Raw genomic sequence first — 57,671 nt, 5'->3', positions numbered from 1 at the left:
CGCCCAATCCGGCCAGCGCCAGCACGTGGCCGGTTTCCACCTCCGAGCACTGCAAGGCGCCGGCGATGGCGGTCAGCACGCGTGCGGAGGCGCGCACTGGCCGTCCCTGTTCGAGCCAGGTGTACCAGGTGACGCCGACGTCGGCGAGCGCGGCCACCTCCTCGCGGCGCAGGCCCGGCGTGCGGCGCCTGCCGGCACGCGGCAGGCCCAGCCGCGCCGGATCCAGGCTCTCGCGGCGCGCCCGCAGGAAGGCGCCGAGCGCGCGCGCGCGTTCGGCCGCCAGCGCAGTACCGTGCGCGGCAACGGCGCCACCGCCCGCCGCGTCGGTCATGGGATTCACCCGATCACTCAACATCTTGCTGTTCTCCCTGCTCCACCGCAGCGATCCCAGCCCCAGGCAGGAAGCGCCAATACCAGGATAAATAACTACTTGTACCAGTTTAAGCGGTCCGGATACTGCGCGCCATGACCACCTCCACCGCTCCCGCCGCCGCGCCCCATTCCCTCGATCATCTCGACCGGCAGCCGCCTGCATGCGCCTGCCCCAGCGCCTCGCCGCCGACGCTGGGCGCCTGGGGCCTGGCGATCCTGCTGCTCGGGCAGATGCTGCCGCTGATCGATTTTTCCATCATCAACGTCGCCCTGGGTTCCATCGCCCACACGCTGCACGCCTCGGCGACGGCGCTGGAACTGATCGTGGCGGTGTACGGCGTGGCGTTCGCGGTGGGCCTGGCCGCGGGCGGGCGGCTGGGCGACAACCTGGGCCGGCGCCGGGTGTTCGCCGCCGGCGTGCTGCTGTTCGCGGTGGCCTCGCTGCTGTGCGGGCTGGCCGGGTCGGTGCCCGCCCTGCTCGCCGGCCGCGTGCTGCAGGGCCTGGGCGCGGCGCTGGCGGTGCCGCAGATCCTCGCCACCATCCACGTCAGCCTGCGCGGCGCGGCGCATGCGCGGGCGCTGGCGCTTTACGGCTCGCTGGGCGGAATCGCCTTCGTCATCGGCCAGGTGCTGGGCGGCACCCTGGTCACGGCCGACATCGCCGGTTCCAGCTGGCGCGCCATCTTCCTGATCAACCTGCCGTTCTGCGTGCTGGCGCTGGCGGGCCTGCGCGCGGTGCCGGAGACGCGCGCGGCGCGGCGGATGCCGCCCGACCTGGCCGGCGCCGGGTTGCTGGGGCTGTTCCTGGCCTGCCTGCTGCTGCCGCTGGCGCTCGGCCCCACCCTGCATTGGTCGGCGCCGTGCCTGGCGGTGCTGGCCGCGAGCGTGCCCTTGCTGGCGGCGCTGGCCCGCACCGAAGCCTGGCAGCAGCGCCGTGGCCGCGTGCCGCTGCTGCCGCCGGCGCTGCTGCGCCTGCCCAGCGTGCGCTTCGCGCTGCTGCTGGGCGGGGTGTTCTTCGCCTGCTGGAGCGGCTTCATGTTCGTGCTCGCGCTGACCTTGCAGTCCGGCGCCGGGCTGTCGCCGCTGCAGTCGGGCAATGCCTTCATCGTGCTCGGCGCGGCGTACTTCTGCTCGGCGCTGGTCAGCGCGCGCGGGGTGGCCCGGTTCGGGCTGCTGCCGACGCTGCTGCTGGGCTGCATGGTGCAGATGCTGGGCCTGCTCGCGCTGGCGTGGACCTTGCACGCGGTGTGGCCGCATCCCGGCTGGCGCGCGCTGGCGCCGGCGACCGCGCTGATCGGCGCCGGACAGGCGTGGATCGTGGCCTGCTTCTACCGCATCGGCCTGTCGCAGGTACCGACCGAACATGCGGGTGCGGGCAGCGCCATGCTCTCCACCGTCCTGCAGGCGGCGATGGGCCTGGGCCCGGCGGCGCTGGGCGCGGTCTACGCGCACGCGCGCGGCGGCGGCAGCCTGGCGGCGATGCAGGCGGCACTGGGCAGCGAGTGGCTGGCGATGCTGCTGCTGGTGGCGTGCACGCTGGTCTACCGGCAGCGCCAGCGCCGCCAGGTGCAGGCCGCGGCCGCCTGAACCCGACCGCGCCGGTACCGCGTCGGTACGCGGCGCATGCGCGCCAGCCGCCGACGTGCCTGCGCCGGTGCCGCTATAATCGCGGACATCCATTTCGCGCCTTCCGGCCCCGGCCGGCGGGCGTCCTGCGCCTTCCGGAGACCCCATGTCGCAATACATCTACACCATGAACGGCGTCAGCAAGACGGTGCCGCCGAAGCGCCAGATCATCAAGGACATCTCGCTGTCGTTCTTCCCGGGGGCCAAGATCGGCCTGCTCGGCCTCAACGGCGCCGGCAAGTCCACGGTGCTGAAGATCATGGCCGGCGTGGACACCGATTTCAGCGGCGAAGCGCGCCCGCAGCCGGGCATCAAGGTCGGCTACCTGGCGCAGGAGCCGGAGCTGGACCCGGCCAAGACCGTGCGCGAAGCGGTCGAGGAAGGCGTCGGCGAAGTGCTGCAGGCGCAGGCCGCGCTGGACAAGATCTACGAGGCCTATGCCGAGGAAGGCGCCGACTTCGACAAGCTCGCCGCCGAGCAGCAACGGCTGGAAGCGATCCTGGCCGCCGGCGATGCGCACCTGCTGGAACAGCAGCTGGAAGTGGCCGCCGACGCGCTGCGCCTGCCGCCGTGGGACGCGGTGATCGGCCCGCTGTCCGGCGGCGAGAAGCGCCGCGTGGCGCTGTGCCGGCTGCTGCTGCAGAAGCCGGACATGCTGCTGCTCGACGAACCGACCAACCATCTGGACGCCGAGTCGGTGGAATGGCTGGAACAGTTCCTGGCGCGCTACACCGGCACCGTGGTGGCGGTGACCCATGACCGCTACTTCCTCGACAACGCCGCCGAGTGGATCCTGGAACTGGACCGCGGCCGCGGCATTCCGTGGAAGGGCAACTACACCGACTGGCTGATGCAGAAGGAAGAGCGCCTGAAGCAGGAAGACAACCAGGAGAAGTCGCGGCAGAAGGCGATCCAGAAGGAACTGGAGTGGTCGCGGCAGAACGCCAAGGGCGGCCGCACCAAGGGCAAGGCGCGTCTGGCGCGCCTGGAAGAACTGCAGTCGGTCGATTACCAGCGCCGCAACGAGACCAACGAGATCTTCATTCCGCCGGGCGAGCGCCTGGGCAACGCGGTGCTCGAGTTCAAGCACGTCACCAAGAAGTTCGGCGACCGCCTGCTGATCGACGACCTCAGCTTCCTGGTGCCGTCCGGCGCCATCGTCGGCATCATCGGTCCCAACGGCGCCGGCAAGTCGACGCTGTTCAAGATGATCATCGGCAAGGAGAAGCCGGACTCGGGCGAGATCGTGCTCGGGCCGACGGTGAAGCTGGCCTACGTGGACCAGAGCCGCGACAAGCTGGAAGGCAACCACAACGTGTTCCAGGAAGTCTCCGGCGGCCTGGACATCCTCAACATCAACGGCGTGGAGATCCAGTCGCGCGCCTACCTGGGCCGCTTCAACTTCAAGGGCCAGGACCAGCAGAAGCTGGTCGGCAGCCTGTCCGGCGGCGAACGCGGCCGCCTGCACATGGCCAAGACCCTGCTGCAGGGCGGCAACGTGCTGCTGCTCGACGAACCGTCCAACGACCTGGACATCGAGACGCTGCGCGCGCTGGAAGACGCGCTGCTGGAGTTCCCCGGCAACACCTTCGTGATCTCGCACGACCGCTGGTTCCTGGATCGCATCGCGACCCACATCCTGGCGTTCGAAGGCGACTCGCACGTGGAGTTCTTCCAGGGCAACTACCGCGAGTACGAGATCGACAAGCGCCGCCGCATGGGCGACGACGCCGGTCCGAAGCGGCTGCGTTTCAAGGCGCTCAAGTAAGCGAGCGCGGAACGCGCAGATGCACCTTGCCACGGCCCGCGCACAGCGGGCCGTGTGCATTCCGGCGCTCGGGTTCTCTCGGCCGCCTGGACCTGTAGGAGCGGCTTCAGCCGCGGCCGGGCATTACCGGTAACGCCCGGTCGCGGCTGCAGCCGCTCCTACAGGGGGAAGCGCCGACCAAAGCGCTACAGCTCGTAGGACAGCACGTCCTCGAAGCCGAACTTGCCGAAGTCGCGGATCCGCGACGGGTACAGCCGGCCGATCAGGTGGTCGTGCTCGTGCTGCACCACCCGCGCGTGGAAGCCTTCGGCCTCGCACACCACCGCGTTGCCGTCCGGGTCCAGGCCGCGGTAGCGGATCTGCCGGTAGCGCGGGATCACCGCGCGCAGCCCGGGAATGGACAGGCAGCCTTCCCAGCCATCCTCCAGTTCGTCGGACAGCGGCTCGATCTGCACGTTGGCCAGTGCGGTGCGCGGCACCGCCGGCGCATCGGGATAGCGTGCATTGCTGTCGAAGCCGAACACCATCAACTGCAGGTCCACTGCGATCTGCGGCGCGGCCAGGCCGACGCCGCGTGCGGCGTCCATGGTCTCGAACATGTCGGCGACCAAGGCGTGCAACTGCGCGCTGCCGAACGTATCGACCGGCTGCGCGATGCGCAGCAGGCGCTGGTCGCCCATGCGGATGATGTCGCGGATCATGCCCTGCTCCTGTGCCCGAGTGCCGTGCCGATTATCCGCCGACTGGCGCGCGCTTGCAGCCTGGTCCCGTCAGCGTGACCGTGGGTGTTCGCGGCTGCGCACGGGGCCGGGGCCGAAGCCTCTCCCACACTGCACCCGGCCGGCCCTTCGCAAGTCCTGTGCAGCAGCGGTGGCCGGTGGTGTCGGCCGCCGCGTGGCGGCCTTTCCCAGCCGGCGTGCTTGGCGCCTCATCGAGCGGGACGCGAGGCCGGCACCGCGCGCCACTGCGAAATCCACCTGCAGCGGCGCGTTTGCGGCGACCGTCGCCGCATCGCGCATGCGGCGCGACGCGATTTTTCGTGGCGATGCTGTAGAACAACGACCTGGACTCCCCCGCGCGCAGGCAATGCACAACGATCGCCCTGGATCCTCTTTCTTCTCGCCGAGCCGGCGCGACCTGCTGCGGCTGGCCGTGCTGGCCCCGGCGGCGTTCGGACTGGGCCTGCTGCCGGGCTGTTCGAATCCGCCGCGTTTCGACGGCAGCTTCATCCAGCCGTGGCGCAGCCACCTGGACCTGAGCGCGCAGGACTGGCAACAGCACATGGCGCTCGCCCAGCGCCTGGGCTGCCGGCAGATCGTGGTGCAGTGGGCCGGGCTGTACGGCAGCGGCGGCGATGCGGACTGGACCCTGCCGGACAGCACGCTGCAGCTGATCTTCTCCACGGCCGCCGCCGCCGGCCTGCAGGTGCGGGTCGGCCTGCCGTATCACAGCGGTTGGTGGAAGGCGCTGCAGGCGCCGGACCTGGCCACGCTGGATGCGTTCCTGGCGCTGACCCTGGACAACGCGCGCGCCTATCTGCAGGCCGCGCCGTGGCGCAGGCAGGCCAACTTCGACGGCTGGTACCTGCCGTACGAACTGGAACAGTTCCACTGGGCGCAGGACGCGCGGCAGCAGCGCCTGTGCAGCTGGCTGGCCGCGCTGTGCGCAGCGGCCAGCGCCGGCACCGAAAAGGTCACCGCGATCTCCACGTATTTCAGCCGGCTGCAGACCAGCGGTTCGCTGCCGCAGCTGTGGAACCTCATCCTCGACCAGGTGCCGCTGCGGCCGATGGTGCAGGACGGCGTCGGCGTCGCCGGGCTGGACAACCTGGATGGCGTGGACCCGCTGCTGGCGTCGCTGCGTGCGCGCCAGGTCGCCTTCGACGTGGTGGTCGAACTGTTCGAGGAACTGCGCAGCTCGGCCGCCGACGGCAGCCACTTCCAGGCGCAGACCGCCGATGCCGCACGTATCCAGAAGCAGCTGGCGTGGGCGCAGCGCAGCGGCACCGCCGGCATCTTCGCGTTCGCGCTGGACCCGTGGCTGTCGCAGGACTCGCCGCGTGCGCAGGCGCTGCGCCGGCAGTGGCGCGCCGGGCGCCAATAGCCGCCCGCCGCGCGCCTGCTACAGGGCGCGGCCGATGATGTCGCGCAGGATCTCGCTGGTGCCGCCGAAGATGCGCAGCGCGCGCGCATCGGCCCAGGCGCGGCCGATGCCGTATTCGCTGCTGTAGCCGTACCCGCCGTGCAGCTGCAGCAGCGCGTCCAGCACCTGGCCCTGCATCTCGGTGGCGTTGAGCTTGGCCATCGCCGCGGTGGTCGCCTGCAGCCGGCCCTGCATGTGCTCGCCCAGGCACTGGTCGAGGAAACTGCGCAGCATCGCCAGCCGCGACGCCGCGTCGGCGAGCACGAAACGGGTGTTCTGGTGGTCGATCAGGTGGCGGCCGAACGCCTTGCGCTGGCGCACGTAGGCCAGGGTCTGGTCGAGCATGCCTTCGGCCGAGGCCGCGGCGCGCAGCGCGATCGCCAGGCGTTCGGCGGCCAGTTGTTCGCCGAGGTAATCGAAGCCGCGCTGTTCCGCGCCGAGCAGGTGCGAGACCGGCACCGCCACGTCCCGGAAGAACAGCTCGCTGGTGTCCTGCGCGTGCTGGCCGATCTTGGCCATCGGCGCGCCGCGGACGACGCCGGGCAGTGCGGTGTCGACGCAGAACAGGCTCAAGCCGCGCGCGCCCAGTTCCGGCGCCACGGTCGCCACCACCACCGCCACGTCGGCGTTGCTGCCGTTGGTGATCCAGGTCTTCTGGCCGTTGAGCAGGTAGTGCTCGCCGTGACGCACGGCGCGGGTGCGGATCGCCTTGAGGTCGCTGCCGGCGCCGGGCTCGGTCATCGCGATGGCGCCGATCGCCTCGCCGCGCGCCATCTTCGGCAGCCACGCGGCGCGCACCGCGTCGCTGCCGTGCTGCATCAGGTACGGTGCGACCATGTCCGAATGGATCGAGAAGCCGATGCCGAGGAAATTCGCCCGTGCCAGTTCCTCGATCACGCAGGCGGCATGCCCGGCGTCGCCGCCCAGGCCGTAGGGTTCGGGCAGCTGGCAGTTGAGCAGGCCGGCCGCGCCGGCCGCACGCCACAGCGCGCGCGGGGTGATGCCGTCGCGCTCCCACTGCGCGTAGTGCGGGGCGATCTGGCTGTCGATGAAACGCCGCACCTGCGCACGGAACAGGGTGTGGTCTTCGCGGAACACGGGGCGCTCGCGCATGGCTCAGCGGCCGACCGGATCGGTGCCGCTGAGCTGGCCCTGCAGCACCGGCGCATTGCCGCTGCCGCTCAGGAACAGGCTGTAGTGGTCGCCGGGCTGCAGCGACGGCAGCGCCAGCGGCACGCTGTCCTTGCTGCCGCACGTGGCGACCAGGCGGGCCTTGACCGGGTTGATCGCGCGCGCGCTGCTGGCGCCCGCGGCGACGGCCGGGAACACCACCGCACCGCCGTCGGCGATCGCCAGCCGCGCCTGGCCGCAGCCGCCGGCCAGGTTGTAGAAGCGGATCTCGGCCTTGAGCGCGTCGCTGCTGCCGCCGCCATCGGCCAGCACCGCCAGCGGCCGCGACGGCGCGGCCGGGTCCAGCACCAGCGTGGTGAGGCTGCCCGCGGCGACCTGCGCCTGCTCGCGCGCCTTGCCGGCCACGCGCAGCGCGAACGGCTTGCCGCTTTCGACGATGGCGTAACGGGTGGCACGCGTGGCCGGGCCGATGCGCTGTGCGGCGCCATTGCCGATGCCGACCTCGAGCGCGGCATCGCCCGGGTTGAGCACGCGCACGAACGCCGAACCGGCCGGCGGGCGCGCGGCGTACAGCTGCGCGAGGCGGCCTTCCGCGGCGCCCTGTTGGGCGTTGGCGGCCAGTGGCGCGAGCGCGGTGGCGGCAAGCAATGCGAGCATCAATTTCATCGTGGCGGTTCCTGGCTGCGGAGCGTGCGCGCCATGGCATAGCGCTGCTCCAGTTGTTTGCGATCGACCTTGTCGCTGTTGCCGGTGGGCAACGCGTCCACGGCGATCAGTTCGGAGGGAATCATGTAGGCCGGCACGCGGCGGCCGAGTTGCTGCTTCCAGTCACGCAGCGCATCCGGCAGTGGCTGTACCGCGCCGAGGCCCGGCACCGACAGTTCGACGAAGCCGATCATCCGCACCAGGCTGCCATCGGGCCGGCGCAGCACCACCGCGGCACCGGCGACCACGCCGTCCAGGGTCGACAGCGCCGCATCCACTTCGGCCAGTTCGATGCGATAGCCGTTGAGCTTGATCTGGTCGTCCCTGCGGCCGCGGAAGTAGAACCGTCCCTGCGCATCGACCTCGCCCAGGTCGCCGCTGCGGTAGGCGCGCTTGCCGTTGTGCTCGAACAGCACGCCCTGGTCGAGGTCGGGGCGGTCCAGATAGCCGCGCATCACGTGGTCGCCGGCCATGCAGATCTCGCCGGCGTCGAGGAACACCTCGGCATACGGCTTGGCCACGCCGATCGGAAACGGGTTGGGTGCGGCCGCGCGCAGTGCGGCATCGATCTCCACCCAGGTGGTGGAACAGGTCGCTTCGGTCGGGCCATAGGAGTTGACGATGCGCGCCTGCGGAAAGCGCGCCCACACCTCTTCGGCCACACGTGGGGTCAGCGACTCGGCGCCGAACACGAACACCTGCAGCGCGGGCAGGCGCTCGGCGCTGAAGCGCGGATTGAGCAACTGCTGGCGCACGAACGAGGGCGTGGACGCCCACACCGCCACGTCGGACTGGCGCAGATGGTCGACGAAACGGTCGCTGTCGGCGATCACCTCGCGTGGGCACAGCACGCAGCACCCGCCCAGGCCGAGCGCGCCGCACAGGTCGAACAGCGAGAAATCGAAGTTGAACAGCATCTGGTTGAGGAAGGCCGGCGCCGGCCCCAGCGCCAGGCAGTCGCGGATCCAGCCGGCGAACAGGGCCACGCTGTCGCGGCCGATCTGCACGCCCTTGGGATCGCCGGTGCTGCCGGAGGTGAACATGATGTAGGCCAGCTCCGGCACCGCCAGCGCGCGCGCGTCGTCGGCACCAGGGCCGAACGCATCGGTGGCGGCGTCGTAGACCGCGGCGGCGTGCACCAGCGCGACGATGCGCTGCAGCCGCGCCGGCGGATTGATGGTGTCCACCGGCACGTAGGTCACGCCCAGTTGCAGGCAGCCGAGCATGGCCACCACGAAGGCGGACTGCTTGTGGCCCCAGATCACCAGCGCATGGCCCGGCTGCACGCCAGCGCGCTGCGCGCGGGCGACCCACTCCTGCGTGGCCTGGTACACCCCGGCCCAGTCCAGCACGCCATCGGCATCGCGCAGCGCGGGCGCCTGCGCGGCGTGTTCGCGCTCGACGAAACGGCATTGCTCGAAATCAAAGCGCATGCATGCGGCTCCTGGCGCGGTCCGCGCTCAACGCCGGTGCGCGGCCACGTACTCGGCCAGCGCCTGCACCGATTCGACCAGCGTGTCGATCTCGTCGATCGGCAGGGTCACGCCGAGACGGTCCTTGACCTCGACCATCAGCTGCACCTTGGACATCGAATCGAACAGCGATTCCATGTATTCGTCGGGCTGCACGCGGGTGCCGATCACGCTCTCGACGATGTCGCTCAGCTGGGTCTGGAGGGTCTGCATGTCCATGGGATTCACCTTGTCAGAACTGGAAATAGAGGAAACGCGATGCCTTGTGCAGGCTCGACAGGCACAGCACGAGCAGCGAGAGCATCGCCAGCAACCACGGCAGTCTGGGCTGCCAGCGCATCCACGCGCGCGGCGCCGGGTTCGGCTTGCTCAACGCGGGCGAATACACGCCCATGATCTGGTGCGCGTTCGGCGCCAGCCATACGATCGCCAGCAGCAGCGCGATGTAGAGCAACTGCACGTGGTGGCCGATCAGCAGGCGCCAGACATCGCCCAGGCCCATGCCGGCGACATGGCCGAGGCCGTGCAGGCTTTCCGCGCCGCGCAGGCCGGCCATGCCCTGCACCAACTGCCACGCATCGCCCACGCCGTCGGCGCGGAAGAACGCCTGCGCCACCAGCACCGCGGCGAAGGTCAGCAACAGGTAACCGACGTGCTGCAGCGGATTGAACGTGCGCAGCGCCGCCGGCGTGCGGCCGACGACGAAGATGCGCCAGGCATGGTTGATCGCCAGGTAGGCGGCATGCAGCAGGCCGAAGATCAGGAACTGCAGGCCGGCGCCATGCCAGATGCCGGCCAGGCCCATCGCCCACACCGTGGGCAGCACGATCAACGACAGGAAGCCGCCCGCCGAGGCCACCGCGGCCGGGCCGCTGGCGCGCCCGTGGCGGCTGCGCCAGCGCGTCACCGCCATCGCCACCGGGTAGTACAGGTAGGCGGTGATGTAGCGGGTCAGGGTCATGTGCCAGCGCGACCAGAAGTCGATCACGCTGGTCGCCTTGTACGGCGAGTTGAAGTTGAGCGGGAAGCGGATGCCGAACATCCGCGCCAGCCCCAGCGCCATGTCCGAGTAGCCGGAGAAATCGAAATACAGCTGCAGCGCGTAGCTCAACGCGGTGGCCCATGCGCCCCAGAACTGCAGCTCGCCGGTGCTGGCGAAACCGGCGTCGGCGTACGGCGCGATGCTGTCGGCCAGCAGCACCTTCTTGGCCAGGCCGATCACGAACAGCATGCCGCCGACCGACAGATTGTCGGCGTGGAAACGGTAGGTCTCGCGCCTGCTGAACTGCGGCATCATTTCCTTGTGGTGGAGGATGGGGCCGGCGATCAGGTGCGGGAAGAAGGTCACGAACAACACGTAGCTGAGCGGGCTGCGGTCGTTGACCAGACCGGCGCGGCAGTCGAGCAGGTAGCCGATCTGGGTGAAGGTGAAGAAGGAAATGCCCAGCGGCAGGATCAACGCATCCATCGGGCCGATGTCGACACCCAGGTCGTGCGCGAAGGTGACCATCGCCGCGACGTACTTGTAGTGCATCAGCAACGCCAGGTCGGCGGCCACGCCCAGCGCGACCACCAGCAGTTGCAGCCGTGGCCGCGTCCGCAGCGCCAGCACGAGCAGGCTGACCAGGTAATTGAACACGATCGAGCCGAGCAGCAGCACCACGAACTGCGGATTCCACCAGCCGTAGAACACGATCGAGGCCACGCACAGCCACAGCGCGGCCAGGCGCGGCTGCAGCGCACCGAGCAGGTAGTGCACGCCCAGCGCGATCGGCAGGAACATCAGCAGGAACAGGAAGGAATTGAACAGCATCGTCGGTCGGCGCTCAGTCGATCCCGGCCAAGGCCGCCTGCTCGCCCTCGGTCAGCGGCAGGGACAGGGCCATTTCGGAGAATTCCCAGATCACCAGCTTCAGGCTCGGCGGCCAGTGCGCGCGCTGCGGCCAGGCCGCCAGCAGCGCGCCGGAGAACTGGCCGCCGTCCAGGCTCTGGTTCCACACTTCGCGGCCCAGGGCATTGCCCAGGCGCTCGGCGAACAGACTGCGGCGTCCGTTGGAGCTGCCCAGCAGCAATACCTCCACCGGCGGCGTGTCATCCAACAAGCCGCCGCTGCGCAGCGGTGCGATGGTCTGCTGCGGTTCGCGATCCAGTGCCGGGCGCCAGGCCGGCGGCGCATGCTCCAGCCCGGCCAGCACGACCAGGTCGCCCATCCGCGGCGTCGGCGCACCGGGCGCGCCGACCGCGAACGCCTGCCCGCCGCGCCCGCCAAGCAGCGGCAGCGCGGAGGCGGCCACCGCGTCGGCGGCGCGCTGCGCGCCGATGCGGTTCATGTGCACGTCGGTGCGGAAGAACACCGGCGCCTGCCCTGCCTGCAGTACCGGCAGCAGATCGGTCGAGGCCACGCCCGCGGCGGCCAGCGCCTGTTGCCACTGCCCCAACCGCGCGCGCATCGGCGGCGAATGGCGCAGGCCGCAGGTATGCGCCTGCTCGATCCGCGATTTGTCCGGCACCACCACCACCAGCAGGTGCACGCCCTGCGCCTGCAGTTGCCGCGACCAGTGCCGCATCAGGCGCACGCGCTGGGCGAACACCGCCGCGCCTGCGCCCGCAGGCGGACGCAGGCCATCGCGGTAGAACAACCAGTCCGGACAACCCAGCGCGACCTGCGGTCCCGGATCGCCGAGCAGCCGATAGCGCAACGCCGCGCCGACCAGGTCGGCACGCTCCTGCAGCGGCAGCTTCAATGCCGCATTGATCGCGCGGCCGGCCTCGCCATCGGCCCAGCGTGCCGGCGCCAGCGATGCCGCCGGCAGTTGGGCGCGGCCCAGCATCCAGCTCCCGCACGCCAGGCCGGCGACCAGCAGCGCGACCAGCACCGCGGCCGTGGCGATATGCGCGCGCGCCGGGGCCGCCACGGGCAGTGGCGCGGGCGCGCCGGGACGTGCACTCATCGGCTTACTTTCCCAGCGCCTTGTGCAGGCGCGCCTGCCACTGCTGCACGCTCATGATCGAGGCGTTGTCCCACTGGCCGCGCGCGTCCGGGCCCTGCCCATAGGTCGGCTCGAACATCTGCCACACCAGCACCTGCGGTTTGCGCTGCTGGAACTCGGGCGATTCCAGATACTCCAGCAGCGTCGCCCAGTGGCCGACATTGCCGGGCTTCCAGTTGACCGACACCGGGCGATCGAGCGCGTTGGACAGTTTCTGCGGAAAACCGAAATACGGCTGCACCATGCTGTGCCCGGTGACGTGCACCGGTGCCGGCGCGTCGTCCAGCAGCGCCTGCTGCTCGGACTGGCGGCGCACGCTGAAGGTGTCGCGGCCGACCGCCTTGCGCTGCGCATCGGTCAGGAACAGTTCGGCCAGATCGCCGAAGCGGCGTTCCTTGATCTCGCTGCCCAGGGCCATGCCGGTGCCGTCCTGGCCCTGCAGATGCGGCAGCTGCTGGCGGATCTGCGCGGCGACCGCCATCGCCACCGCGTCGGCAGCCGGTTGGGTCCAATGCTGGTCGCTGCGGTAGAACACGTCCTGCCCGCCCTGCTTGACCTGGCGCAGCACCTGCAGCGCATCCACCGCCGGCACCTGCGCCGTCACCAGATCGGTGCGGACCAGCGCATAGCGGCCGCGGACGGCATCGCTCATGCGCTTGCCGTCGGGCAGCTTGTCCTCGTAGAACAGCGCCTTGTCCGGCAGCACCACGACCTCCAGCGCGATTCCGGCCGCCGCCAGCGCCGCGCGCGCCTCGGCGATCAACGCGGTGTTGCGCCCGATCGCGGCGCCATCGACCTCGCTCAGGCTGCCCCATGCAGGGAACAACCAGCCGTCCTTGCCGACCATCACGATCGAGGAATCCTGCGCCGCGCTGGCGCTGGCGCTGGCTGGGGCAGTTGGCGCCTGCGCCAGCACGGGCGCGGCGGCGAAGGCGCACAGCAGGCCAAGCCACAGCGCGCGGGTAGGCACGGGAACAATCGGGGCGACAGGATCGGTCATGGCAGTTGTTTCGGCAGGCATCAGTAGGAGAAGGTGGCGGTGGCGAACAGGCCCTTGGCGCGTTGGGTATCGCCACCGCCGATCGCGAAGCGGTATTGCACGCTCAGGTCCAGGTAGGACCGCGCCGCGTTGTAGCGGTCCTCGCGGAACCAGTAGCGCACGCCGACGCCGGGACCGGCGCCGAGCGACCAGCTGCGGTCGGTGTCGGACAGGGCGAACGCCTGCTCGCCGATCAGCGGGTAGTCGATGCCGCTGACCCGCGAGCGCTGGTCGAGCCAGTCCGCGGCCACCACCAGAGACGGGGTCAGCACCCAGCGGGTCTGCTCGGCGCCGAAGCGGTAGCTGCGCCCGGCACGCAGTTCCGCGGCGGCGAACCATTGCGCGCGATGCAGGCGGCCATCGGAGGCGAGCAGGGTTTCGACCGGCGCGCCGCTGCTGTCCAGCCGATCCACGCTGAAGCGCGCGCGGTTGTCGTCCCAGCTGTAGCCGGCCTGCGCATAGCCGCTCAGCGTCCACCACTGGTTCACGTCGGTGCGCACGCCGGTGCCGTGGTAGAAGCCATAGGTCAGGTAGGACATCCAGCCGCCGGCATCGCTGTCCAGGCGATAGCGCGCCTGCGTATTGATCTGCTGCGGCTGGTTGGAGTCGCGCTGGATGCGGCACTGGATCGCGGTCGCGTCCGGATAGACGCCGCCGTTGCGGGTGCCGCTGCCGAGGAACTGGCGGCGCTCGATGCCCGCGCTCAGGCCGGTGCGGCCGAACGCGTAGCGCACGCCGAACGAGCCGATCGTGGACGGCCAGCCGGCACTGGAACGCGAGCGGCTCAAGCGCTCGGCACGCGCGCGTGCGTCTTCGGTGGCTTCGCCGGTGCACGGGTCCACGGCGAGCACCGATTCGAACGTGCCGCCCTCGTCGTACAGCGTGTTGGCCGCGCGCGCGTACGCTTCCAGCGTGCCGTAGCGGTTGTTGAGCGCCTCGGGCCGCCAGAACGCTTCCAGGGTGCTGAACACCGAATCGCCCGGGGTGCTGATCGCCGTGCCGCCCAGGTTGCTCGCGGCCTGGCGCGCGCCGCGGTAGCCGGCCGCGGCGGTGATGCCCCACTCGCGCCCGAGGTTGGCGATCGAACTGCGCGTGGTGTAGCGCTGCGCCTTGTCCAGCGGCAGCGTGCCCTGGTCGGCGCGGTCGATCGCGCTGCGCAGCAGCGCCACCGCCTGCGGGTTGTCGCCGTTGGCGGCGCTGGCATAGGCCTGGTCGAGCACCACGCTGGGCGGCGCCTTGCCGGTGGCCTCGGCCGCGCGGAAATCGTCGAGCGCCTGCGCCGGTTGGCCGGCGCGCTGCTGCAGGTAGCCGCGCTGCATCAGCAGGCCGGCGTCGGCGGGACGCTGCTGCAATGCGCGGTCCAGGCGCTGCTGCGCCTGGGTGCGCTGGGCGCGGTCGCCGGCGGCCAGCGAGGTGGTGAGCAGGTTCTGCAGGCTGCCATCGTCCGGACTCTGCTGCAGCGCCTGCTGCGCTTCGCGGATGGCGTCCTGGTAATCCTGCCGCGCGTACGCGGCGTAGGCGCGCGACGCGGCGCCACCGTTGCCTTGCAGGTCGGCCGGCGTCAGTTCGCACTGGGTGCCGTAGGGCGTATCGCGGCATTGCTGGAACGGTGCCGGGTACGTCGCCAGGGTCAGCGTCGGCGCCGGGCGGGCGCTGCGCAGCGCCTTCTCGCGCTGGGCGATGGCCTGGCCGATCTGCTTGCGCGCCGACTCATCCTCGTCCGCCAGCGGATCGCCCTGCAGCGGCTGCAACAGGCGTGCGGCACGCGCGCGGTCGCCTGCCGCAATGGCCGCGTCCACCGCCAGCAGGCGCACGTTGCGCCGCTGCTGCGCATCCAGCCAGTCCTGCTGCAGGGCGGCGTCGAAATCGGCATTGGCCTGCGCGGTATGCAACTGGCGCTGGCGCAGGTACGCGCGCATCACCAGCGCCACGGTGTTGTCGCTGTCGTTGTCCAGGGCCGCGTCGGCGGTGGCCTCGGCGGCGGCCAGTTGCCCGTCCAGCAACTGCGCGGTCATCAGCAGCAGACGGTGCGACGCCACGTCCGGCGCATACGCCACCGCTTGCCGGGCGAACCCGGCGGCCGCGCCGAACTCCTGCTCGATCAACGCCTGGTAGCCCTGCTGCGCCGGCCTGACCGCGCGCTGGCGGCCCAGCGCCACGCGCTTGGCCTGCAGATCGGCGACATTCGGCGCGCCCAGCTGGATCGCCGTGGCGACCGCGGCCTCGGCTTGTTCGAAGCGTTGCTGGGTTTCCAGCGCCGACACCCACAGGACCGCCCACGCGCCCTGCTGCGGCTGTTGGCGGAAGGCCTGTTCGGCCTTGTCGGCGGCCTCGGCCATGCGGTCGTTGTTGTAGGCGTCGTAGGCCTGGGTGGCGAGTGCGAAGGCGCGCCGATAGGCCTGCTCGGCGGCACTGGGATGCGTGGTGACGCGTGGCGCGGGCGCGCCGCCGGCGCGCGCGGCCGTTGCGCCGGACGCCGTCGTGGATGCCGCGTTCGCGGCGGCCGCCAGACGCGGCAATGCCGGATCCTGCAGCCCGTCGGCGAGCGCACGGCGCGCCTGCGCGCGCGCTTCGTCGCCGCGACCCAGCTTCTGCAGCGCGTAGATCTGCAACAGGCGCAGGCGCACCACGTCCGGGCGCAGCCGCGCCGCTTCGGCGGCCTGGCGGTTGGCCTGCTGGTAATCGCCGCGGGCGTAGGACGCATAGGCATCCTCGGCGATGCGATAGGCGGCGCCGGCCAACGGCAGTTGCTGCGCGTGCGCGGTGGCGCTGCCCAGGCCGAGCAGGCTCAGGGCGATCACGCTGGAGAGCAGGCTGATTCTCATGCGCTCAGCTCTCCGCCGATGTTGTACTGGGGGTTGGCCGCACGGCGATGCTGCTCGCGCACGGCGGCGGCGATCGCCGCCTGGGTGGCGACGCCGTGCTTGACCAGGTAGTCGCCGATGCGGCCGTCGCGTTGCGGCCTGTATTCGTCCAGCACGCGCTCGAACTGGTCGCGCGCGATCAGGCGCAGTTCCACCAGCAGATCGCCCAGCAGCGGTACCGCGTCGACGCGGTAGCTTTCGCCGCTGATCAGGCGCAGGCCGGCGTTGATTTCGCTTTCGCGCGCGATCGCCTGTCGCAGCACGCTCGCGTCCAGGTCGTGCAGCAACCGTTGCTGCTCCTCTTCGGACAATGCGTTGGAGACCGCGACCGCCACTTCGCCGGGCACGTCCGACGGCAGCGGCAGCAGCCGCCATTGCACGCAGGCCTGCACCGACAACGGGAACTGCCCGGCCTGCAGATACGCCACGTCGATCGCCGCGCGCGGCAGATCGCCCTGGAAGGCGATGGCTTCGGCCAGGGTTTCGTCGTCCAGCCAGCCCTGCGCCACCAGGATCCGTCCCAGCGGTTGCTGGCGTCCGCCCTCCTGCTGGCGCAGCGCCTGCACCAGGCGCTCGGGCTCGACCGCTTCCCAGGTTGTCAGCAGTTCGCCCAGGCGCCTGCGGGTATGCACCAGCTGCGCGGCGCTGGGGAAATCGTGCATGGTCTTGTCCCACACCATGCGCTTGCCGAACAGCAGGTACAGCAGGAACAGGCGCCAGGCGCGCGCGGTGGCCATGAAGTTGATCATGTTGCCGACCACCATGCGCGGGATCGACATCAGCGCATGTTCCCAGCCGTACAGGCGGTTGACGAAGTAGAAGCGCTGCGCCACGCGCGTGGCCAGCGCGGCGGTGGTCAGCAGCGCCACGTTCATCTGCCAGGTGCCGCTCTGGAAGATGGTCGGGAACTGGGTCTCCCACACGCCGGCGACCTTGAGCAGCCAGAACAGCAACAGCTGCAGGAAGATCAGATAGGCGAACACGCTGACGAACGAGGTGACGATGCCCTTGCGGTCGCGCGCGAGCAGGTACTTGGTCGCCAGCGAACCACGCCAGCCCAGGGTTTCCCAGCTCTGCAGGCCGATCCCCAGCACCCAGCGCGCCTTCTGCCGGTACGAGGCGCGGAAGTTGTCGGGGAAGTATTCGCGCACGCACAGCGCCATGTGCAGGGTGCGCTCGCGCACCGGGCCCCAGCCGAACCACGACGGGCGGCGCACGCGGAACTGCACCGGGAAGCGCGCGAAGATCGAGTGCATACCCATCGCCGCCAGGCGTGCGCCGACGTCGTAGTCCTCGGTCAGGCTGTCGGTGTTGAACGGCTGGTTGTCGCTGGCCTCGCTCAGCGCCAGCAGCGCCTTGCGCGAGAAACAGGTGCCGACGCCGGCCGACGGCACCATGCCGGACACGCTTTCGCGCACCACCAGGTCCTTGGCGTGCCATTCGGCGAATTCGTCCATGTACACGCCGGCCACCAGTTCGTACCACTCGCGGTCCAGCGAGGTCACCGGCAACTGGATCATGTCCTTGCGCGGCAGCAGGTAGTTGAAGAAGCGCAGCTCCATCGGGTGCAGCACGTCCTCGCTGTCGTGCAGGACCACGCCGGCGAACTCGATGTCGTTCTGCTTCTCGTACTCGAAGATCGCCAGGACCAGCCAGTTCAGGCAGTCGGCCTTGCTGGTCGGGCCGTCGTGCGGCACCTCGATGCGGCGCATGCGCTTGTAGCGGCGGCGCATGCGTTCCACTTCGGCGATGGTCTGCGCGTCGTTGGGATAGGTGCCGACGAAGACCATGTAGTCGTGGTAATCGAGCACGTCGATCATGTTCTCGACCATCTGCCCGATCACGTCGAACTCGGCCCAGGCCGGCACCATGATCGCCAGCGTCTGTTCCGGCCGCTGCAGCAGGTCCTGCTGGGTCAGCGGCCGGTATTCGCTGCGCTGCTTGAGGATCACGCTGCGCCAGATTTCGCGCGCCCAATACCAGGCATCGATGAACAGGTCGTCGAGGCTGGAGATCAGGATCACCACCGCGACCACCACGGCCGCCGTCTCCAGGAAGGCGTAGTAGTTGGCCAGGTAGATGTTCCAGTACAGACCGTCCACAGGCGATCAGTGCCCGTTGGTCTGCGCGGACTTGCGGCGGCGACGCACCTGCACCACCCGCGCGGCCAGCAGCATGAACACGATCACGCCCACCAGCACCACCAGCCACACCATGTGCTGCTGCCACAGCGGCTGCGGGTTGCTCTGCTCGGCCATGCGCGCGCCGGTCGGGTCCTGCCCGTCGAAGTCCTGCACCACGCCGTCGGCATCCAGCAGCGCCAGATTGCCGCGGATCAGCCGGAACGGTTCGGCGATCTGCGGCCCCTGCGTGCCCAGCTCGCGGTAGATCACCCCGGTGTTGGCGCCGCTGCCGACCACTTCGACCAGCGCGGCGCGATCGAGCCCGGCCAGGTCCAGCAGCACCTGCTTGCCCGGGCCGGACACCACCAGCTTGCCGTCGCGCACTGCCCCGCTCTGCGCCAGCCCCTGCGGCGCCAGCACGAAGCTGAGGTAGGCACCGGTCGGCGCGATCGCGGTCCCGGCATCGCCGACCTTGAGCACCGCCTGCATCGGCGAGGCGCCGGTCGCACCGGCGAGATGGATCACCTTGGCCAGTGAAGCCGGCGCGTCCTGCAGCCAGCTACTGGGCACGAACACCTCGTGCGCGCCGGCCAGCTGCGAGGCCGCGCCGACGAAATCGGCGGCGAGGCTGCGATCGGCCAGGCGGATGTGGCTGCTGGGCAGCACCGACACCGGATAGCCGGTGGCCGGATCATGGCAGTACGGCCGCGCCGGCTGGCGCAGGAAGCTGATCCGCACCTGGTTGCGCGCGGCCAGCGCGAAGCTCGGCACCTTGGCGACCAGGCGCTGCGGCTTGCCGTCGGCGTCGAGCACCTTGGCGCCCAGCAGGTAGTCGTTGAAGAAGATCGAGGCGACCGCGCCCTGCCCGGCCGGGTTCGGCGCCGCGCTGACGTCGACCACCACTTCGCTGGGCAGGCGCCCTTCGCTGGACAGCGCGCCCAGGTCGAAGTTCGCGGTGCGGTCGCCGCGCGAGACGATGTCCTGGGTCCCGGCCATGTCGCCGAGGCGGCCGAGCAGCACCACGTCCTTGTCGGCCGGCGGCAGCAGCGCGGTGCTCACCAGCAGCGCACGGCCCTGCGCATAGGCGCGCCATTGCTGGGTCAGCAGGCCGGCGACCTTGGCGCCGGCGCCGCTGGCGACCAGCAGGGTCGGATGCCCGCCGACCAGCGCCACCTGCACCGACGCGGTGCCGGCCGGCTGTTCGAACCCGGCCATGTCGGCCTTGCGCCACGCGGCGAACGCGCCGGCCGCGTCCGGCGCGGCGCTGGCGACCTGGGCGCCCAAGGCATCCAGCGCGGCGCGCACGCCGGCGCGTAACGGATCGCTCAGCACCGCCACGTCGACCGCGAGCGGACCGCCATCGCCGAGCGACAGCAGCGCGCCGACTTCGGCCAGGCTGCCGATGCGGTGGCTGGCGCTGCCGTCGGCCAAGGCCGCATAGGCGGGGATGCCGGCCAGGCTGGCCGGGATCGCCAGCCCGCGCAGGTCCACGCTTGCGCCCACCGCCGGCAGCGCGACCACGTCGACGCGCTTGCCGCCGTTCTCCAGCGCCGTGCCCACGCGCCACGCGGTGTCGTAGCTTTGCACGCTGGTGGCGCGGCCTTCCACCAGCAGCCGCACCGTGGCCGGCAACGCGCCCCAGGCCTTGGCCACGGTGTCGATCGCGCGGCCGTCGAAGCGGTAGCTGAAGCGCGAATCCGGCGACAGCCGCAGCACGTTGGCCGGCGCGCTCTGATCGGCGCACTGGTACTCGGAGACCACCGACCACCAGCCCACGCCGAAGCGCACGAAGCCGTTGGGGCGGGCGAAGCCGTCGATGCCGATCAGCTGGCTGACGTCGCCCTGGGCATCGGTGATCGAACGCGCCGACACCGGGTCGCCGTCGATCGACAGCAGGCTGGAGGTGCGCCCGGTATGCCCGCGCACGTAGCGCGCATCGACCTGCAACTGCGCATCGCGGGTCGGCACGCCGGCCGGCACCGGCAGGTAGATGTCGCGCTGGCTTTCCTGGCCGCTGAGCACCAGCGGCTGCTTGAAGCCCAGCTCGCGCAGGGTCATCGAGCGGGTGACCGTGGTGGTGCCGGCCCACTCGCCGAACTGGCCGGCGACGGAATCGGCGGCAGCGGCAGCGGCAGGAGTCAGCGCGGTCGACAGGACCAAGGCCAGCGGCAGACCCTGGGGGAAACGGGCGGTGGAACGGCGGGTCTGGGTCATGGCGTCGATTCTGAAAAAAGAGGGAGGTGGGACACCGGCGCGGCGCGGCCGGGCACGAAACTGTCGAAGGACTGGCCGCGCAGCGCGGCCACGATCCGCGCCGAGGCGCGGCCATCGCCGTAGGGGCTGGCGTGGGGCAGGAACCGCGCGGGCCGCGCCGGCAACTCGCAGGCCGCCGCGACCGCGGCCACGATCCGCGCCGGATCGGTGCCGACCAGGGTCACCACCCCGGCCTGGACCGCCTCGGGGCGTTCGGTGACGTCGCGCATCACCAGCACCGGCTTGCCCAGTGCCGGCGCTTCTTCCTGCACGCCGCCGGAATCGGTCAGCACCACGTGCGCGTGCTGCATCAGCCGCACGAAGGCGAGGTAGTCCTGCGGCGCGATCAGGTGCACGTTGTCCAGGCCGCCCAACTGCGCGCGGACCGGGCCCTGCACGTTCGGATTCAAATGCACCGGGTAGACGATCTGCAGGTCCTTGCGCTGCGCCAGTTCGGCCAGCGCGCGGCAGATGTTGGCGAAGCCGTCGCCGAAACTTTCGCGGCGATGCCCGGTGACCAGCAGCAACTTGCGCTGCGCATCCAGGAACGGGAACTGCGCATCCACCGTGGTGCGCAGCACGGCATCGCGCTCGAGCCGCTCGACGGTCAGTTGCAGCGCATCGATCACGGTGTTGCCGGTGACGCTGATGCGGCCGGACAGGTTTTCCTGCCGCAGGTTGTCGCGCGCGCTGGCGGTGGGCGCGAACAGATGGTCGGCGACCACGTCGATCACCCGCCGGTTCATTTCTTCCGGCCACGGCTGCTGCAGATTGCCGGTGCGCAGGCCCGCTTCGACGTGGCCGACCGGAATGCGCCGATGGAAGGCGGCCAGCGCGGCGGTCATCGCGGTACTGGTATCGCCGTGCACCAGCACGCGGTCCGGCTGCACCTGCGCATACAGGGCATCGAGCCTGGCGAACAAGCGCGAACACAGGCCGTTGAGGGTCTGGTCGGCCACCATCACATCGAGGTCGTGATCGGGCTGGATCGCGAACAACGCCATCACCTGATCCAGCATCGCCCGATGCTGTCCGGTGATGCAGACCAGGGAGTCGATCTCCGGCGCGGCGTGCAGCGCGCGGACCAGCGGCCCCATCTTGATCGCCTCGGGGCGCGTACCAAAAACGCAAAGAACCTTCACCCACCACTCCATTGGCCACAAACAACAGTGACCATCGTCACACAAAATGTGCGAACTGATGTGTACAAATCGTGCGGATCGCAGGGGATGCCCGCGGTCGCCGCTAGCATCGGCACGCGCGCCGCGGCTTTGCGCCGTCGTCCCGAGGGGCTGAAAGCTTGAATTTGCAAGGCGGTCGGCCAGTCACGGCCGGCGTCGCACAGGCGCATGCGCCGCCAGGCGCGGCGCTGGGCCACGGTCAGACGCTGGCGGCAGATCGGCTGGGATGGTGCACTGCAACGACGTCGGTCCCGCGCCTCGCCGAGGCCGATGCCGATGCCGAGGCCGATGCCGATGCCCGCGTCGAAGCAGGCAGTTGCGCTTCGAGGCGCTCAGGCGATGCCGCTACGCGACCGGTGTCGGGGTCGAAGCCCCTCCTGCAGTGCACCCGGCCCCGCCATCCGCGAGTCCGCGGGAAGCGACTTCGGTCGCGACGAGCGAAGCCGCGGACCGGATCGCGTCGGGGCTGAAGCCCCTCCCACAAGTGCACCCAGCCGACATTCGCAAGCCCCCCTGTGGGAGCGACTTCAGTCGCGACGAGCGACGCCGCGGACCTGACGGCGCCGGACCGGGTCGGGGGCCGAAGCCCCTCCCCCAGTGCACCCGGCCGACATTCGCAAGCCCCCTTTGTGGGAGCGACTTCAGTCGCGACGAGCGACGCCGCGCGCCTGACGGCGCCGGACCGGGTCAGGAGCCGACGCCCCTCCCCCAGTGCACCCAGCCCGCCATCCGCAAGCCCCCTGTGGGAGCGACCTCAGTCGCGACGAGCGACGCCGCGGACCTGACGGCGCCGGAACGCATCGGGGCCGAAGCCCCTCCTGCGGTGCGCCCAGCCCGCCAAACGCGAGCGCCCTACGTGCCCCCGCTTACTCGCCCACGTACGGCGAGGCCAGCACCTGCGGGCGGCGGCCAAGGCCGGCGCCGAGCCGGTCGAGCACGAAGCGCACGTAGAGGTTGGTGCTGAACTGGTTGTAGTCGCGGGCGTTGTTGAAGATCAGCCGCCCGCCCAGGAACAGCTGCGGAGCCAGTTGCCACTCGGCGGCGCCGGCGACGTTGTAGGACACGCCGGTCTTGCTCTGCCCGGCGTAGACCGGCGCGGTGTAGGTGTCCACCAGGCCCAGCAGCGCGGCCAGCGATGCGGCGTCGTAGGCGTCCTGCTGCATCTGCGCGCTGGTCGGGAAGTAGTTGCTGTCGTCGCTGCGGAAATGCTGCACGCCGACGCTGGCGTCCACGCTCCAGTTGACCTTGCGCCCGGCCGAACGCCCGCTCCAGTGCACCGGGAAGCCGAGGTCGACATAGTCCTGCGGGCTGAAGTAGCCGCCCTGGCCGTAGGTGTAGCCGCTCAGGTTCTTGTCGTACTGCATCGCGGTCAGGTTGAGGCCGGCGGTCAGCGACTGGTTCTCGGTTTCCAGCGCGTGCACGTACACGCCCAGGTCCACCTGGCGGTGGTCGTTGTCGGCGACGTTGTGGCCGACCAGGCGATCGGCGGTCAGGTTGGCGTAGCCGCCGAGCAGGCCGTTGTCGAGCGTGGCCGACAGGCGCACGCCGTTGCTGGTCACGCCGCCCCAGCTGAGCCCGGCGCGGCCGTCGTCGACACCGGCGAAGGACAGCAGACTGTCGCTGACCGCGCGCCGGAACGCCTGGCCCGAATAGGTCAGGTTTTCGCCGATCTGGCCGCGGTAGCCGACGCCGCCGACGATGCGCTGCTCGGGGAAGCCCACAGGCGTGCTGCCGAGATCGGCCGCGAAGCCGCCGCGCTTGTACTTCACCGACACGCCGACGCCGCTGGCGTCCTGGTCCATGCGCCGCGAGGCCGAGCCGTTGGCGGCCATCGTGTACAGCGCCTGGCTGAAGCCGGCCGGGGTCAGGCTGGCCGCGGTGGTGTTGGCCGCCAGCGCCTGGAAGCGGGCGATGTCGGCGGCACTGAGATCGGCGCTGCGCGAGGCATCGCCGAGGATCGCGCTGGCCAGGGTGCTGATCGACACGTCCGCGGCGATGTTGCCGAGCAGGAACGCCGACAGCGGCTCGGCATACAGCGCCTGCAGCGCCGCGGCCTCGCGCTGCGCGTTGGTCAAGGTGGCGTCGGTGTCGTTGTACAGCTCGTTGTACAGGCCGGTGTTGACCGCATAGGTGCGCAACGCGTTGCGGGTGGCGTTGGTGTCGCCCTCGGTGAGCAGCAACTGGTACAGGTCGCTGCCGACCAGGTCGTCGATCGGGGTGCGGTCGGCGGCCAGCGCATCGCCCATCGCCGCGCTCGGGCCGGCGCCGAACCGGCTGGCGGTGGAATAGGCGGTGTCGAGCGTGCCGGCATCGAGCAGGGTCGGGGTGACATCGACGCTGAGCTTGCCTTCGCCGACCGCGAATTCGCCGTGCAGCGGCACTTCCAGATCGTTCAACTTGCCCAGCCCGGCCTCGCCGTCGCGGGCGCGGTAGGTGGCGCCGGCGGCCAGGCTGTCGCTGTTTTCCGACTGCACTTCGCGCAGTTCGTCGAGCACGGTGCCGGTGCGCGCCGGGGTGGCCAGCGCCTGCGCCTGGCGCGCGCTGCCGGTGGTGGCGACACGGTCGTCGGGATAGTAGGACGGGGCCAGGCTGGCCGCGGCCGGCGCGCGCTGGCCCGGCACCGGCAGCGCCGCTAGCTGCACGCCGCCGGCGGCGCCGGCGCTGGCCGGCGGCGGCAGGTCGTCGCCGCCGGTGGCATAGGCCGCGGCAGCCGCGGCCGGCATTGACGGGTATTGACCCGCGCCGGCCGCGGCCGGCATCGCCGGGAGCGCGGCCTGGCCGGCCGCGGCATAGGCCGGCGCCGGATAGCCGCCACCGAGGCTGTCGGAGACCACCGCCGGGCTGCGCGGCATGCGCCCGCTCATGCCGGCGAACGGGTTCAACGGGCGCCCGGCGCCGGCGAAGGAGGCCGGACCGTTGGCGGCCGGCAGGCCGTTGTCGTGCTGGCCGGCCTCGCGCGCCTGCGCCGCCAGCGCGGCGCGGAAGTAGCTCTCGGCCTTGCGGTTCTTGCCGGCGCTGCGGTACACGCGGCCGGCCGCGCTCAGCACCGCCGGCGAATCCGGCGCCTGCGCCAGTGCGCGCTGCAGATAGTCCTCGGCGCTGTCCAGGTCGCGCAGCGCGGCGGCGGTGTTGGCCGCGGCGATCAGCGTGTCCAGGTCGTTGGGCGATTGCTGCAGCTGCTGCTGGTACAGCACCAGCGCCTGGCGCTGGTCGCCGGCGGCGGCGTACAGCCGCGCCAGCGCCGCCACCGCCTTGGGATCCTGGTTCTGCTGCGCCAGCAGCGGCGCCAGCGCGTCGTAGGCCGCTTCCAGGTTGCCCAGCTCGCGCAGCGCATCCACCTGGCGCAGCGTGTAGCCACTGCGCAGCGCCTGGTAGCGGCGCTGCTGCTCGGCGGTCATGTCGGTATCGCGCAACTGGCGCAGCGTGGCCGCCAGTTCGGCGTCCTGCTGCGCGCGCAGCAGCACGCTGGCGTACTGCAGCCGCGCCTCGGTGCTCGGGTTCTGCGCGACCAGACGCTGCGCCAGGGTCAGCGCGCGCTGGTTGCTGCCGATGTCGGCATAGGCGCCGGCCATCGACGCCAGCAGCGCCGGCTGTTCCAGCGCGCCACCGAGCGCGGCCTCGGTGCGCGCCAGCAGCAGCTGCGCCTCGCCGGCGCGGCCCTGCTGTTGCAGCAGCCGCGCCTGCGCGGCCTGCTGCTCGACCCAGGCGGTGTTGCGCAGCGCGCTCATTTCCGCGGTTCGCGCCGCGCTGGGGATGCGTTCCAGGCTGGCGTAGGCGCTGGCCCAGTCGCCGCGCTCCTGCGCCAGCAGCGCATTGGCGTACAGCGCCTCGGGCATGTCGCCGTGCACCGCGAGCAGGCCGTCCATCACGCTGCGCGCCTGGTCCGGACGCCCGGCCTGCTGGTACAGCCGCGCCAGGTCCAGCCGCACCCACGGATCGCCGGGACGCTCGACCATCGCCGCTTCCAGTTCGCTCTGCGCCGAGACCGTGTCGCCGGCCTCCAGCGCCTGCTTGGCGCGGGCACGCTGCACGTTGGAGCGCAGCGTGGCTTCGCCGCCGGCCTTCTCGCGCTGCGCCGGGCTGAGCCTGGCGAACAGCGCGCTGGCCTCGTCGGCGCGGCCCTGGCGGCTGTACAGGCCGATCAGGCCCTGCAGCGCGCCGGCATTGTCGGCGCTCAGCGCCAGCGCCTGGCGATAGCTGCGTTCGGCCGCGGCCGCATCGCTGGCCGATTGCAGATCGCCGAGCAACACGTAGCCGGTGGCTTCGTTGGGCTGCAATTTGAGCGACTGCTGGGTCAGGCGCAGCGCCTCGTCGCTGTCGCCGCGGCCGCGCGCGGCCTGCGCCTGCTGCAGTTGCAGCCAGTAGCGCGCGCTGTCCAGCGCCGAACGCCACTTGCCGTTGCCGGCCGCGGCCGGACGCAGCAGTTCCTGCGCTTCGCCGAAGCGCTGCTGGCGCAGACGCACCGAGCCCAGGCCGCCGAGCGCGTCGGCATCGCGCGGACGCGCGCGCAGCACCTGGGTGAAGCGCTGCTCGGCCACGGCGAGGTTGCCGGCGTTGAGCGCCTTGAACGCCTCGCCGAGTTGTTCGCCGGCCGGATCGCCGGCCTGCGCGGCACGCTGTTCGCCCAGCTTGGTGGCCTTGGCGGCGACCTCGGCATCGTTCGGATTGGCCGCCAGGAACGCCTGGTACAGCGGCGCATCGGCGTTGCCGGCATTGAGCCACAGCAGCGCCTGGCGCCAGGCGGCGCGCGCCGGGCCGCCGACGTCGGGACGCTTGCTCATCGCGCTGAGCTGGGCGATGCCTTCGCGCCGCGACGGCTCGCGGTAGGTCAGCACCTGCGCCAGCGCCAGCGCCGCGGCGCCGTTGTTGGGCTGCGCGGCGACCAGCCGGCGCAGGCCGTCGCGGGCGCCGTCCCAGCCCTGCGGGGTGCCGGCCAGGGCCTGGTAGTACTCCAGCGCCAGGTGGTCCGGCGGCGCCTTGCCGTCGAACAGCGCCTGGTACTCGCGCACCGCCTCCACGTAGCGGCCGGCCGAGGCGGCGCGGCGCGCGTTGCGCAGGTTGACGCTGTCGCCGCTGCCACCGATCGCCTGGCTCAGCCGCTGCGTCTGCGGCGCCTGCGGATGGGTCTTCTGCAACTGCTGCAGGCGCTTGCGCGCCTCGCCCTGGCGGCCTTGCGCCAGGTCGATCTGGGCCAGGCCGAGCAGCGCATCGGGCTGGTTCGGGTCGACCCGCAGCAGCTTGCGCCAGGTGTCGGCGGCGAGATCGTCGCGGCCCTGGTCGTGCCAGTAGTTGCCCTGGCTGACCAGTTGCTGGGTGGCGTTGCCGGCCTGCGCGTGCGCGTTGCCGGCGAGCAGGCACAGGTCGATCATGCCGGCCAGGTACAGAGGCTTGAGTTTCATGCGGAACATTGGGTTCTCCAGGCGGGCTGCAGCAGGCCGTCTGCGGAAAAGCGATAGCGGTTATCGAGCCAGCCGCGCCCGAACAGGACCAGCACCCGATCGTAATAGGGAAGTTTCGCCGCGGCGGCGTCGCCGGGCGCGGGAATCTGTTGCGCCTGCGCCTTCAGCAGCAACGGCTGGCGCAGCGCGCTGAGGTACGGCAGCAGCGCGGCGGCGAAGCCGGGCGGCGCGGTGCCGCTGCCGACGCCCAGCCGCGTGTCCACCTTCTCGCTGAAATGGCCCTGCGCCTGCAATTGCTGCAGCGGACCGGACAGGTCCTCGAGCAGCGCCTTGCGCAGCGGCTCGCCGGCATCGAGCATGCCGGCCCACAGGTACACGCGGACCGCGTCGTAGCTGCCCAGCGCACCCTTGTCCGGATCGACCGCGAACGCGCGGCCGTCCCAGCCGATCCAGTCCGGGGCGAAGCCGACCGGCGCGCTGTCGCGCAGCAGGCGTGCGCTGCGCTGCGCCAGCCCGGCCCACGGTCCTTTCGGATCGGCAGCGGCGAAACGGCGCAGCAGCTGGATCGGCAGGTAGCTGGGATTGAGCGTCCAGCGCGGCGGCTTGGCGAAGCCCTTCACCGCCGGCAGCAGCATGCCGCCGAACCCGGGCAAGTCGGCCAGTTCCTGGCGTCGCACCAGCGCCAGCGTCTGCATGCCGGCCTGGGTGTAGCCGGGCCGCTTCCACAGCCGCCCGGCCTCCAGCAGCGCGTAGGCGATCCACAGGTCGGCGTCGCTGGCGGTGTTGTCGTCGAGCACGCGCCAGCTGCCGTCGTCGGCGCGGCCCCACAGCCAGGCCGGCAGCACCTGTTGCGGGCGGCCGCCGCTGAGGTTGTGCCGGGTCCAGCCTAGCACCCGGTCGAACAGCACCTGGTCGTTGGCCACCAGCGCGAAGAACAGCGCGTAGGACTGGCCTTCGGAGGTGCTGCGCTGATCGGCATTGCTGAAATCGATCACCCGCCCGCTGTCGTCGATATGCTTGGCGACGAAGCCGGTCCACTCGCGCCACGGCGCGCAGGCGGCCGCGGCGGCGGTGGCCGGCAGCGACGGCAGCAGCGCCGCCGCGCCCGCGGCGAGCGCGCCGCCGAGCACGCGGCGGCGCTGTCGCGCGTGCGGGGTCATTGCCCTTCCCGCAACCGTTGCGCCGAATGCCGGCGCAGCACCACGCGCGCGGCCAGCGCCAGCAGCAGGCTCAGCAGCACCACCGCCAGGCCGAGCAGCAGCGGATGCTGCGAGAAGTACCAGCGCGCCCAGGTCGGCAGCGGCAGGTGGCCGACGTAATAGGCCTGGTTGCCGGCCAGGCTGCGGATCTTGCCCTGCTGCAGCAGCACCACGCTGCCCTGGAAATCCTTCAGCGTGGCCGGCTCGAACCAGGCGTCGAACAGCTGGCCGACGCTGGCCGGGTCCTCGGCCAGCAGCGCGACCACGCTGCGCCCGGGCTTGAGCGGCGACTCGAAGCCCATCAGCACCACGTCGCCCGGGGCCGGCTTCACCGCCACTTCGGCGGTGGTCGGCAGGTCGGTGCGGCGCGCATCGAAGGACAGGAAGCCGGGCAGCTTGTCCATCACCCAGTCGGTCATCGAGAAGCGCCGGCCGGTGGCGCCGTCGCCGATCGGCAGGTGCTCGCTCCAGCGCTGGAACAGCGGCTGCGAGCGCGAGGAGCCGAACACCAGCAGGTCGCTGTCGGCGTGCTGCTCCACTTCGCCGGCGTGGATCAGGGTGGCGCGCAACGCCGGATAGCCGGTGGAGGCGCCGAGCTTGCCGAGCAGGGTCAGCAGGTTGGACACGTCCTGGTCGCTGGCTTCGTCCGGCACCACGATGGTGGATTCGGACAGGTCGGCCAGGCGCGTGAACGGATAGCCGGCATTGCCGAACGCGGCCAGGTTCGGCATCGCCATGTAGTGGTGGAACGAACTCAGGTCCACGCTCGAATCGGCGTCGATCGCGCCGGACACGTCGGGGAAGGTGTTCTTGCATTCGCCGGCCTGCGGGCGGTCGAAGAAGAAGTGGAAGCGCAGCTGGCTGTTGGCCGAGAACGGGCCAGTCGGCAGCAGCAGTTTCTGCTCCACCGGCATCGCGCCCTTGGCCTTGAGGTCGTGCCACCACTGCAGCGGCAGCGATTCGGCGTACGGGCGCCCGCTCAGCGGCAGCGTGGTGACGAAGGCATCGTTGATGCTGACGTTGAGCGCGGACTTGTTGCGCACGTCCGGCACCGTGTAGCGGTAGCGCAGATTGACCGGGATGCCGTCGCGCTGCCACACGAACAGGTCCGGCGGCAGTTGCAGGCCGACCCGGATCAGGTCCGGGTGGTAGCCAGTGACATTGAGCTGCGAGGTCTGCGCGACCAGGTCGGCGAAGCGCACCGGGCCGTCGCTGGAAATCCAGTTCGGCGCGTCGTAGGGCTTGCGCGGCTGCGCCTGCTTGAGTTCGCCGATCCTGGCCACGGCGCCGTTGAACGGCGTGCCCAGCGCCAGCGCGGTGGCCGCCTGCTGCAGGTCGTTGTCGTTGCGGCCGAGCACCAGCAGCAGCTTGCCGGCCGGATCGCGCGGATTGGTGACCACCGCCAGGGTCGGGCCGGCGATCTCGCCGAGGCCGTTCTCGGCGGTCGCCAGTTCGGCCGGCAGCGTGTTCGGGGTGGCGAACAGCACCGCGTTGCCGGTCGCCGGCACGTCGCCGATGGAGACGTTGAACACCGCGCCGCGGTAACCGGCCTGCGCGCCGAACCACGAAGACACGATGCCGGCGCTGCGCAGCGTGGCCAGGTCCGGCCGCTGCGGGAACACGAACGGCAGTTCCAGCCGGCGCGTGTCGCGCTTGTCGTAGAACGGCACCGGCAGCAGCGCCAGGTCGTTGGCCAGCACCAGCGGCGTTGTGCTCAGCGACAGCCGCGTGGCCGGGTCGATGTTGGCCCACAGGCTGGTGTGGTCGGGATCCTCGCATTCGCGGGTGTAGTGCCCGATCAGCTGCAGGTTGAGCTGGTTGTAGTCGCTGACCAGGCGCGGATCGATCGGCACGTCGGTCTGCTGCAGCTTGCCGGCGTTCTCGCGGGTCACCGGCAGGGTCGCCACGGTGACGCCGTTGACGGTGACCTTCAGGTGCGACAGCTCCGGCAGCAGCGCCGGCGAGTAGCTGTAGCTCAGGTGCAGCGTCGCCGCCTCGACCACTTCGTCGGTGCGCGCGCTGAACGCCACGCCGGCGCTGCCCTGGATGCCGCGCAGGGTGATTTCGTAGTCCATGCCGAGCTGCTTCAGCGTCGCCGACCGTTCCTGCACGCCCAGGGTCGGTGCGGCGGGCGCCGGCGCGGCCGGTTCTGGCACCGCGGCCGTCGCGGCGCCGGCGGCGGGCGCCGCCGGAGTGGCGGGAAGCGTCGGTTCCTGCGCCAGCGCCAGGCCGGACAGGATGGTGAGACAGCACGCGGCCAAGGCAGGTAGGCGCATCGAGGGCAACCGGAAGAAAGAGGAAAGGAAAGACGGGGGAATGCGGCTCACGGCGCGGATTCCTCGCCGGCCGGACGCGAACGGAAGCCGCCGCGCACGCTGTCGCCGACATGCTGGCCCAGGCGCTGGAAGCCGCGCATGCTCGCCGCGAACACCTGGCCCATCGATTTCCAGAAATTGTCGCGGTCGTGACGGCCCCACTGCGACACCCAGATGTCGGCGCGGGCGAAGGTGCAGGCGACCAGCCAGCGCTCCTGTTCGATCGACATGGCGCGGAACTGCACGCTGATGTGTCCGTCGCGGTCGTGGCGCACGATCGCCGGCAGGCGCCGTTCGACATTGCGGTGCGACAGGCCCACGTCGACCAGCGTATCCGGCTCCACCGGCGCCGTCTCGACCAGGTTCAGGGCCATGCCGCCGGTGGAGAAGTTGACCGTGCGGCAGGCCAGTTCCTGGCCATCGGGCAGGTACAGCGTGGCCGGGATGTCCAGCGGCACGCGGTGCGAGCGGCGCACCTGGCGCATTTCGCTGGCGGTGGCGATGGTGGCGCCGAGCAGCAGCACGTTGTAGACGGTCCAGGCCAGGTTGAACCAGATCGTCTGCGCTTCGCCGGTGGCGTCGGTGTAGACCAGGCGCATCGCCCCGGCGGCCAGGCCGGCCAGGTTCAGCACCAGCAGGAACAGGTAGGGCTTGGCGATCTGCCGGTCGAAATAGCTGCGCGTGACCAGGCCGCCCTTGGGGGTGACGTTGAACTTGCCGAGCTTGGGATTGAACAGCGCCACCAGGGTCGGGCGCAGGATGTACCAGGCCAGCGTGGTCTCGTAGACCTCGTTCCACAGCAGATGGCGGAACTTGCCCTGGGTGCGCAGGTTGGTCAGGTTGGCCTGCATGATGTGCGGCAACGCGTAGGCCAGGATCATCAGCGCCGACGCGTGGATCACGTGCGCGCCGAAGAACAGGAAGGCCAGCGGCGCGGTCAGGTAGATGATGCGCGGCAGCCCGTAGAAGAAGTGCAGCATCGCGTTGGCGTAGCACAGCCGCTGCGACAGGCGCAGGCCCTTGCCGAGCAGCGGGTTGTCCAGCCGCGCGATCTGCGCCATGCCGCGCGCCCAGCGGATGCGCTGGGCGACGTGGCCGGACAGGCTCTCGGTGGCCAGGCCGGCGGCCTGCGGCACGGTGATGTAGGCGCTGCGGTAGCCGCGCCGGTGCAGCTTCAGCGCGGTGTGCGCATCCTCGGTGACCGTTTCCACCGCCACCCCGCCAACTTCCTCCAGCGGCTTGCGCTTGATCACCGCGCACGAGCCGCAGAAGAAGGTCGCGTCCCACTGGTCGTTGCCGTCCTGCAGCAGGCCGTAAAACAGCTCGCCCTCGTTGGGCACCTTGCCGTGGTTGCCGAGGTTGCGCTCGAACGGATCGGCGGAGAAGAAGTAATGCGGCATCTGCACCACCGCGAGCATGCGGTCGCGCAGGAACCAGCCCATCGCCACCTGCAGGAACGAGCGGGTCGGGATGTGGTCGCAGTCGAAGATCGCCACGTACTCGCCGCTGGACTTCTTCAGCGCGGCGTTGATGTTGCCGGCCTTGGCGTGGAAGTTGTTGGTGCGGGTGACGTAGTGGATGCCGGCCTGCACGCAGAACTCGCGGAACTCGTCGCGGCGGCCGTCGTCGAGCAGATAGATGTTGAGCTTGTCCGCCGGCCAGTCCATCACGCTGGCGGCCAGGATGGTGGAGCGCACCACCGACAGCGGCTCGTTGTAGGTGGGAATGAACAGGTCCACCGTCGGCCACTGGCTCTGGTCGGCGGGCAGCGGCACCGGGCGCCGGTTCAGCGGCCACAGCACCTGGAAATAGCCCAGCACCAGGATCGTGAAGGCATATACCTCGGCCAGCAGCAGGCCCAGGCCGAGGCTCAGATCGACCGCGCTGCTCACGCCCATGGTCTGGGTGATGCGCCACCAGATGTAGCGCGAGGACACCGCCAGCGACAGCGCCATCATGATCAGCACGGCGAGCCGGCTGCCGCTGCGGCGCAGCAGCATCGCCGCGGCGAACACCACCAGCGAGAACAGCAGCTGCTGCGGCACGTCCATCGGAATGGCGACCACGAACACCAACAACAAGGCGCCCAGCGCCCACAGCGACCAGGTGGCCAGTGTGTGCATGGGTTGACCGGTACGCGATGCGGACGCAGCGCTCATCAGCGATTCCTAACGAAGGGGGCGAAGCCGGCGCGCGTTTTCCCCTCCGCGCGGCGACAGGACGGCGATGCGCGGCAGCAACGGCCGCGCGCGGGTCAGCGGTTCTGGAAACGCTTGAGCGGGCTATCGGGCGCCGGCACGCGCGCGCGGTCGCTGTCGAGCAGGCGCTGGAACAACCGGGTCAGCGGCGTGGCCGTGCTGGCCGGTGCCGGCTCCGGCAGCGCGGGCCTGGCCTGCGGCGCGCGCACCGGCTCGGTCGCGACCGGCCGGGCGGCGGGCGGCGCCACCGCCAGCCTGGGCTCGGCCGGCGCACGCACCACCGACAGCGTCGGCGCCGGTGCCGCGGCAGGCGGCAGCGGTGCCGCCGCCGGCGGTTCGGCGGCGACAGGCTCCGGCGCGCTCAGCCGCGCCCCGGAAAAATCCTGGTACGCGCTGGCGCCCTGGCTGCCGAGCTTGGCGAACAGGCTGGAAATGTCGTCGGCCGCATCGGCGCCCGCATGGTCGGTCTTCTTGGACATCGATCACCCCCTAAGATGATTTTTGTAGCCGGTGGAATCGGATGGCCCGCTCAGGCGACCCGGCACAGCACGAAACGACGGACATCCTCCTCGACGGCCGGCACCGCGCGGATCCCCAGACCCGCCAACATGCCGGCCTGCTCGAACCAGGCGTGGTACACCCCTTCCAGGAATCCATCCGCCCCGGCCGTCTCCCCGGCCAGGGCGATCTGCAACGGCGAGCCGACGTGGGCCAGGTCGACCCGGTCGGCCTGCTCCTCGAAGCGCGCATAGCCCCACTCCATCCCCTCCCAGACCCGGTTGACCCCGGCCTGCACCTCGTCCAGCGTCGCGCAGGCCCCGATCGGATGCTCGCCGGCGAAACGGCGCCCGATCCGCGCCATCAGCAGCGCCAGGTCCTCCGTCGACAGCTCCGCCGCGAACTCCTGGGCCAACGCGCGCAGGAAACCGCGCCACTGCCGCGAACAGGCCTGGGTGCGGAAATGCGTCTGCAGCTCGGGAGAGCTCATCGGTGCTGCCTCTGATGGAAAAATGGCACGGCGAGTGCCTCGCAAGGGTATCCAGCAAGCGCGATGCCAATATGGCGAACATTGCCACTAATGCGACACAGTTCTCACTTTCACCGCCAATGGTAGCCCACTGCTGCGCCACAGCAAAGTCCCTCCCAGCCCAATTTCCCGCCATTTTCGTCGCAACCGTCCCGAGGCAGGCAGGCACACGTCCCACTATGGGTGATCGGCGGCCACGTCAAAGACCTGACGCAGATAGGCCAGATAGGCCGGGTCGTCGCACAGGTTCTTGCCCGGCGAGTCGCTGAGCTTGGCCACCGGCTGGCCGTTGCAGCGGACCATCTTGATCACGATCTGCAGCGGGGTCGGCCCCAGGTCGTTGGTGAGGTTGGTGCCGACGCCGAAGGCGAGCATGCAGCGACCGTGGAAATGCGCGTACAGCCGCATCACCTTGTCGATGTCCAGGCCGTCGCTGAACACCAGGACCTTGCCGCGCGGGTCCACCCGGTGCCGCTGCAGATGCGCCAGCACCCGCTCGCCCCACTCGAACGGGTCGCCGGAATCGTGGCGCATGCCGTCGAACAGCTTGCAGAAGTACGCGTCGAAATCGCGCAGGAAGGCGTCCAGCCCGACCACGTCGGACAGGGCGATGCCGAGGTCGCCGCGGTATTCGCGCGCCCACGATTCCAGCGCCGCGGCCTGCGAATCGCGCAGCCGCGGACCCAGCGCCTGGAACGCCTGCAGGTATTCGTGGGCCATCGTGCCCAGCGGGGTCAGCCCGTAGCGATGCGCGAAATACACGTTGCTGGTGCCGACGAACTGCGCGCCCAGGGTCTGCTGCAGCACCGGCAACAGCTCGCCGTGCCAGGCCCGCGAATAGCGGCGGCGGGTGCCGTAGTCGGCGATCGCGCAGCCGCCGTAGCCGCTGCTGTCGCGCAACAGCGCGATCTTGGCCCGCAGCCGGCGCAGGCCCTCGTCGTGGTGGTCGCCGCCGGTGTTGCGGAACCAGACCTCGTTGACGATCGCCAGCAGCGGCACTTCGAACAGGATGGTGTGCAGCCACGGCCCGCGGATGCTGAGCTCGATCTCGCCCGGCACCGTGGCCGAGGCCTGCAGCTGCAGGTACTTGCGGTCCAGATGGAACAGCCCGAGGAAATCGGCGAAGTCCGGCTTGATGAAGCGCAGGCCGCTCAGGTAGTCCAGCTCCTCGGCGCGAAAGCGCAGCGCACACAGCGCGTCGATCTCGTCGGAGATCTGCCCGATGAACTGCGCCAGGTCGATGCCCGGCGTGCGGCACTTGAAGCGGTACTCCACCTGCGCGCCGGGATGCTGATGCAGCACCGCCTGCATCATCGTGAACTTGTAGAGGTCGGTGTCGAGCAGCGAATCGATGATCATCGCGCGATTATGCGCCCAGCGTGTTGCCGGCTCCCGCCTTTTCCTTCCCTTGCAGGAGCGGCTTCAGCCGCGACGAACGAAGCAGGGAACCCCACCCGCTTCGGAACTGTCGGGGCTCAAGCCCCTCCCACAGTGCACCCAGCCAGCACGCCGCTAGCCCCCTGTAGGAGCGGCTTCAGTCGCGACCGGGCGTTACCGGCAAGTCTCGGTCGCGGCTGAAGCCGCTCCTACAGGAAGCGTCAGTGCGCAGCGCTGCGCGCCAGCACCGCCTGCGCCGGCTTGTGCTGCACGGTGAAATCGCTGTCGTGCGCGCCGCCGGCGTCCGGATCGGTGTACCAGCACCACAGCGCGATGCCGGCGATGCGTTGCTCGCCCAACACCCGGCGCCAGTCCTGCAGCACCTGCGCCTGCAAGGCGGTGTCCACCGCGGCGCTGCGTTGCTCGGGACTCTCCCAGGGTGCGGCCAGGCTGCCGCGCGCCGAGCGCAGCCCCAGTTCCGCCACCCACACCGGGCGTCCGCTGCGCGTGCCCAGCGCCTGCACCCGCGCGGCCGCCGCGCGCATCTGCGTCAAGCGCTGTGCCGGCACCGCCGACAACGCCGGATACAGGCTGGTGCCGACGAAATCGAAGCGCTCCCAGTAGCCGAACCGCTCGGCCTGCTCCAGGCCGTCGGCCACATAGCCGAGCGGACCGCGGTAGACCTGGCGCACCGCCGCGACCAGCTCGGGCCATTGCGGCGCGTCCTGCAGGCCGCGCAATTCGGTGCCGACGATCAAGGCCTCGGCCCGCTCGTCGGCGGCGACCTGCGCCAGCTGCAGCAGCGCGCGCCGGTAGGCGCCGAACCAGGCCGCGCGATCGGCCGGCGCGGCGTCGCCGGCCCAATGGCCGGGGATCCACAGATGCACCTTCAGCACCGGCTGCAGGCCGGCCGCGCGCATCTGCCGCAGCCCGGCGCGCACCTGTTCGGGAGTGCTGTCGCTGCCCAGCACCGGATCGTCGGACTGCGGCGTGGCCTGCCAGACGAAGGCGACCAGCAGCGCGCGCTCGGCGCCGGCATCGGCCAACTGCTGCAGCGAGCGCTGCGCCGCGTCGCTGCCCCACGGCGCCTGCGCCGATACCTTGACGTTGGCGCCCATCCACGGCGCTGCCGCGGGCGTGGCCGCGCCGCAGCCGCACACGCTCGTCGCGAACAGCATGCCCAGCAGCCACCTCACGGCGATCGACGCCATACCCGGTAGGACCCTTGTCGGTAGACCAGACTGTAGCCCGGCAGGCCCTGTTGCCACAGCTGCGGCAGGCGCCGGTTGACGCTGTCCAGGACCCCGGCCTGGCTGGCCGGATCGGCCACCACCACCTGCGCCGGCATCTGCCGCGGGTCGTCCAGCGCGCGCTTGAAGCGCGGATCGAACGGCAGGATCAGGCCCTGCGCATCGCCGCGCGCCACGATCACCGCGTAGCCGGCGCGATCGTCGAGCAGGGTCGGCAGCCGCGCCTCGGCCAGCCAGGCGCCCAGCCGGGCTTCGTCCGGGTGCCGCGGCGGCACCGGCGCGCGCAGGGCCGTCGCCCAGTCGCGGGTGGTCGACGCGGCGGTCTGCGCGATGACCCAGCCGCTGGCGACGGCGCCCAGCAGCAGCAGCGCCAACGCCGGCCAGCGCAACTCGCGGCGCAGGTCGCCCAGCACCAGCGCCGCCGGCACCACCATCAGCGCCAGGAAATCCAGCGGCTGCGCGCTGAAGCGCGCCCATGCCGCCAGCGTGCCGGCGCCGATCACGGTGACCGTCGCCACCAGCACCCAGCGCCAGGTGTTGCTCAGGCGCGTGCGCCGCACCAGCAACAGCAGCGGCGTGGTGACCAGGCCGGCCAGCGCCAGGTACAGCGGCGGCCACCACGGCCGCGCCATGGCCTGCTGCAGCCACGGCTGCAGCGCGGCCTGCGCGTAGCTGCCGCGGAACGCCGAATGCTGGTCGCGCACGAACAGCAGCGCATCGCCGAAGAACAGATAGTTGAGGTACATCCAGGTCGCGACCGCGAACAGGAACGGCAGGTAGCACACCAGGTAGAACGACAGCGGCGCGCGCCGCAGCATGCCCTGCGGCGCGATCACGCCCAGCCACGGCGCCATCGCCACGGCCAGGAAGCAGGCGCGTTCGTCGACGAAGAACAGCAGGCACAGGCCCAGCGCCAGGCGCAGGTAGGCGAAGGCTTCCGGATCGTCGCGGAAATGGCGCAGCGCGCGGCAGGTCAGGTAGAACACCAGCAGGCCCAGGCCCTGGTTGTTGCCCGACAGCGTCGGCCACAGGAAGAACGGCTGCAGCACCAGCGCCGCGCACAGGCCCCAGGCCCAGGCGCGGCCCAGGCCCGCGGCGAGGTCGCGCCACAGCAGGGTCACCATCGCCGCGCCGGCCAGCACGTCGGCCAGGTACGGCAGCAACGGCGTGGACAGCCCCGGCACGCCGCCGATCACCAGGCCCAGGTACAGCGAGGCCTGCGCGTACAGGAAGCCCAAGTATTCGGTGCGGAAACCGGCCGCGTCGCGCAACAGCAGCAGCTTGGCGTACTGCGCCATCGCGTCGTCGCTCATGTAGCCGTGCGCCAGCAAGCGCTGGCACAGCAGCGCCAGCAACGCGGCGGTGACCACGAACACCGCGACGCCGCGCGGGCGCCGCGGCGTCTCAGTCGTCGAGTGCGGCGCGGCGCTCTTCGGCCATGTGCTTGCTGATGCCATGGGTGGTCTTTTCCCAGTAGAACGGATTGTGGATGAGCTGCCACAGGCCCTTGTAGGCGGCGACCGATTGCAGCAGCCAGTACAGCGGCACGGTCAGCGCGTACGGCGCCAGCCGGAAGTAGTCGCGCTTGAACGCCGCCAGCAAGGTCATGTAGATCAGGAAGCCGTTGCCCAGCAGCAGGTTGAGCAGGCTCAGGTACAGCAGCGCGGGCGGGAAGAACGGATTGAACGCATGCGTGTCGGTCAGCGCCCAGATCCCGTAGATCAGCCACATCGGCGGGGCGATCAGCGCGGTGAAGAAGGTGCCGCCGACGAAGAACTGGAAGCCCCAGAAGCCGCGGAAGCCGACCGAGCGGTACAGCTGCACCGGATCGCGCATGTGCACCAGCCAGGTCTGCATGTAGCCCTTGAGCCAGCGCGAGCGCTGCCGGATCCAGTTGGGAATGCTGACGTTGGCTTCCTCGAACGTGGTCGAGTTGACCACGCTGACCCGGTAGCCCTGCTGGGTCAGGCGCACGCCCAGGTCGGCGTCCTCGGTGACGTTGTACGGGTCCCAGGCGCGCACCTTGCGCAGGATGTCCAGGCGGAAGTGGTTGGAGGTGCCGCCCAGCGGGATCGGGATGCGCAGGGTTTCCAGCGCCGGCAGGTAGAAGTCGAACCACAGCGTGTATTCCAGCGTGAACATGCGCGTGAGCCAGTTCTCGTCGGCGTTGTAGTAGTTCAGCCGCGCCTGGATGCAGGCCACGTCGGCCGGCGACTTGCGGAACGCGGCGACAGCGCGCTTGAGCTGGTCCGGCTCCGGCTTGTCCTCGGCGTCGTAGATGGTGAGCATCTGCCCGCGCGCGAACTGCAGCGCGTAGTTGCACGCCTTCGGCTTGGTCTTGGGCTGCGACGGCGGCACCCGGATGATCTCGAAGAACGCCTCCAGGCCCAGCGCCTTGGCCGCCTCGATGGTCTCGGTGTCGTCGGCCTCCAGCACCAGCTTCACGTCCAGCTTGGAGGTCGGGTAGTCGAGCCGGCGCAGCGCGTTGGCCAGGATCGGCAACACGTCCGGCTCCTTGTACATCGGCACCAGCACCGTATACACCGGCAGGTCCTCGTCGCTGAGCGCGGCCACTTCCGCGTCGGTGACCTTGATCTCGATGCGGCGCCGCGCGCCCAGCCAGGCCAGCGCGAACTTCAGCGCGAACGTGGCCACGAAGGCGATCCCGACCACGCTGTTGATCGCGATCAGGCTCGGCACCGGCCAGATCGCCAGCGCCAGCAGCAACAGCGCCGCCACCGTGCACAGCGACACCACCTGCTTGCGGGTCACCACCTGCTTGGCCGAATGCTCCGGTGCGTGCTCGGCGAGCAGGTTCAGCGCATCGTGGGTGAGCTGCGCATCGGCCTGCTGCTGCAGGCCCCAGACCACATCGAACTTGGAGGTACCGACGAAGCGCACGTCCGCGCCGTACTGGCTGCGCGCCCAGGCGAAGGTCTCCGGGCCGGGATCGGCCACCGCCAGCACCAGCCGGCCCTCTTCCATCCGCCACGGCAGCACCAGGCGTTGCGCATAGTCGGCCAGGCGCTCCGGCTCGAACAGGGCGGAGTCGATCGGCTGCTGCAGCAGGTTGACGAAGTTCAGCCCGAAATGCGCCGACAGCACCGTGTAGAAGCGCAGCGCGGTGACCCCGCGCTGGGCCAGCACCACGTCGCCCAGGCGCGAACGCCAACGCGCCTGCAACGCCAGCGCGTCCTGCAGCTGCGCCGCATCGATGACCCCGGCTTCGACCAGCGCGGTGCCGATCGGGGTCTGCCAGCCGCGCGGCTCGGGCACGCTGCCGAGCGGGCCGATCGCGTCGCCGGCGGTGCGGCTCGTCGCCGGATGGTTCACCGCGGCCACGTCAGAACCGCCACCAGGCGGCGACGAACGGGCCACCCGCGCCGCCGGTGTTGCGCCCGGCCACCGGCTGCTGGTAGCCGAGCTGCAACTGGGTGCCGCCGGGCAGCGTGTGCAGCAGCGAGGCCTGCAGCTTGGTCAGGTCGTAGTTGTTGCCGCGGATCGGGGTGCCGGGCGCGTAGACCGGATTGGGGCCGTTGCCGTTGCCCAGGCCCTGGATCACGTTGAGTTCGCCGATCAGCATCCAGCGCGGCGCCAGCGCCAGGCCGCTGCTGATGTCCAGGCGCGCCTCGTCGGCGGAGTCGCCGCCGCGCAGGCGCACCGCCGCGCCGAGGTCCACGTAGCCGTCGTGGTTGCCGGCCCGATAGCCGCGGCCGACGCTGTAGCGCAGTTCGGCGCCGTAGTCGCCCTGCCCCAGCGCCGGATGGTCGCGATCGTCGGCACCCTGGCGGCTGTAGCCGGGGATCAGCGCCAGCACCTGCAGCGCGCCCTGCCACGGTCCGTCGCGGCCATCCGGATCCAGGCGGTAGCGCAGGCCGATTTCCTGGTCGGCCCAGCCGGTGGTGTGCTGGTTGCCGTAGCCGCTGTCGTTGCGATAGCCGACCTTGCTGAAATAGAAGTTGCCGACCAGGGTCAGGTCCGCGCTCAGCCCGTACTCGGCATAGAGATTCAGCTGGTCCTGGCGGCTGCGTCCGGCATCGGGGAAATTCTGGTCCTGGCCGTGGCTGTTGTAGACCGCGCCGCCGTCGCTATGGCTGGCCTTGAGGATCGCCAGCGCGGCGCCGTCGTCCTGCACCCAGGCCCCGGCGAAACACGGTCCGGTCGCCAGTGCGGCCAGGCCCAGCGCCAGCGTCGACAGCCTGCGTGCGCGCCGGCCAGGTCGGTGCCGGGCGCGGCCATCGCCGGCCACGGAAGAGGGAGTCGCGCATACGCGCGACCACGAGCGCGGGCGCTCGCCGTACGACTGGTTCATCGCAATTGTTTCCTGGAGGGGGGCCCCTGGAACAGGGAGCAGGAAACGATTCCGTAGCGGAACCGCGACAGGAACGTAGCACCTTTCCTGTGTGATTCAAATCACGCGATAAATGAATTGCTCATCACGCATACAGCCTGCGGCAGCGCACGCACCAGCCTGGTGCTGCGTTCAGCCAGGTCGGCGCCAACACAGCCTGGCGAAGGTCACCCAGGCGTGCAGCCAGATCACCGCCCACACCGCCGCACGTACCGGCGCGGTGCGCGCCGGCGCCTCGAACTTGCGGAAATAGCGCCACAGCCCGCGGTGCTTGTGCCATTCCACGAACCAGGGCCGCTTGCGGCTGGAAACGCCGCGCACGTGCAGCACGCGCAGGCGGTTGCACACCGCCACGGTGGCCCCGGCCTGGCGCGCGCGGCGGCACAGGTCCAGGTCCTCGGCATGCAGGCGGTAGCCGGCGTCCCAGCCGCCGATGCGGTCGAACAGCGCCCGCGGCAGCAGCATCAGCGCGCCGGAGATCGCGTCCACGCGCTGCAACGGCTGCGCCGGATCGGCCGCCAGCGCCAACCGCGAACCGGCCAGCGGATGCCGCAGCATCGCCGCGAAGTCCGGATCGCGGCGGCGCACCGCGGCGTCGGCGCGGCCGTGCTCGTCGACCTGCTCGACCCCGAGCAGCGCGTCGCCGAGCGAGGCGACCTGCGCGCGCAGCAGCGCCAGCGTGTCGGCCTCCACCATCAGGTCCGGATTGACGAACGCCAGCCACGGCGCATCGCTGGCCGCCGCGCCCTGGTTGCAGGCGCTGGCGAACCCGGGATTGTCGGGGTTGGCGATGAAGCGCACGCGCCGATCCTCCAGCGCGTGGCGCTGCACGATCGCCAGGGTGTCGTCGCGCGAGGCGTTGTCGACCACGCGGATCTGGGCGACGTCCGCCGCCGCGCGCAGCCGCTGCAGACAGGCGTCGATGGTGCTGCCGCTCTCGTAGGTCACCACCACCACGGCCATCTGCTGTTCGCTCATGCGCCGATTATCCGGGCAAAGCCGCGCGCGCAGAAGGCGTCGCACCTGGCCGGCGTTCGCGCGCGGCGATTCGGCGGCGTGGGCACCGCGCCGACGCGGTAGAATCTCCGGTTCCATGCCTTGCGCGGTGTAGATGACGGCTAGCGCCCACTACCGCGCGCTGCCGCCAGGATCGAGATGCATCGGCCGCCCAGCCCGCTGGCGGCCGTGCATGCCGATGGCCCGGCAGCGTCGCCGCTTTTCGACCGATGTCGCCGTCGGCAGCAGCCGCAAACCTCCGCATCACTGGTCTAGACCAACGCCCGAAAGGCGTGAAGCGCCACGCCATTGCGGCGCCACGCCTGCGTTCCCGCCGCCGGGACAGACCCGATGAGCGCGCACCAGATCCACGGCATGAGCCTGGCCCCGGCTGCGGCGGACTGGCCGCCCCTGCGCAGCGACGAGGTCGATGCGCTGTTGCGGCACATGGGCCTGCCCGACGCGGTCCGCGCCGTGCGCTGGCACAGCCCGCGCCCGTTCTCCGCCGCGGCCGAGGTCGAGACTTCCGTGGGCACGCTGTTCGTCAAGCGCCATCACCGCAGGCTGCGCGATGCGCGCACGCTGGACGAGGAGCACCGTTTCATCGAGCACCTGCGCGCGCGCGGCATGCCGGTGCCGGGACTGCTGCGCGCGCCCGACGGCACCAGCGCGATCGCGCTCGGCGACTGGACCTACGAAGTGCAGCGCGCCGCCGCGGGCGAAGACCTGTACCGCGACACGGCGTCGTGGCGGCCGTTCGCCGACACCGCCCATGCGCAGGCCGCCGGGCGCGCACTCGCGCTGCTGCACCAGGCCGCGGCGGGCTACACGGCGCCGCCGCGCAGCACCACCCAGTTGGTCGCCAACCTGCGCCTGTTCGGCGGCGCCGATCCGCTGCAGGCGCTGCAGCAGGACCTGCGCGCGCGGCCGGCGCTGGCCGCCTGGCTGCAGCGGCGCGACTGGCGCGGCGACCTGCGCCGGCATCTGCTGCCCTGGCACGCGCGCGCCTGGCCGCTGCTGCGAACGCCAGCGCCGCCGCTGTGGACGCATGGCGACTGGCACGCCTCCAACCTGCTGTGGCGCGGCCACGGCGCGGCGAGCGAGGTCAGCGCGGTGTTCGATTTCGGCCTGGCCGACCGCAACTTCGCGCTGTTCGACCTGGCCACCGCGATCGAACGCAACCTGGTGCCGTGGCTGGACCTGGACATCGGCCGCCGCGCGCCCGCCGATCTCGACCAGCTCGACGCGCTGCTGCACGGCTACGCGCAGCTGCTGCCGCTGGACGCGGCGCAGCTGCGCCTGCTGGCCGCGCTGTTGCCGATCGCGCATGCCGACTTCGCGCTCGCCGAGATCGACTATTTCGCCGGCATCACCGGCTCCGACGCGAACGCCGAGATCGCCTATCGCCGCTACCTGCTCGGCCATGCCGACTGGTTCGGCGGCGAGGAAGGCCAGCGCCTGCTGCGGCAGTTGCAGCGGCACGCGGACGCCGCGCGATGAGCGTTTCGCGTTCGCTGCCGCGCGCGCCGGCGCCCCCGGTACGCGCGCATGCCGCGCCGCGCTGCCGGCAGCGCGCCCGCCCACGTTTCCGCCGTTGCCCGCGCGCAGCGGCATCCGTCCTTTCCGTTCCGACTCCCGCTTAGAGGTTCTCCCATGTCCCATGCCTTCCCCGCACTCGCGCCACTCGCCCTGGCCTTGGCGCTGGCCGCCACCGCCGCACCGGCGCGCGCCGCCGATGCGGACACGCAGACGCCGGTCGAACTGGACGCGGTCAACGTGCAGGGCGAGCAGCCGCGCAACCGCTCCACGCTGGGCGGCTACGGCGACGCCGCGCTGCTGGACACGCCCGCCTCGATCGGGGTGATCGACCGCACGCAGCTGGACGACCGCCAGGTGCGCGTGCTCAGCGAGGTGCTGCGCGCCGACGCCTCGGTCGGCGACAGCTATGCGCCGATCGGCTACTACGAGAACTTCGTGGTGCGCGGCTATTCGCTCAACGCCGCCAACAGCTACCGCATCAACGGCCTGACCGTCACCGGCGAGCAGAACGTGGCGCTGGAAAACAAGCAGCAGGTGCAGGTGCTCAAGGGCCTGTCCGGGCTGCAGTCCGGCCTCACCGAGCCGGCCGGCGTGATCGACTACACGACCAAGCGCCCGCAGCAGGTGCGCACGCTGACGCTCGGCACCGACGACGACGGCGGCCGCTACGCCGCGCTGGACCTGGGCGACTGGTTCGGCCGCGACCGCCAGTTCGGGCTGCGCGTCAACGCCGCACACGAGGACATCCGCAGCTACGTCGAGCATGCCGACGGCCACCGCAATTTCCTGTCGCTGGCCGCGGACTGGAACATCGATCCGCAATCGGCGCTGCAGCTGGACGTGGAATACCAGGACCGGCAACAGCGCTCGGTGCCCGGCTATCAACTGCTCGGCGGCGAGCGCGTGCCCGGCGACGTGTCGGTGCACCGGCTGCTGGCCTACCAGCCCTGGTCCAAGCCGGTCGGCATCGACTCGCTCAACGCGCAACTGCGTTATCACTACCGCTTCAACGACACCTGGCGCGCGCAGTTGGCGGCAGCGCACAGCCGCGCGGTGATCGACGACTATTCCAGCTTCGCCTGGGGCTGCTACGGCGCGGCCAGCTGCGCCAGCGACGCGATCCCCAACTACTTCAGCCGCGAAGGCGACTACGACCTCTACGACTACCGCAGCCCCGACGACACGCGCCGCAACGACCAGGTGCAGGCGACCGTGTCCGGCACGTTCGCCACCGGCGCGCTGCAGCACCAGCTCAACATCGGCGTGGACTACCTGCAGCGCACCATCGACCAGCACGGCTCGATCAACGAATGGATCGGCAGCGGCACTATCGACGCCGATCCGCCGCTGCTGGTCCAGGCCGACGCCGAACTCGGCCCCAAGCGCCGGCGCCTGGACAGCACCCAGCAGTCGCTGCTGGCCAGCGACCGCATCGGCATCGGCGAGGCCTGGCAGTTGCTGCTGGGCGCGCGCCAGGTGCGCTACGACGAGCGCGCCTGGGATCGCGACGGCGCGCTGACCCGCCGCACCCGCCGCTCGGAATTGCTGCCGCAGGCGGCGCTGCTGTTCAAGCCGCAGGACACGCTGTCGTTGTACGCCAGCTTCGCCAAGGGCCTGGCGCCGGGCGGCACCGCGTCGTGGTTCGCCAGCAACGCCGATGCGATCCTCGCCCCGACCAGCGCCTACCAGACCGAAGCCGGCCTGAAATACGAGCGCGACGGCCTGGCGCTGGGCGCGGCCGTGTTCGACATCCGCCAGGCCTATCAGTACGCGCAGCCGCAGGCCGACGGGAGCTTCCTGTATGTGCAGCAGGGCCGCCTGCACAACCGCGGCATCGAACTGTCGGCCGACGGCGCGATCGGCGAGCGGCTGCACCTGCAGGCCAGCGTCGCCGGCATCCGCGCGCGCGCCGAAGATACCGGCACGCCGGCCTACGAAGGCCACCAGGCGTTGAACGTACCCAGGCTGCGCGCCAGCGCCCAGGCCAGTTGGGACGTGCCCGGGGCGAGCGGCCTGGCGCTGCTGGGCGGCGCGCAGTACAGCGGCGCCAAGTACGCCGACCGCAGCGGCCGCGTCGCCGTCGGCGGCTACACCGTCTACAACCTGGGCGCGCGCTACGCGACGCGGCTGGGCACGCTGCCGACCACGCTGCGGCTGAGCGTGGACAACCTCACCGACAAGCGCTACTGGCGCGACGTCGGCGACTACATGGGCGACGACTATCTGTTCCTGGGCGCGCCGCGCACGGCGCGGCTGGCGCTGCAGTTCGATTTTTGAGGGCCGGGAGTGGGGATTCGGGATTGGGGATTGGTAAAGGCCGGGAGCGGGACACGGAGCGTCGCTGTCGCAGCAGCGGCTCTAGCCGCTACCGGACTTCCCTGGAATGCCTGTCGCGGCTGAAGCCGCTCCCACAAGGGCCGGGAGTGGGGAATCGGGATTGGGGATTCGTAAAAGCCAAGCGCAGGACACGGAGCGTCACTGTCTTAAGAGCGGCCTTGGCCGCGACAGGACTTCCTGGAAAGCCCGTCGCGGTTGAAGCGCTCCCACAAACGAGCGCATTGTTTCGCGCTCGCGGAATCTCTCCAATCCCTAATCTCCAATCCCCAATCCCGGCCTTCCAACAATGTCCCCTCTCGAACTCCTCGCTGTGCTGGTCAACGTGCTCGGCGTCTGGCTGACCGCACGCCGGGTACGCTGGTGCTGGCCGGTCAACGTCGTCGCGGTGCTGCTGTACGCGTGGCTGTTCTACCAATGGAAGCTGTACTCGGACATGCTGCTGCAGGGCGTCTACGTGTTCCTGCAGGGCTACGGCTGGTGGCGCTGGAGCCAGGGCCGGCTGGAGCACGGCAAGGTCCAGGTCGGCCCGCTGCCGCGGCGCGAAGCGGCGCTGTCGCTGCTGGTCGGCGCCGCCGGCGCGCTGTCGCTGGGCTGGCTGATGCATCGCCATACCGATGCCGCGCTGCCGTGGCTGGACGCGGCGCTGTCCGCCTTCAGCCTGGTCGCCAGCTTCTGGGCGGCGCGCAAGCGCATCGCCAACTGGACCCTGTGGATCGTGCTCGACTGCGTCTACGTCGGCGTCTTCGTCTACAAGGGGCTGTATCCCACCGCGGCGCTGTACGCCGGTTTCGTGGTGCTGGCGATCTACGGCCTGCGGCTGTGGCGGGCGGACCTGCGGCGCGCCGTCGCCGCGCAGTCGTCGCCATGAGGCGGCGCATCCGCATGCGCTGCGATCCACGCACGCCGGCGTCGGCGAGCACGCCGGGACGATCGTCGTGACCGGCGCGCAAGAAGCGCAGACGATGCACGTCAGCCTGCCTTAGCCCGGCGTGCCGGTCGCGCCGCGGTGCCACGCGCGCGCGGCACCGCTATGCTGGAGCCGCTCGACCCTGGCATTGCAGTGAGCGGAGCGTTGTGGGAGCGGCTGCGGATGGCCCGGGTCGTCCGCCGCGACGGGCTTTGCAAGCGAGGCCGGTCGAGACCGCAGCCGCTCCCACCAGCATCGTTGCCTGCGACCATGGGCAAGAACAGTGCAGCACCGCCACGGAGACCCCATGCCCACGCCGTTGAATCCCGCCGCCGGCTTCGGCCAGCGCATCGTCGATGCACTGCTCGCGCGCATCGTCGGCGGCGAATGGGCCGCGGACCAGCGCCTGCCGGTGGAACGCGAACTGGCCGCGCTGTTCGGCTGCACCCGCATCACCTTGCGCGAGGCGCTGCAGCAACTGGAATCGGAAGGCTACATCTACCGCGAGAACCGGCGTGGCTGGTTCGTCAGCGCAGCGCGCGTGCGCCACGATCCCACCAGCATCGCCGGCTTCATGCAGTACGTCGCCGCGCAAGGCGGCACGCCGCGTACCGAACTGCTCGGCGCGCGCCGCCAGCCGGCCGGCGCGACGCTGGCGCGGCACCTGGAACTGGACGATGCCGGGGCCGAGGTATTCGTGCTGCAGCGCCGGCGCTGGATCGGCCGCCGCGCGGTGCTGCTGGAGACCAATGCGATTCTCGCCGCATGGGCGCCGACCCTGCTCGATCACGACCTGGCCGGCTCGCTCAGCGCGGTGCTGGGACAACGGCTCGGGTTGCGCCAGGCGCGCAGCCGGCTGTCGATGTACCCGGCCACGCTGGTCGCCGAGCAGGCCGCGCTGCTGCAGTCCACCGCCGGCACGCCGTGCTTCCGGCTGCAGCGGGTGAGCTACGCCGCCGACGGCCGCGCGGTGGAATTCGACATCGAGTCCTGGCGCCACGACGTGCTGGAAGTGACAGTGGACGTGCAGGCCCCGCCTGAGTGAGGCCGGCGCGCGTCCGGCGGTGGCGGGCGGTTGCGGCCGCGTCCGCCCGCTCCGGCAATGGCATCGCGAATGCGCCGATCAAGCCGCGCGCGGCGGGTGTGCCCAAGCCAACGACCATTACGGACCTCTTGCACCTTGTGGGAGCGACTTCAGTCGCGACGGGCCTTACCGGTAGAGCCCGTCGCGACTGAAGTCGCTCCCACAACACTCCGCCGACTGACAACACTCCGCAGATTGGCCGATTGCAGATGCCCGCGTCGAAAACGCGCTAGATGTCGAACAACGCGCGCTGCGGGTCCGGCGGCGGCAGCTCGGCGTACAGGCGTTGCAGCTCCTCGCGGCGCGCGCGCAGCGGATCGTGCATCAGGAAGCCGGCCAGGCGCGCGTGCCAGGCCGGCCAGCGCGTGGCCAGCGCATCCATGTCGCCGTCGGCGGCGCGGCCTTCGCCGCTGCGCGCCACGTAGGCGGTCTCGCACAGCACGTTGCGCCAGCCGAGTCCGGCCATGCGCAGCGACAGGTCGATCAGCGCCGCGTACCAGGAACCGTAACTGCTCGCGTCCAGGCCGCCGGCGCGCTGCCGCGCCGCGCCGCGTAGGGCCACCGCGTGGCACACCGCCGACGGCAGTTCCGGATGCTCCGGCGGCAGCGCCGCGCAGGCGCGGGCCAGGCGTTCGCCATCGTCGGGCAGCGGATTGATCTCGCCCAGCCGCGGCCAAGCGCAGGCTTCGCCGGCATTGCTCCACGGCGTGGCGCTGGCGATGGCCGCATCGCGCGCCAGGCACGCGCCCAGGTGCTGCAGCCAGCCGGGCAGCGGCTGCGCGTCCGCGGCCAGCACCACCACGTCGGCGGCGCCGCAAGCGCGCAGCATCTCGTCCAGATGCGCGACCTCGCCGAGCATGCGCGGACGCCGGGTGTAGTCCGCCTGCAGGCGGGTATGCGCCAGCCAGGCCTCGACCACGCGCTGCCCGCGCGGCCCGGCCTGCGCGTCGTCGGCCAGCCACACCCGGGTGCCGGCCGGGGTATGCGCCTCCAGTGCGCCCAGGCATGCGTCCAGCGCGGCATCGTCGACGCCGACCGGAACGAGAACTACAGGAAACGCAGTGAATTGCATAAAACACAAGATGAAATATTAATCAATCCACCCCGATAAGTATTTAAGTAATTTAAAATACAATCAAAGAATTTAGATTTCACCCTTATGAAGGGTGAAATCGATGAACGGTCGCACACCCGGAGAAATAAAAATCAGCCTACGGGAATGGAACTCACGCTTTTCTTGCAGTCAACAACTGCGCTAGCCATCCAGGATTGACTAGGAGGATTAGGTTGCCAAGAACTATAATTCTTTAACACGCACTGAGAATATCCGTCAGCCCCAGCCGCAGCCTCAGCACGCATTACTGCAGTATCAACCGCCTTATTCTGATCGAGACCTATATCAAATGTCGGATCAGTTGCTCCAGTAAAAGTGAAAATAACCACTATCGGGATGGGCTCACCAGGCTTTGTACAAGCCACATTAGCTGAAGCAGCATAATGCAGACTACTTGGCCAATAGTTATAATTCGACAAGGTGCAATTGCCATAAGATTGCTGCCACGCAGCATTTCTAGCTGCAAGCGCGGCCCGTTCAACCGCGTTAGCCGGCGACTGCGCATAAGTTGAATCAGAAGTACCACTGAAATTTCCAGGAATAACCACGGCACCTGTAGCCGAAGAAGAAGCAAGAAATCCAAAGGCGAGCAGCCACAGAGTAGCATTGTGAGAAGCCTTCATAAAATCTCCTTATTTTTAGTCAATGCCCCCTTGCACCAACACTAGCGCGTCGCCAGGGCTTGCGTCAAATTACATCCAATGCGCAGTGGCAAGCAAAAACCATGATACGTCCTTAGCAACATCCCTTCTACGCAACATATATTCCATCGGCACCCAATAACTTCACAAACCTTATTTATTCTCTTGAGAGGCTCTTCACCCGATCCTACTTCTTGCCCGAAGCCGGAAGCGGCTGCATAACCTTGAACTTTTGCCCGTATTCGTCGGTGAGATTGCGCGCTTCCTGCGGGTTGCGCACGATGGTCGGGGTCAGCAGCACGATTACTTCGTTGCGGGTCTTGTCCTGCGTCTTCTGACCGAACAATGCTCCGACCACCGGTAGTTTGCTCAGGATCGGCACCCCGTTGCTGCCATCGCTGGTTCTGTCGCTAATCAGGCCGGCGAGCATGATGGTGTCGCCGCTCTGCACCGCCGCCTCGGTCTTGACCCGGCGCGTGTTGATGTCAACGTTGCAGGCCGAGCTGTTGGTCACGGTGGCGGTGCCCGAGGTGCACGCCGCCGGCCGCGTACTCGGCGTGCTGACTTCCTGCACGATGTCCAGGAACACCATGCCGTCCTTGGTCACCCGCGGGCGCACCTTCAGGATCACGCCAGTGTCGAGGTACTGCACCGACGAATAGCTGGTGTCGGTGCCGATGCCAGTGTTGATCGAAGTCGAGTTGATCGGGATGCGCGTGCCCACGTTGAGCGTGGCCTCGGCGTTGTTGCGCACGAACACCGACGGGGTCTGCAACAGTTTGACGTCGGTGACCTGGTCCAGGGCGGTGATCACCGCGGCAGCGTTCTTGCCGAGGAAGGTCCAGCCGAGACCGGTGCTTGTGACCTTGCCGGCGATATCGCCCCAGATGCTGCGTCCCGCGGCGCTGGGCAGACCTGCGCCGCCTCCGATACCGATGTTGGTTGCATCGCTGGCGGCGCTCACCGCCTGCTCGAAGTACCAGTTCACGCCGTACTGCAATTGGCCGGTCAGGCTGACCTCGGCCACCTGCGCCTCGATGTGCACCTGCATCGGCATCACGTCGAGCTTCTCGACCACGTCGCGGATCGAGCGCCACGACTGCGGCGTGGAACGCACCAGCAAGGTGTTGGTCTCCTCCACCGCCGACACGCCGACCTTGTCGCCCTGCACTTCCAGGGTCACGCTGCCGTTGCCGGAGGTGCGCGGCGACAGCTGCAGGCTGCCGTTGCCCAGCCCGCCGCTGCTGCTGCCGGACGAGGAACCGCCGCTGCTCGAGGACAGGCTGTCGCTGCTGCCGTTGAGGCTGCTGCTGCCGCCCAGGCTGCCGTCGCTGCTGCCGTTGAGGCCGCCACCGCCCATCTGGCTCAGCTGCGTGCCCGGCATCAGCGAGGCGTTGGAATCGCTGCGGTTGCCGCCGGCGCCGAACACTTCGGCCAGGCGGTCGGCCAGGTCCTTGGCCTTGATGTATTTCAGTTCGTAGGAGAACAGCCGGCTGCCGCCGCCGGCGCTGTCGATCCGGTCCAGCCACTCCTGGATCTGGTCCAGATAGCGCGCCTGCGGGGTGATCACCAGCACCGCGTTGGCGTTCTCCAGCGGCATGAAGCGGAACATGCCGGCACTGGGCGTCTTGCTGTTCTCGCCGAACACCTTTTCCAGGTCCGCGGCGACCTGCTCGGCCTTGCCCGACTGGATCGGGAACACGCCCACCGACATGCCCGACAGCCAGTCCACGTCGAAGATCTGCACCGTGCGCAGGTAGTTCTCCAGTTCCGCACGGGTACCGCCGAGGGTGATGACGTTGCGCGAGCCGTCGATGCCGACGATCGCGTTCGGCCGCGCGTACGGCTCCAGCACCTTCTTCATCTCGCTGGCGGAAATGAACTTCAGCGGCACCACGCGCACCTCGAAGCCGCGCGCGCTGGCCGGCGAGGCGGTGCTCGGCGCCACCGTGCCGGCCAGGGCCTGGTCGGCGGGCACGATGTTGTAGCGGCCGCCGCTGTAGACCATGCGTGCGTTGTTCCAGCCCAGCACCATCTCCAGCAGGTTCAGCGCCTGCGCCGGCGACACCGGCTTGGGCGTGGCCAGGGTCACGGTGCCCTGCACGCCCGGCGCGATCACGTAGTTCTGCCCGAGCATGTCGCCGAGGATCGCCTTGACCACCGCGTGCACCGACTCGCCTTCGAAGTTGAAGGTGGCGCTGCCGCTGCTGGCGTTGGCCAGCGACGGCGCCGGCGCGGCGGCGGCGCTGGAATTGATCATGCTGCCGCTGCCGCGGCGGATCACCGGGGCGACGCGGTCCGGCACGTCGTTGGGATCGGCCGTGCCCGTGGTTCCGTCGGTCGTGGTGCTGGTGCTGCCGGCGGCGCCGACGTTGGGATTGATCGCGGCGCCGCGGCGGACGTCCGGCGAGGGCGTGGTGGCGCAGCCGGCCACCAGGCCGATCGCGAGGAACAGGGAAAACAAGCGCGGCGTCATGCGATCACTCTTCAAGGGTTCTGGCCGGGGGTGGTGCCGTTCTGGCGCTGCTGCTGCAACTGCCGGCGGCGGGCTTCGATACGTTCGCGGATGGCTTGCAACTGTTCCGACGACGGCGCCGGCGCGGCCGCCGGTGCGCTCGGTGCCGGCGTTGTCGACGTCCCGTTGGCGCCCGCCTGCGGCGTGGCGGCGACGGGATTGACGGGGGCGTTGTTGACCACAGGCGCAGCCGCAGGCGGTGGCGGCCCCGGCAACGGCGGCATGCCCGGCGGCCGCGCGCCCTGGCCGAGCGCGGTCGGCGGCTGCCCGCCCTTGCCGTCGAACACCTGCAGGTCCAGGGTCTGGGTGCCGCTGCCGCCGCTGACCACCGCGCGGCGCGGTTCCAGCGACAGCAAGCGCCAGCCCTTCACCGGATCGCGGCCTTCCTGCAGGCGCAGCGATTCGCCCTGCTCGGTGGTCAGCGTGGCCATCTTGAAGCTGTCGGTGAGCAGCACGCCGGTCAGGCGCACGCTCGGCGCGGCGCCCTGGCCGTTGTCGGCGCTGAGGAAGAACGGATGCGGCCGGCGGTCTTCGGCGAACACCGGACGCGCGGCGATTTCGGCGTAGCGCGAATAATCGCCGAGGCGCTCGCCGGACGCCGCCGGCAAGCTCGGCAGGCGCTGGGTCATGCCCGGATCGTCGGGCAGCGGCACGATGCGCTGGCCCAGGCCGGCCAGGCCCAGCGCCCAGATCAGCAGCCCCCACAGCGCCAGCGTCGCCAGCCACACGGTGCGCAGGCCGATCGCTTCAATTCGCATGCGCGCCCTCCACTTGCTGCGGCGGCTGCGGCGTGGCCGCATCGCGCAGGGCCGGCGGCGCTTGCGCGGGCGCCGGTGCGCGCGGCCCGGGGCCGGCCGGCGGGCCGGCGCCCAGCGCCGGCGCGCCGGGCGGCGGCGGCGGTGGCATGCCTGGCGGCATGCCTGCGGCGGCGGGCGGCGGCGGCATCGCGTTCGGGCGCAGATAGCCGGCCAGTTCGAAGGCCACGTCCAGGCCGTTGCCGCTCTCGCCCGGCGACAGCTGGTAGCGCTGCGCCATCACGTTGAGGTTGTCCACGAACAGCGCCGGGGTGCCGCTCTCCAGCGCGTGCAGCACCGCGGCCAGTTCCGGCGTGCCGCAGCGCAGCCGCACCTGCACCGCGACGCGGGTGAAGCGGTCGCGGCGGTTGTCGGCGGCGAGCGGCGAACGGTTGCTGATCGCACAGCTGCGGTTGCCGGGGCTGGCGGTGGCCACCGCGCTTTCCAGGCGCTGCACCAGCCCGGCCGAAGCCAGCTCGGCCGAGGTCTCGCGCAGGAAGCCCGGACGCGCGGCCAGATCGCGTTGCGCCTGCTGCAGCCGCTGCGCCACCTGCGGCGCCTGCTGCAACTGCATGCGCACGCGCAGTTCGCGCTGGCGCAATTCCTGGATCTGCGCCTCGACCTCGCGCATCGGCACCGTCCACCACGGATGCACCAGCAGCAGATAGGCCAGCGCCAGCGCCGCCAGCAGCAGGCCCAGCGCCAGCCAGCGGTCGCGCTTATCGACCTGCACCGGCATTGGCGGCCTCCTTGCGCTTGGTCCCGGCCAGTTCGGCGGTGAGGGTGAAGCGGTCGCGGTGGCTGCCCGGATCGGCCTGCAGCACGCCGGTCAGCGATGGCGTGCGCCACAGCGGCGACCCCTCCAGCCTGCCGACCAGCGAGGACGCCTCGCTGCTGAGGCCGATCAGCTGCAACTGGTCGCCCTCGACCGAGAATTTTTCCAGATAGGTGCCCTCGGGCAGGCGCTTGCTCAGCTCGTTCCAGATTTCCAGCGCGGTCGGGCGCTCGGCGCGCAGTTGGTCGAAGAAGGCCGCGCCTTCGACCAGATCGACCAGCTGCTGGCGCTGCGCGGCCACACCGCGCGCGCGCTGCGCGCCGCTGTCCACTTGCGCGCGCAACTGCTCGAGCGCGTCGCGGCGGTTGTCCAGCAACTGCCAGCCGGCGGCGAACAGCGCCAGCAGCGCGGTGGCGGCGAGGATCGCGTTCCAGCGCCGCATCGGATCGGCGCGGCGATGGCGCTGCTCCGGCGGCAGCAGGTTCACGCCCAGCGGCGCGCCGTCGGCGCCAGCGACATCGACCCCGGCCAGGGTCGGGCGCAGCGCGCCGGCGCTGGCGTGCAGTTCGTCCAGCACGCGGCGCGGCGCCACCACCAGTTCGGCGTCCAGTTGCGCATCGTCGCGGCGCGCGCCGAGGCGCACGTCGTAGACCACCTGGTCGGCCTGGAACGGCGTCTGCCGGTCGATCTCGAAGCGGACCACGTCGCGCAGGTGGTCGGCGGCCGCGGCCGGCAGGCGCAGCGTGCGCTGCAGCGCGGACTGCGCCGGCAGCAGCCAGACCCGCGGCAAGGCGGCCAGGCGCGGGCCGAGCACGGCCTCCAGGTCGCTCGGCAGCAGCGGCCACGGCAACGCCAGCGGCGTGCCCAGTTCGGCATCGATCTGGCGCGCGACGTACAGCTGTTCGCCGTCGCGCCACAGCAGCAGCCGCGCCTGCGACCAGCCCAATTGCAGTTGCCAGCGCGGCGGCAGCCACGCCATCAGCGAACGCTGCCACCAGGCCAGCACGCCGCCGGCACCGGGCGCCATGCGCACGCCGAGCTTGTCCATCGTATCTCGCCACGCAGTCATCGAACGGTCGATCCTTCTTCCCATCGCAGCACAGTGTAGGCGGAGCCCGGTAGCGCCGACGAGCCTGGGCGCACCACGGCGCGCAGCACCGCCGCGCGCCCAGCGGCCAGTTGCGCGCGGCTTTCGATGCTATAGGTGCCGCCGCCCCCGCCCATCGCAGCGGCCTGCGCCGGGTCGTTGCGCTCGCGTTGCGCCAGCACCTGCTGCGCATCCAGGCCCAGCGCGGTCAGCACCGGCGCCGGCGCGAAATCCGGCGCCGGGCGCGAAATCCCGCTGTACAGGGTCAGGTTCGGCAGCAGCTTGGCGTACAGATCCGCATCCATGCCCAGCACCAGTTGCAGTTCGGCCAGGCTCTCGAACGGCGCGTCCTTGGCGCCGTACGGCAGCCCGGCGGCGGCATAGTCCGGGTCCTCGGCGCCGCCGTTGGGCTGGCTGAGGTTGTCCGGGTCGCGCCAGTCCACGATCGCCGCGGCGATGCGGTCGGCGCGCTGCGGATCGCCGCCGACCGCGCGCACCAGCGCCGCCAGCAGCGGCGCGTCGGCCAGGTTCAGATCGACCTTGCCGCTCTCGTCGGTGATCCGCAGGTCGATCGTGGCGTCTTCGTACTGCCAGCGGTAGCGGCGCCCGTCCGCGCGCCAGCCCGGCTGCGTCGGCGTGCCGGCGAGCCGGGTCAGCGCGTACTCCAGCCCGGCGCGGGCGCGCTCCTGCGCCGCCGCGCCGTCGCCCAGCACCTTGCCCTGCAGGCCCTCGGTGCGCGCGGTCAGCGCGAACGCGCCGATCAGCGCGGTCAGCAGCGCGATCAGCCACAGCACCAGCACCAACGCCGCGCCGCGCGCCTGCCGAGGTGCCGCGCTCATTGCCGCGCCTCCGCGCCGCCGGCCTGGCGCAACGCCACCACCAGCGGCGGCCACACCATGCCGTCGTCGCTGCTCAGTTCGATCGACACCAGCAGCGGCAACTGGTCGGTCTTCTCCCAGCGCTCCTGCCAGGGACCGATGCTGCCGCGCTCCGGATCGATGCCGCGGTAGCGGAAGCGCACCTGGCGCAGGCCCTCGGCCAGCGGCTCCGGCGCCCGCGGCTTGTCCTCGGCGATCTGCTTGCCGGCCTGCACCTGCACCAGCGCGATCGCCAGGCGCTGCCGGCCGCCATCGCCGCTGACGCTGAGGTCGTGCACGTAGGGGCCGCCGCGGCCCAGGTAATCGGGAAGATCGGCCACGAACTGCATGCGCTGCGGTTCGCCGACGAAGCGCACCGGCTGCAGGGTGCGGCTGTCGATGTCCAGCGCCAGCGCCTGCGCGCCGCTCAGGCGCCGGCGCAGGAACCCCTCGACCGCGCGCATGCGCTCGCTGCGCCCGGCGATGGTCTCGCCGCGGCCGCTGATCGCGGTGGCCGAGCGCAGCGTGGCGAACGCCAGGGTCAGCCCGCCGACCAGCAGCACCGTGGCCAGCAGCACCTCGATCAGGGTGAAGCCGCGCGCGGCGGCGCGGCGCGGTGCGCGCTTCACTGCGGCACCCCGTTGCCCTGCGCGCTGACCAGGCGCAGCGTCTTCCACTGCAGCGCCTGCGCCGGCGCATCGCCCCAGCGCACCTGCAGGTTCAGCTGCAGCAGCGTCGGCGCGCCCGGCGTCAGCGTCGTGTCCGGCGGGCGCCGCGCATCGACGTACGGCGCCACGTCCAGAGTCCAGCGGTAATGGCCCTGCTCGAAACTGCCCTGTTCGCGGCCGGGTTGCAGCGGCTGCTCCACGCCTTGCGCGGCCAGCAACGATTGCGCGTACAGCGTGGCGCGGCTGAGCTGGTCGGCGCGCTGGACCTGGCGCGCGGCGCCGGATAGCGAGCCGAGCAGCAGGGTCAGCGCCAGCGCCAGCAGCGCGAACGCCACGATCACCTCGATCAGCGTGTAGCCGCGTTGCGCCTTCATGGCATGCCCTGCTGCGGCGGACGCTCGACCTTGACCTCGCCGGTCAGCCAGGCCACGTCGATGCGCCAGCTGGCCTTGCGGGTCAGCAATTCGATGCGCCCGCCGGTGGCGGCGCCGTCCTCGAAGAACTGGATCGCGCCTTCGTCTTCGCGCCGCTGCGCCTCGCGCGCGCCGCTGAAGCGGATCGCCAGCGACGGCGGGATCTCGCCATGGCGGCCGTTGGGCGCCTGCCAGCGGTGCGCCTGCGGATCGATCAGGAAGCGCTGCGGCTGCCCGGTGGCGATCGCCTGCGCCCGCGTGTAGCGCAGTTGCGCGGCGATCTCCTTGGCCGACGAGCGCAAGCGCATGCCGTCGATGCCGCCGGTCAGCACCGAGGCGGCCAGCATCGCGGCGATCGCGATCAGCCCCACCACCAGCAGCATCTCCAGCAGCGACACGCCGCGCATGCGCGCACGCGCCAGCGGTACGCACGCGTGCGCACCGCGCTGGGGAACGCCGGCAGGGGCGTGGATCACGGCGCTGGGATCACTCGTACTTGATGTCGGCGTCGTAGCTACTGCCGCCGGGCTGGCCGTCCTTGCCCAGGCTGATCAGGTCGAACGGCTTGCCGTCGCCGGGCACCTTGTACTCGATCGGGTGGCCCCACGGATCGTTCAATTCGGCGGGCTTGGCATACGGGCCGAGCCAGCCGCTGACGCCGCCCGGCGCGGCGACCAGGTCGTCGAGCTTGGACGGCAGCTTGCCGGTATCGAGCTGGTAGTTGTCGATCTTGCCGGCCATGGTCTGGATCTGCGACTTGGCCAGATTGGCCTTGCCGCGATCGGCACCGCCGAGCACGCGGCTGCCGACCAGGGTCAGCACCGCGCCGATCAGCACGATGACGATGATGATTTCCAGCAGGCTCATGCCCGACTGGCGCGCGGCGGAAGGGGAACGGGTCATGGAACGGATATTTCGCATTGCATCGGATCCTTGCGGTGAAAAACCTTATGTAACCGAACGCGGTGACAAGGGTCGCCATCGGGTGCGGTGCGTGCAGCTGCGCTTCATGCGCGGGAACGGGTTTGGCGCGGCGGCGATCGACCCATGCCGCATTTCGCGCATGACGTGGCGCACAGATGACCTGGTCATGGCTGTCGCCATCGCTTGGACCGTGCGCGGCGCGACGGGTTCACGCCGCCCTCCTGCCGCGACGCCACGT

The 57,671-nt window shown here is 70.5% G+C and carries 44 protein-coding genes (1 of these 44 only partly in view); 8 read left to right on the top strand and 36 right to left on the bottom strand.

The window, feature by feature from the left end:
* Nucleotides 1-331, bottom strand: partial view of a helix-turn-helix transcriptional regulator gene (locus tag H9658_RS11760; RefSeq protein ID WP_191825478.1) — the beginning only. 584 nt of this gene lie to the left of the window's left edge; only the first 331 of its 915 coding nucleotides appear in the window; the start codon lies at nucleotides 329-331; the stop codon falls past the left edge of the window.
* Nucleotides 332-465: 134 nt separating this feature from the next.
* On the opposite strand from H9658_RS11760, the gene H9658_RS11755 reads away from it, so the two are divergent.
* Entirely contained in the window at nucleotides 466-1,959 is a 1,494-nt protein-coding gene (locus tag H9658_RS11755) for an MFS transporter (RefSeq protein ID WP_191825477.1), read from the top strand.
* A gap of 145 nt (nucleotides 1,960-2,104) precedes the next feature.
* On the top strand, nucleotides 2,105-3,766 hold the full coding sequence (gene ettA, locus H9658_RS11750) for an energy-dependent translational throttle protein EttA (RefSeq protein ID WP_179568447.1): 1,662 nt from the start codon (nucleotides 2,105-2,107) through the stop codon (nucleotides 3,764-3,766).
* Nucleotides 3,767-3,951: 185 nt separating this feature from the next.
* Here the strand turns inward: ettA and def are convergent, their stop codons facing one another.
* Nucleotides 3,952-4,467, bottom strand: coding sequence for a peptide deformylase (def, locus tag H9658_RS11745; protein WP_191825476.1), 516 nt, complete (start codon nucleotides 4,465-4,467; stop codon nucleotides 3,952-3,954).
* A 385-nt stretch (nucleotides 4,468-4,852) separates the two neighbouring features.
* Between def and H9658_RS11740 the strand changes: the two genes are divergently transcribed.
* Entirely contained in the window at nucleotides 4,853-5,869 is a 1,017-nt protein-coding gene (locus H9658_RS11740) for a DUF4434 domain-containing protein (protein WP_191825475.1), read from the top strand.
* An 18-nt stretch (nucleotides 5,870-5,887) separates the two neighbouring features.
* Here H9658_RS11740 and H9658_RS11735 read toward each other — a convergent pair whose 3' ends face one another.
* The 23 genes from H9658_RS11735 to H9658_RS11625 form a co-directional block, all read right to left on the bottom strand.
* On the bottom strand, nucleotides 5,888-7,021 hold the full coding sequence (locus tag H9658_RS11735; protein ID WP_191825474.1) for an acyl-CoA dehydrogenase family protein: 1,134 nt from the start codon (nucleotides 7,019-7,021) through the stop codon (nucleotides 5,888-5,890).
* Nucleotides 7,022-7,024: 3 nt separating this feature from the next.
* Entirely contained in the window at nucleotides 7,025-7,705 is a 681-nt protein-coding gene (locus H9658_RS11730; RefSeq protein ID WP_191825473.1) for an alginate O-acetyltransferase AlgF, read from the bottom strand.
* Nucleotides 7,702-9,177: an AMP-binding protein gene (locus tag H9658_RS11725; RefSeq protein ID WP_191825472.1), complete on the bottom strand. Its 1,476-nt coding sequence runs from the start codon at nucleotides 9,175-9,177 to the stop codon at nucleotides 7,702-7,704. The genes H9658_RS11730 and H9658_RS11725 overlap by 4 nt, the downstream gene beginning before the upstream one ends.
* A 27-nt stretch (nucleotides 9,178-9,204) precedes the next feature.
* The gene (locus H9658_RS11720) at nucleotides 9,205-9,435 is read right to left on the bottom strand and encodes an acyl carrier protein (RefSeq protein ID WP_191825471.1); all 231 of its coding nucleotides are present in this window, start codon (nucleotides 9,433-9,435) and stop codon (nucleotides 9,205-9,207) included.
* A 13-nt stretch (nucleotides 9,436-9,448) separates the two neighbouring features.
* A complete protein-coding gene (locus tag H9658_RS11715) occupies nucleotides 9,449-11,029 on the bottom strand; it encodes an MBOAT family O-acyltransferase (protein ID WP_191825470.1) in 1,581 nt (526 codons plus the stop codon).
* 13 nt (nucleotides 11,030-11,042) lie between these two features.
* Nucleotides 11,043-12,167 (bottom strand): alginate O-acetyltransferase AlgX-related protein, encoded by a 1,125-nt coding sequence (locus H9658_RS11710; protein ID WP_225209906.1) that lies wholly within the window; start codon nucleotides 12,165-12,167, stop codon nucleotides 11,043-11,045.
* 4 nt (nucleotides 12,168-12,171) lie between these two features.
* Nucleotides 12,172-13,176, bottom strand: a complete 1,005-nt coding sequence (locus tag H9658_RS11705; RefSeq protein ID WP_318241322.1) for an alginate O-acetyltransferase AlgX-related protein — start codon at nucleotides 13,174-13,176, stop codon at nucleotides 12,172-12,174.
* A gap of 50 nt (nucleotides 13,177-13,226) precedes the next feature.
* Complete coding sequence (locus H9658_RS11700) at nucleotides 13,227-16,070, bottom strand: NfrA family protein (protein WP_191825468.1); 2,844 nt, start codon at nucleotides 16,068-16,070, stop codon at nucleotides 13,227-13,229.
* Complete coding sequence (locus H9658_RS11695) at nucleotides 16,067-18,211, bottom strand: glycosyl transferase family protein (protein ID WP_191825467.1); 2,145 nt, start codon at nucleotides 18,209-18,211, stop codon at nucleotides 16,067-16,069. The genes H9658_RS11700 and H9658_RS11695 overlap by 4 nt, the downstream gene beginning before the upstream one ends.
* 6 nt (nucleotides 18,212-18,217) lie before the next feature.
* Complete coding sequence (locus tag H9658_RS11690; RefSeq protein WP_191825466.1) at nucleotides 18,218-20,446, bottom strand: hypothetical protein; 2,229 nt, start codon at nucleotides 20,444-20,446, stop codon at nucleotides 18,218-18,220.
* A complete protein-coding gene (wecB, locus tag H9658_RS11685; protein ID WP_179568469.1) occupies nucleotides 20,443-21,627 on the bottom strand; it encodes a non-hydrolyzing UDP-N-acetylglucosamine 2-epimerase in 1,185 nt (394 codons plus the stop codon). The genes H9658_RS11690 and wecB overlap by 4 nt, the downstream gene beginning before the upstream one ends.
* 905 nt (nucleotides 21,628-22,532) lie before the next feature.
* The gene (locus H9658_RS11680) at nucleotides 22,533-27,074 is read right to left on the bottom strand and encodes a cellulose synthase subunit BcsC-related outer membrane protein (RefSeq protein ID WP_191825465.1); all 4,542 of its coding nucleotides are present in this window, start codon (nucleotides 27,072-27,074) and stop codon (nucleotides 22,533-22,535) included.
* On the bottom strand, nucleotides 27,062-28,225 hold the full coding sequence (bcsZ, locus tag H9658_RS11675; RefSeq protein WP_179568473.1) for a cellulose synthase complex periplasmic endoglucanase BcsZ: 1,164 nt from the start codon (nucleotides 28,223-28,225) through the stop codon (nucleotides 27,062-27,064). Before bcsZ ends, H9658_RS11680 begins: the two co-directional genes overlap by 13 nt.
* Nucleotides 28,222-30,540, bottom strand: coding sequence for a cellulose biosynthesis cyclic di-GMP-binding regulatory protein BcsB (gene bcsB / locus H9658_RS11670; RefSeq protein WP_191825464.1), 2,319 nt, complete (start codon nucleotides 30,538-30,540; stop codon nucleotides 28,222-28,224). Before bcsB ends, bcsZ begins: the two co-directional genes overlap by 4 nt.
* A gap of 47 nt (nucleotides 30,541-30,587) precedes the next feature.
* Entirely contained in the window at nucleotides 30,588-32,738 is a 2,151-nt protein-coding gene (bcsA, locus tag H9658_RS11665; protein WP_179568477.1) for a UDP-forming cellulose synthase catalytic subunit, read from the bottom strand.
* A 95-nt stretch (nucleotides 32,739-32,833) separates the two neighbouring features.
* Nucleotides 32,834-33,256, bottom strand: a complete 423-nt coding sequence (locus H9658_RS11660) for a hypothetical protein (RefSeq protein WP_191825463.1) — start codon at nucleotides 33,254-33,256, stop codon at nucleotides 32,834-32,836.
* 50 nt (nucleotides 33,257-33,306) lie between these two features.
* Nucleotides 33,307-33,765: a cellulose biosynthesis protein BcsD gene (gene bcsD, locus H9658_RS11655; RefSeq protein ID WP_179568481.1), complete on the bottom strand. Its 459-nt coding sequence runs from the start codon at nucleotides 33,763-33,765 to the stop codon at nucleotides 33,307-33,309.
* A 216-nt stretch (nucleotides 33,766-33,981) separates the two neighbouring features.
* Nucleotides 33,982-35,163 carry a nicotinate phosphoribosyltransferase gene (pncB, locus tag H9658_RS11650; protein ID WP_191825462.1) on the bottom strand — a complete coding sequence of 394 codons (1,182 nt, stop codon included), beginning with the start codon at nucleotides 35,161-35,163 and terminating at the stop codon, nucleotides 33,982-33,984.
* A 239-nt stretch (nucleotides 35,164-35,402) separates the two neighbouring features.
* The gene (locus H9658_RS11645) at nucleotides 35,403-36,359 is read right to left on the bottom strand and encodes a glycoside hydrolase family 113 (protein WP_225209905.1); all 957 of its coding nucleotides are present in this window, start codon (nucleotides 36,357-36,359) and stop codon (nucleotides 35,403-35,405) included.
* A 14-nt stretch (nucleotides 36,360-36,373) separates the two neighbouring features.
* Complete coding sequence (locus H9658_RS11640; RefSeq protein WP_179568485.1) at nucleotides 36,374-37,888, bottom strand: hypothetical protein; 1,515 nt, start codon at nucleotides 37,886-37,888, stop codon at nucleotides 36,374-36,376.
* On the bottom strand, nucleotides 37,836-39,725 hold the full coding sequence (locus H9658_RS11635; RefSeq protein WP_318241329.1) for a glycosyltransferase family 2 protein: 1,890 nt from the start codon (nucleotides 39,723-39,725) through the stop codon (nucleotides 37,836-37,838). The genes H9658_RS11640 and H9658_RS11635 overlap by 53 nt, the downstream gene beginning before the upstream one ends.
* A gap of 49 nt (nucleotides 39,726-39,774) precedes the next feature.
* Nucleotides 39,775-40,743 carry a hypothetical protein gene (locus H9658_RS11630; RefSeq protein ID WP_191825460.1) on the bottom strand — a complete coding sequence of 323 codons (969 nt, stop codon included), beginning with the start codon at nucleotides 40,741-40,743 and terminating at the stop codon, nucleotides 39,775-39,777.
* 171 nt (nucleotides 40,744-40,914) lie between these two features.
* Nucleotides 40,915-41,760: a glycosyltransferase family 2 protein gene (locus tag H9658_RS11625; protein WP_191825459.1), complete on the bottom strand. Its 846-nt coding sequence runs from the start codon at nucleotides 41,758-41,760 to the stop codon at nucleotides 40,915-40,917.
* A 369-nt stretch (nucleotides 41,761-42,129) separates the two neighbouring features.
* Between H9658_RS11625 and H9658_RS11620 the strand changes: the two genes are divergently transcribed.
* From H9658_RS11620 to H9658_RS11605, 4 genes are all read left to right on the top strand, one after another.
* Nucleotides 42,130-43,278, top strand: a complete 1,149-nt coding sequence (locus tag H9658_RS11620; RefSeq protein ID WP_191825458.1) for a phosphotransferase enzyme family protein — start codon at nucleotides 42,130-42,132, stop codon at nucleotides 43,276-43,278.
* A gap of 153 nt (nucleotides 43,279-43,431) precedes the next feature.
* On the top strand, nucleotides 43,432-45,594 hold the full coding sequence (locus H9658_RS11615; protein ID WP_191825457.1) for a TonB-dependent siderophore receptor: 2,163 nt from the start codon (nucleotides 43,432-43,434) through the stop codon (nucleotides 45,592-45,594).
* A gap of 346 nt (nucleotides 45,595-45,940) precedes the next feature.
* Nucleotides 45,941-46,522: a nicotinamide riboside transporter PnuC gene (pnuC, locus tag H9658_RS11610; protein ID WP_191825456.1), complete on the top strand. Its 582-nt coding sequence runs from the start codon at nucleotides 45,941-45,943 to the stop codon at nucleotides 46,520-46,522.
* A 346-nt stretch (nucleotides 46,523-46,868) separates the two neighbouring features.
* Nucleotides 46,869-47,606: a UTRA domain-containing protein gene (locus tag H9658_RS11605; protein ID WP_191825455.1), complete on the top strand. Its 738-nt coding sequence runs from the start codon at nucleotides 46,869-46,871 to the stop codon at nucleotides 47,604-47,606.
* Between the two features lie 268 nt (nucleotides 47,607-47,874).
* Here H9658_RS11605 and H9658_RS11600 read toward each other — a convergent pair whose 3' ends face one another.
* From H9658_RS11600 to gspG, 11 genes are all read right to left on the bottom strand, one after another.
* A complete protein-coding gene (locus H9658_RS11600; protein ID WP_191825454.1) occupies nucleotides 47,875-48,717 on the bottom strand; it encodes a glycosyltransferase family 2 protein in 843 nt (280 codons plus the stop codon).
* Between the two features lie 134 nt (nucleotides 48,718-48,851).
* Nucleotides 48,852-49,382: a hypothetical protein gene (locus tag H9658_RS11595; RefSeq protein WP_191825453.1), complete on the bottom strand. Its 531-nt coding sequence runs from the start codon at nucleotides 49,380-49,382 to the stop codon at nucleotides 48,852-48,854.
* Between the two features lie 205 nt (nucleotides 49,383-49,587).
* Entirely contained in the window at nucleotides 49,588-51,876 is a 2,289-nt protein-coding gene (gspD, locus tag H9658_RS11590; protein ID WP_191825452.1) for a type II secretion system secretin GspD, read from the bottom strand.
* An 11-nt stretch (nucleotides 51,877-51,887) separates the two neighbouring features.
* Complete coding sequence (xpsN, locus tag H9658_RS11585) at nucleotides 51,888-52,673, bottom strand: type II secretion system protein XpsN (protein WP_179568503.1); 786 nt, start codon at nucleotides 52,671-52,673, stop codon at nucleotides 51,888-51,890.
* On the bottom strand, nucleotides 52,663-53,448 hold the full coding sequence (gene gspM, locus H9658_RS11580; protein ID WP_191825451.1) for a type II secretion system protein GspM: 786 nt from the start codon (nucleotides 53,446-53,448) through the stop codon (nucleotides 52,663-52,665). The genes xpsN and gspM overlap by 11 nt, the downstream gene beginning before the upstream one ends.
* Nucleotides 53,429-54,553, bottom strand: a complete 1,125-nt coding sequence (locus H9658_RS11575) for a PilN domain-containing protein (protein WP_179568507.1) — start codon at nucleotides 54,551-54,553, stop codon at nucleotides 53,429-53,431. The genes gspM and H9658_RS11575 overlap by 20 nt, the downstream gene beginning before the upstream one ends.
* A complete protein-coding gene (locus H9658_RS11570; RefSeq protein WP_191825450.1) occupies nucleotides 54,550-55,410 on the bottom strand; it encodes a type II secretion system minor pseudopilin in 861 nt (286 codons plus the stop codon). Before H9658_RS11570 ends, H9658_RS11575 begins: the two co-directional genes overlap by 4 nt.
* Nucleotides 55,407-56,057: a type II secretion system protein J gene (locus H9658_RS11565; protein ID WP_191825449.1), complete on the bottom strand. Its 651-nt coding sequence runs from the start codon at nucleotides 56,055-56,057 to the stop codon at nucleotides 55,407-55,409. The genes H9658_RS11570 and H9658_RS11565 overlap by 4 nt, the downstream gene beginning before the upstream one ends.
* Complete coding sequence (gene xpsI, locus H9658_RS11560) at nucleotides 56,054-56,470, bottom strand: type II secretion system protein XpsI (RefSeq protein ID WP_179568513.1); 417 nt, start codon at nucleotides 56,468-56,470, stop codon at nucleotides 56,054-56,056. Before xpsI ends, H9658_RS11565 begins: the two co-directional genes overlap by 4 nt.
* Complete coding sequence (gene xpsH / locus H9658_RS11555) at nucleotides 56,467-56,916, bottom strand: type II secretion system protein XpsH (RefSeq protein WP_225209926.1); 450 nt, start codon at nucleotides 56,914-56,916, stop codon at nucleotides 56,467-56,469. Before xpsH ends, xpsI begins: the two co-directional genes overlap by 4 nt.
* A 79-nt stretch (nucleotides 56,917-56,995) precedes the next feature.
* On the bottom strand, nucleotides 56,996-57,430 hold the full coding sequence (gene gspG, locus H9658_RS11550; RefSeq protein WP_191825447.1) for a type II secretion system major pseudopilin GspG: 435 nt from the start codon (nucleotides 57,428-57,430) through the stop codon (nucleotides 56,996-56,998).
* Between gspG and H9658_RS22950 the strand changes: the two genes are divergently transcribed.
* Nucleotides 57,411-57,671 (top strand): hypothetical protein (locus tag H9658_RS22950; protein ID WP_225209904.1); only part of this gene is annotated, 261 nt, incomplete at its 3' end. The genes gspG and H9658_RS22950 overlap by 20 nt on opposite strands.

The sequence above is a fragment of the Xanthomonas bonasiae genome (assembly GCF_014836395.1).
GTDB classification, from domain to species: Bacteria; Pseudomonadota; Gammaproteobacteria; order Xanthomonadales; family Xanthomonadaceae; genus Xanthomonas_A; species Xanthomonas_A bonasiae.
The sequence above is the reverse complement of the archived record's forward strand: the minus strand, read 5'-3'. Positions and strand labels throughout refer to the sequence as shown.

Bases quoted from the DNA above. Each gene is read 5' to 3' on its own strand.
- H9658_RS11755 (WP_191825477.1), top strand. From the start codon at position 466: ATGACCACCTCCACCGCTCCCGCCGCCGCGCCCCATTCCCTCGATCAT.
- ettA (WP_179568447.1), top strand. From the start codon at position 2,105: ATGTCGCAATACATCTACACCATGAACGGCGTCAGCAAGACGGTGCCG.
- def (WP_191825476.1), bottom strand. From the start codon at position 4,467: ATGATCCGCGACATCATCCGCATGGGCGACCAGCGCCTGCTGCGCATC.
- H9658_RS11740 (WP_191825475.1), top strand. From the start codon at position 4,853: ATGCACAACGATCGCCCTGGATCCTCTTTCTTCTCGCCGAGCCGGCGC.
- H9658_RS11735 (WP_191825474.1), bottom strand. From the start codon at position 7,021: ATGCGCGAGCGCCCCGTGTTCCGCGAAGACCACACCCTGTTCCGTGCG.
- H9658_RS11730 (WP_191825473.1), bottom strand. From the start codon at position 7,705: ATGAAATTGATGCTCGCATTGCTTGCCGCCACCGCGCTCGCGCCACTG.
- H9658_RS11725 (WP_191825472.1), bottom strand. From the start codon at position 9,177: ATGCGCTTTGATTTCGAGCAATGCCGTTTCGTCGAGCGCGAACACGCC.
- H9658_RS11720 (WP_191825471.1), bottom strand. From the start codon at position 9,435: ATGGACATGCAGACCCTCCAGACCCAGCTGAGCGACATCGTCGAGAGC.
- H9658_RS11715 (WP_191825470.1), bottom strand. From the start codon at position 11,029: ATGCTGTTCAATTCCTTCCTGTTCCTGCTGATGTTCCTGCCGATCGCG.
- H9658_RS11710 (WP_225209906.1), bottom strand. From the start codon at position 12,167: ATGAGTGCACGTCCCGGCGCGCCCGCGCCACTGCCCGTGGCGGCCCCG.
- H9658_RS11700 (WP_191825468.1), bottom strand. From the start codon at position 16,070: ATGAGAATCAGCCTGCTCTCCAGCGTGATCGCCCTGAGCCTGCTCGGC.
- H9658_RS11690 (WP_191825466.1), bottom strand. From the start codon at position 20,446: ATGACCCAGACCCGCCGTTCCACCGCCCGTTTCCCCCAGGGTCTGCCG.
- H9658_RS11680 (WP_191825465.1), bottom strand. From the start codon at position 27,074: ATGTTCCGCATGAAACTCAAGCCTCTGTACCTGGCCGGCATGATCGAC.
- bcsZ (WP_179568473.1), bottom strand. From the start codon at position 28,225: ATGACCCCGCACGCGCGACAGCGCCGCCGCGTGCTCGGCGGCGCGCTC.
- bcsB (WP_191825464.1), bottom strand. From the start codon at position 30,540: ATGCGCCTACCTGCCTTGGCCGCGTGCTGTCTCACCATCCTGTCCGGC.
- bcsA (WP_179568477.1), bottom strand. From the start codon at position 32,738: ATGAGCGCTGCGTCCGCATCGCGTACCGGTCAACCCATGCACACACTG.
- H9658_RS11660 (WP_191825463.1), bottom strand. From the start codon at position 33,256: ATGTCCAAGAAGACCGACCATGCGGGCGCCGATGCGGCCGACGACATT.
- bcsD (WP_179568481.1), bottom strand. From the start codon at position 33,765: ATGAGCTCTCCCGAGCTGCAGACGCATTTCCGCACCCAGGCCTGTTCG.
- pncB (WP_191825462.1), bottom strand. From the start codon at position 35,163: ATGATCATCGATTCGCTGCTCGACACCGACCTCTACAAGTTCACGATG.
- H9658_RS11645 (WP_225209905.1), bottom strand. From the start codon at position 36,359: ATGCTGTTCGCGACGAGCGTGTGCGGCTGCGGCGCGGCCACGCCCGCG.
- H9658_RS11640 (WP_179568485.1), bottom strand. From the start codon at position 37,888: ATGGCATCAGCAAGCACATGGCCGAAGAGCGCCGCGCCGCACTCGACG.
- H9658_RS11630 (WP_191825460.1), bottom strand. From the start codon at position 40,743: ATGAACCAGTCGTACGGCGAGCGCCCGCGCTCGTGGTCGCGCGTATGC.
- H9658_RS11625 (WP_191825459.1), bottom strand. From the start codon at position 41,760: ATGAGCGAACAGCAGATGGCCGTGGTGGTGGTGACCTACGAGAGCGGC.
- H9658_RS11620 (WP_191825458.1), top strand. From the start codon at position 42,130: ATGAGCGCGCACCAGATCCACGGCATGAGCCTGGCCCCGGCTGCGGCG.
- H9658_RS11615 (WP_191825457.1), top strand. From the start codon at position 43,432: ATGTCCCATGCCTTCCCCGCACTCGCGCCACTCGCCCTGGCCTTGGCG.
- pnuC (WP_191825456.1), top strand. From the start codon at position 45,941: ATGTCCCCTCTCGAACTCCTCGCTGTGCTGGTCAACGTGCTCGGCGTC.
- H9658_RS11605 (WP_191825455.1), top strand. From the start codon at position 46,869: ATGCCCACGCCGTTGAATCCCGCCGCCGGCTTCGGCCAGCGCATCGTC.
- H9658_RS11600 (WP_191825454.1), bottom strand. From the start codon at position 48,717: ATGCAATTCACTGCGTTTCCTGTAGTTCTCGTTCCGGTCGGCGTCGAC.
- H9658_RS11595 (WP_191825453.1), bottom strand. From the start codon at position 49,382: ATGAAGGCTTCTCACAATGCTACTCTGTGGCTGCTCGCCTTTGGATTT.
- gspD (WP_191825452.1), bottom strand. From the start codon at position 51,876: ATGACGCCGCGCTTGTTTTCCCTGTTCCTCGCGATCGGCCTGGTGGCC.
- xpsN (WP_179568503.1), bottom strand. From the start codon at position 52,673: ATGCGAATTGAAGCGATCGGCCTGCGCACCGTGTGGCTGGCGACGCTG.
- gspM (WP_191825451.1), bottom strand. From the start codon at position 53,448: ATGCCGGTGCAGGTCGATAAGCGCGACCGCTGGCTGGCGCTGGGCCTG.
- H9658_RS11575 (WP_179568507.1), bottom strand. From the start codon at position 54,553: ATGACTGCGTGGCGAGATACGATGGACAAGCTCGGCGTGCGCATGGCG.
- H9658_RS11570 (WP_191825450.1), bottom strand. From the start codon at position 55,410: ATGAGCGCGGCACCTCGGCAGGCGCGCGGCGCGGCGTTGGTGCTGGTG.
- xpsI (WP_179568513.1), bottom strand. From the start codon at position 56,470: ATGAAGGCGCAACGCGGCTACACGCTGATCGAGGTGATCGTGGCGTTC.
- xpsH (WP_225209926.1), bottom strand. From the start codon at position 56,916: ATGCGCGGCGTGTCGCTGCTGGAGATGCTGCTGGTGGTGGGGCTGATC.
- gspG (WP_191825447.1), bottom strand. From the start codon at position 57,430: ATGCGAAATATCCGTTCCATGACCCGTTCCCCTTCCGCCGCGCGCCAG.